This is a genomic window from Knoellia remsis, from assembly GCF_003002895.1.
GTDB lineage: Bacteria > Actinomycetota > Actinomycetes > Actinomycetales > Dermatophilaceae > Knoellia > Knoellia remsis.
This window is the reverse complement of the sequence record NZ_PVTI01000027.1, coordinates 1-48821: the sequence shown is the minus strand read 5'-3', so window position 1 is coordinate 48821 and position 48821 is coordinate 1. Positions and strand designations below refer to the sequence as shown.

44 protein-coding genes, 2 tRNA genes and 1 riboswitch are annotated in these 48821 nt (G+C 72.2%); of the genes, 20 read left to right on the top strand and 26 right to left on the bottom strand.

Annotated features, from left to right (window positions below; translation table 11 throughout):
* On the top strand, positions 1-286 hold a 286-nt coding region (locus tag BCF74_RS14325; RefSeq protein ID WP_177426671.1), incomplete at its 5' end, for a transposase.
* Here the strand turns inward: BCF74_RS14325 and BCF74_RS14320 are convergent.
* Complete coding sequence (locus tag BCF74_RS14320) at positions 283-1332, bottom strand: YihY/virulence factor BrkB family protein (RefSeq protein ID WP_106298639.1); 1050 nt, start codon at positions 1330-1332, stop codon at positions 283-285. The two genes, BCF74_RS14325 and BCF74_RS14320, sit on opposite strands and share 4 nt — an antisense overlap.
* 157 nt (positions 1333-1489) lie before the next feature.
* Between BCF74_RS14320 and BCF74_RS14315 the strand changes: the two genes are divergently transcribed.
* Positions 1490-1831, top strand: coding sequence for a DUF2200 domain-containing protein (locus BCF74_RS14315; protein ID WP_106298638.1), 342 nt, complete (start codon positions 1490-1492; stop codon positions 1829-1831).
* A gap of 62 nt (positions 1832-1893) precedes the next feature.
* Here BCF74_RS14315 and BCF74_RS14310 read toward each other — a convergent pair.
* Positions 1894-1966, bottom strand: a tRNA-Ala gene (locus BCF74_RS14310).
* Between the two features lie 74 nt (positions 1967-2040).
* Here BCF74_RS14310 and BCF74_RS14305 point away from each other — a divergent pair.
* Positions 2041-3336: an AI-2E family transporter gene (locus BCF74_RS14305; RefSeq protein WP_245889378.1), complete on the top strand. Its 1296-nt coding sequence runs from the start codon at positions 2041-2043 to the stop codon at positions 3334-3336.
* A 96-nt stretch (positions 3337-3432) separates the two neighbouring features.
* On the opposite strand, the gene BCF74_RS14300 is transcribed toward BCF74_RS14305, so the two are convergent.
* The 6 genes from BCF74_RS14300 to BCF74_RS14275 all read right to left on the bottom strand — a co-directional run bounded on the left by BCF74_RS14300 (position 3433) and on the right by BCF74_RS14275 (position 9144).
* Positions 3433-4653, bottom strand: a complete 1221-nt coding sequence (locus BCF74_RS14300) for a hypothetical protein (RefSeq protein WP_106298636.1) — start codon at positions 4651-4653, stop codon at positions 3433-3435.
* A gap of 26 nt (positions 4654-4679) precedes the next feature.
* The gene (locus tag BCF74_RS14295; RefSeq protein ID WP_106298635.1) at positions 4680-5345 is read right to left on the bottom strand and encodes a GNAT family N-acetyltransferase; all 666 of its coding nucleotides are present in this window, start codon (positions 5343-5345) and stop codon (positions 4680-4682) included.
* Complete coding sequence (locus tag BCF74_RS14290) at positions 5345-5929, bottom strand: MogA/MoaB family molybdenum cofactor biosynthesis protein (RefSeq protein WP_106298634.1); 585 nt, start codon at positions 5927-5929, stop codon at positions 5345-5347. The genes BCF74_RS14295 and BCF74_RS14290 overlap by 1 nt, the downstream gene beginning before the upstream one ends.
* Positions 5926-6354 carry a cyclic pyranopterin monophosphate synthase MoaC gene (gene moaC / locus BCF74_RS14285; protein WP_245889379.1) on the bottom strand — a complete coding sequence of 143 codons (429 nt, stop codon included), beginning with the start codon at positions 6352-6354 and terminating at the stop codon, positions 5926-5928. The genes BCF74_RS14290 and moaC overlap by 4 nt, the downstream gene beginning before the upstream one ends.
* A 187-nt stretch (positions 6355-6541) precedes the next feature.
* Positions 6542-7747, bottom strand: coding sequence for a molybdopterin molybdotransferase MoeA (locus tag BCF74_RS14280; RefSeq protein ID WP_106298632.1), 1206 nt, complete (start codon positions 7745-7747; stop codon positions 6542-6544).
* Positions 7744-9144 (bottom strand): UTP--glucose-1-phosphate uridylyltransferase, encoded by a 1401-nt coding sequence (locus tag BCF74_RS14275; protein ID WP_106298631.1) that lies wholly within the window; start codon positions 9142-9144, stop codon positions 7744-7746. The genes BCF74_RS14280 and BCF74_RS14275 overlap by 4 nt, the downstream gene beginning before the upstream one ends.
* Here BCF74_RS14275 and BCF74_RS14270 point away from each other — a divergent pair.
* Entirely contained in the window at positions 9143-9808 is a 666-nt protein-coding gene (locus BCF74_RS14270) for a 5-formyltetrahydrofolate cyclo-ligase (RefSeq protein WP_245889376.1), read from the top strand. The two genes, BCF74_RS14275 and BCF74_RS14270, sit on opposite strands and share 2 nt — an antisense overlap.
* Here BCF74_RS14270 and BCF74_RS14265 read toward each other — a convergent pair.
* Positions 9789-12500 carry a penicillin acylase family protein gene (locus tag BCF74_RS14265; RefSeq protein ID WP_106298630.1) on the bottom strand — a complete coding sequence of 904 codons (2712 nt, stop codon included), beginning with the start codon at positions 12498-12500 and terminating at the stop codon, positions 9789-9791. The genes BCF74_RS14270 and BCF74_RS14265 overlap by 20 nt on opposite strands.
* Before the next feature lie 57 nt (positions 12501-12557).
* On the opposite strand from BCF74_RS14265, the gene BCF74_RS14260 reads away from it, so the two are divergent.
* From BCF74_RS14260 to mscL, 4 genes are all read left to right on the top strand, one after another.
* Positions 12558-14141 carry a potassium/proton antiporter gene (locus BCF74_RS14260; protein WP_106298645.1) on the top strand — a complete coding sequence of 528 codons (1584 nt, stop codon included), beginning with the start codon at positions 12558-12560 and terminating at the stop codon, positions 14139-14141.
* A 208-nt stretch (positions 14142-14349) separates the two neighbouring features.
* Positions 14350-14682: an FmdB family zinc ribbon protein gene (locus BCF74_RS14255; protein WP_106298629.1), complete on the top strand. Its 333-nt coding sequence runs from the start codon at positions 14350-14352 to the stop codon at positions 14680-14682.
* Positions 14683-14722: 40 nt separating this feature from the next.
* Positions 14723-15379 carry an SAF domain-containing protein gene (locus tag BCF74_RS14250; RefSeq protein WP_106298628.1) on the top strand — a complete coding sequence of 219 codons (657 nt, stop codon included), beginning with the start codon at positions 14723-14725 and terminating at the stop codon, positions 15377-15379.
* A 132-nt stretch (positions 15380-15511) separates the two neighbouring features.
* Positions 15512-15880, top strand: coding sequence for a large conductance mechanosensitive channel protein MscL (gene mscL, locus BCF74_RS14245; RefSeq protein WP_106298627.1), 369 nt, complete (start codon positions 15512-15514; stop codon positions 15878-15880).
* Between the two features lie 202 nt (positions 15881-16082).
* On the opposite strand, the gene BCF74_RS14240 is transcribed toward mscL, so the two are convergent.
* From BCF74_RS14240 to BCF74_RS14225, 4 genes are all read right to left on the bottom strand, one after another.
* Positions 16083-16343 carry a hypothetical protein gene (locus BCF74_RS14240; RefSeq protein ID WP_106298626.1) on the bottom strand — a complete coding sequence of 87 codons (261 nt, stop codon included), beginning with the start codon at positions 16341-16343 and terminating at the stop codon, positions 16083-16085.
* Positions 16340-20167, bottom strand: a complete 3828-nt coding sequence (locus tag BCF74_RS14235) for an AAA domain-containing protein (protein ID WP_106298625.1) — start codon at positions 20165-20167, stop codon at positions 16340-16342. Before BCF74_RS14235 ends, BCF74_RS14240 begins: the two co-directional genes overlap by 4 nt.
* A gap of 166 nt (positions 20168-20333) precedes the next feature.
* Positions 20334-21620 (bottom strand): MFS transporter, encoded by a 1287-nt coding sequence (locus BCF74_RS14230; protein ID WP_245889375.1) that lies wholly within the window; start codon positions 21618-21620, stop codon positions 20334-20336.
* A gap of 161 nt (positions 21621-21781) precedes the next feature.
* Positions 21782-21853, bottom strand: a tRNA-Arg gene (locus BCF74_RS14225).
* 161 nt (positions 21854-22014) lie between these two features.
* Here BCF74_RS14225 and BCF74_RS14220 point away from each other — a divergent pair.
* From BCF74_RS14220 to BCF74_RS14210, 3 genes are all read left to right on the top strand, one after another.
* Positions 22015-22743, top strand: a complete 729-nt coding sequence (locus BCF74_RS14220; RefSeq protein ID WP_106298624.1) for a GAF and ANTAR domain-containing protein — start codon at positions 22015-22017, stop codon at positions 22741-22743.
* 278 nt (positions 22744-23021) lie between these two features.
* On the top strand, positions 23022-24068 hold the full coding sequence (locus tag BCF74_RS14215) for an AraC family transcriptional regulator (protein ID WP_106298623.1): 1047 nt from the start codon (positions 23022-23024) through the stop codon (positions 24066-24068).
* Positions 24065-25123, top strand: a complete 1059-nt coding sequence (locus tag BCF74_RS14210) for an AraC family transcriptional regulator (protein ID WP_146132982.1) — start codon at positions 24065-24067, stop codon at positions 25121-25123. The genes BCF74_RS14215 and BCF74_RS14210 overlap by 4 nt, the downstream gene beginning before the upstream one ends.
* A 33-nt stretch (positions 25124-25156) precedes the next feature.
* Here BCF74_RS14210 and BCF74_RS14205 read toward each other — a convergent pair whose 3' ends face one another.
* The 5 genes from BCF74_RS14205 to BCF74_RS17770 all read right to left on the bottom strand — a co-directional run bounded on the left by BCF74_RS14205 (position 25157) and on the right by BCF74_RS17770 (position 30367).
* Positions 25157-25741 carry a DsbA family oxidoreductase gene (locus BCF74_RS14205; RefSeq protein WP_106298621.1) on the bottom strand — a complete coding sequence of 195 codons (585 nt, stop codon included), beginning with the start codon at positions 25739-25741 and terminating at the stop codon, positions 25157-25159.
* A 171-nt stretch (positions 25742-25912) separates the two neighbouring features.
* On the bottom strand, positions 25913-26734 hold the full coding sequence (locus BCF74_RS14200) for a C40 family peptidase (protein ID WP_146132981.1): 822 nt from the start codon (positions 26732-26734) through the stop codon (positions 25913-25915).
* 4 nt (positions 26735-26738) lie between these two features.
* Positions 26739-26894: riboswitch (cyclic di-AMP (ydaO/yuaA leader) on the bottom strand.
* 237 nt (positions 26895-27131) lie between these two features.
* Positions 27132-28061: a VldE C-terminal domain-containing protein gene (locus BCF74_RS17775; RefSeq protein WP_106298619.1), complete on the bottom strand. Its 930-nt coding sequence runs from the start codon at positions 28059-28061 to the stop codon at positions 27132-27134.
* Positions 28062-28212: 151 nt separating this feature from the next.
* The gene (locus BCF74_RS14190) at positions 28213-28926 is read right to left on the bottom strand and encodes an iron-dependent transcriptional repressor DtxR (protein ID WP_106298618.1); all 714 of its coding nucleotides are present in this window, start codon (positions 28924-28926) and stop codon (positions 28213-28215) included.
* Between the two features lie 13 nt (positions 28927-28939).
* On the bottom strand, positions 28940-30367 hold the full coding sequence (locus tag BCF74_RS17770; RefSeq protein WP_245889374.1) for an MFS transporter: 1428 nt from the start codon (positions 30365-30367) through the stop codon (positions 28940-28942).
* 39 nt (positions 30368-30406) lie between these two features.
* Between BCF74_RS17770 and BCF74_RS14180 the strand changes: the two genes are divergently transcribed.
* From BCF74_RS14180 to BCF74_RS14165, 4 genes are all read left to right on the top strand, one after another.
* On the top strand, positions 30407-31111 hold the full coding sequence (locus BCF74_RS14180) for a hotdog family protein (RefSeq protein ID WP_146132980.1): 705 nt from the start codon (positions 30407-30409) through the stop codon (positions 31109-31111).
* Between the two features lie 51 nt (positions 31112-31162).
* Entirely contained in the window at positions 31163-32305 is a 1143-nt protein-coding gene (locus BCF74_RS14175; protein ID WP_106298616.1) for a citrate synthase 2, read from the top strand.
* 130 nt (positions 32306-32435) lie between these two features.
* Complete coding sequence (gene serC / locus BCF74_RS14170; protein WP_106298615.1) at positions 32436-33560, top strand: phosphoserine transaminase; 1125 nt, start codon at positions 32436-32438, stop codon at positions 33558-33560.
* A gap of 239 nt (positions 33561-33799) precedes the next feature.
* A complete protein-coding gene (locus BCF74_RS14165; protein ID WP_106298614.1) occupies positions 33800-35116 on the top strand; it encodes a lytic murein transglycosylase in 1317 nt (438 codons plus the stop codon).
* 182 nt (positions 35117-35298) lie between these two features.
* Here the strand turns inward: BCF74_RS14165 and BCF74_RS14160 are convergent, their stop codons facing one another.
* Complete coding sequence (locus BCF74_RS14160; protein ID WP_106298613.1) at positions 35299-36603, bottom strand: MFS transporter; 1305 nt, start codon at positions 36601-36603, stop codon at positions 35299-35301.
* Positions 36600-37055, bottom strand: coding sequence for a MarR family winged helix-turn-helix transcriptional regulator (locus tag BCF74_RS14155; RefSeq protein ID WP_177426670.1), 456 nt, complete (start codon positions 37053-37055; stop codon positions 36600-36602). Before BCF74_RS14155 ends, BCF74_RS14160 begins: the two co-directional genes overlap by 4 nt.
* A gap of 68 nt (positions 37056-37123) precedes the next feature.
* On the opposite strand from BCF74_RS14155, the gene BCF74_RS14150 reads away from it, so the two are divergent.
* Entirely contained in the window at positions 37124-38620 is a 1497-nt protein-coding gene (locus BCF74_RS14150) for an NCS2 family permease (protein WP_106298612.1), read from the top strand.
* Between the two features lie 18 nt (positions 38621-38638).
* Here the strand turns inward: BCF74_RS14150 and BCF74_RS14145 are convergent, their stop codons facing one another.
* The 3 genes from BCF74_RS14145 to BCF74_RS14135 are packed head-to-tail and all read right to left on the bottom strand — an operon-like array spanning position 38639 to position 40125.
* Positions 38639-38962 (bottom strand): DUF2530 domain-containing protein, encoded by a 324-nt coding sequence (locus tag BCF74_RS14145; RefSeq protein ID WP_106298611.1) that lies wholly within the window; start codon positions 38960-38962, stop codon positions 38639-38641.
* Positions 38963-38983: 21 nt separating this feature from the next.
* A complete protein-coding gene (locus BCF74_RS14140; protein WP_106298610.1) occupies positions 38984-39721 on the bottom strand; it encodes a DUF3027 domain-containing protein in 738 nt (245 codons plus the stop codon).
* Positions 39721-40125: a cold-shock protein gene (locus BCF74_RS14135; RefSeq protein ID WP_106298609.1), complete on the bottom strand. Its 405-nt coding sequence runs from the start codon at positions 40123-40125 to the stop codon at positions 39721-39723. The genes BCF74_RS14140 and BCF74_RS14135 overlap by 1 nt, the downstream gene beginning before the upstream one ends.
* A 209-nt stretch (positions 40126-40334) precedes the next feature.
* Between BCF74_RS14135 and BCF74_RS14130 the strand changes: the two genes are divergently transcribed.
* Positions 40335-41675 (top strand): MFS transporter, encoded by a 1341-nt coding sequence (locus BCF74_RS14130; protein ID WP_106298608.1) that lies wholly within the window; start codon positions 40335-40337, stop codon positions 41673-41675.
* A gap of 48 nt (positions 41676-41723) precedes the next feature.
* On the opposite strand, the gene BCF74_RS14125 is transcribed toward BCF74_RS14130, so the two are convergent.
* A complete protein-coding gene (locus BCF74_RS14125) occupies positions 41724-42686 on the bottom strand; it encodes an aldose 1-epimerase family protein (protein ID WP_106298607.1) in 963 nt (320 codons plus the stop codon).
* Between the two features lie 31 nt (positions 42687-42717).
* Between BCF74_RS14125 and BCF74_RS14120 the strand changes: the two genes are divergently transcribed.
* On the top strand, positions 42718-44679 hold the full coding sequence (locus tag BCF74_RS14120) for a helicase-associated domain-containing protein (RefSeq protein ID WP_245889373.1): 1962 nt from the start codon (positions 42718-42720) through the stop codon (positions 44677-44679).
* Between the two features lie 194 nt (positions 44680-44873).
* Here BCF74_RS14120 and BCF74_RS14115 read toward each other — a convergent pair whose 3' ends face one another.
* Both BCF74_RS14115 and BCF74_RS14110 read right to left on the bottom strand, forming a co-directional pair.
* A complete protein-coding gene (locus BCF74_RS14115) occupies positions 44874-45809 on the bottom strand; it encodes a hydroxymethylglutaryl-CoA lyase (protein ID WP_106298640.1) in 936 nt (311 codons plus the stop codon).
* A 37-nt stretch (positions 45810-45846) separates the two neighbouring features.
* A complete protein-coding gene (locus BCF74_RS14110; RefSeq protein ID WP_106298606.1) occupies positions 45847-46119 on the bottom strand; it encodes a hypothetical protein in 273 nt (90 codons plus the stop codon).
* Between the two features lie 52 nt (positions 46120-46171).
* On the opposite strand from BCF74_RS14110, the gene BCF74_RS14105 reads away from it, so the two are divergent.
* Positions 46172-47056 carry a DUF4190 domain-containing protein gene (locus tag BCF74_RS14105; protein ID WP_106298605.1) on the top strand — a complete coding sequence of 295 codons (885 nt, stop codon included), beginning with the start codon at positions 46172-46174 and terminating at the stop codon, positions 47054-47056.
* Between the two features lie 21 nt (positions 47057-47077).
* Complete coding sequence (locus tag BCF74_RS14100) at positions 47078-48730, top strand: DNA repair helicase XPB (protein WP_106298604.1); 1653 nt, start codon at positions 47078-47080, stop codon at positions 48728-48730.
* Positions 48731-48821: the final 91 nt, after the last annotated feature.

The following is a 48821-nucleotide window of genomic DNA, read 5'->3' as shown; positions in this document are numbered from 1 at the left end:
CCCGAAGGAGATCTGGCGCCAGATCTGGTCGAACAACCCCAACGAGCGCCTCAACCGAGAGATCCGCCGCCGCACCGACGTCGTCGGGATCTTCCCCAACCGCGAGTCCGTGATCCGGCTCGTCGGGGCCGTCCTCGCGGAGCAGCACGACGAATGGGCCGAACAACGCCGCTACCTCGGCCTCGAAGCCCTCAAGAACGCCCGCGCCGTGCTCATCGCCCGCGAGGGACAGGCCGGGAACGAGGAGGTGACCACCGAGCTGATCGCCGGCGCCATCAACGCCTAAACCACAACCCTCGACGGATCACCGTCGTACACCACCGATCCGGACTTGACCACCTCCGGCGGCTCGGGGTCGGGGTCGAACTGCACATCGATGTGCTGGTACCCCTTGAACCGCCCGATCCGAGCAGCCCGGGCATACGCGCGCCGATCCCCCTCGGTCAGCTCGACGTCGTCGGTGAAGATCGTCATCAGCGCGCGCGGGTACAGCCGCTCGGAGCGCACCACATCCGCCTCCGCCGACATGACGATCCCGAGCCCGGTGACATAGAAGAACGCGAGCAGACCGAGCACGATCCCGAAGACCGTGTTCGACGCGGACGACCCCTGGATGACGCCCTCGACGAACCGGACCCCGAACACCTGCAGGAACTGCCACGTCAGCGCCGAACCGATCGCGCCGAGCATGACCTGCCGCAGCGTCACCGGCCTGGCGATCGCCCGCCGCATCGCGAGCGCGAAGACGACCGCCGTGATGACGAACGACGCGATGCCGAGGATGAGGCGTTTGCCGCCGATGGCCCGGAACCATTCCGCCGACCCGAACACATCCGTCGACGCGATGACCGTCAGCCCGGTCGTGAGGATGACGAAGAGCAGCACGTTGAGCAGCAGCACGAAGCTGCGCCCGCGGGCCGCGAACGGGTTTGGGCGCGAGTTGCGCGGCACGCCCCACACGGTGTTCATCGCGTACTGGAACGCCTGCCCCACGCCGAGCCCACCGTAGAGAGCGACGAGCGACGACACGACGATCGCGAACGGGCTGCCCTGCAGCGTCGACGGGTCGCCTAGCTGCGCGCCGATGACCGGGATCTCCTGGACGGCCGAGTCGATGATCTGCTCGCGCCACTCGGGCTTGCTCTGCAGCACCCACCCGAGCAGCGTCGACAGCAGGAGCAGCAGCGGGAAGATCGACAGGAAGGCGTAGTACGCCATCAACGAGACGAGATAGCCCGCCTGGTCATCGAAGAACTTGTAGAGCACCGCGATGGGGTAGCCGACCACCCGGTGCTTGCGCTGGAACCGGTCCAGACGGTCGACAACTCCCACGGCTCAATCCCATCACACCGGGCGCACGGTCGCTGCGCACGCAGGTGCGTATGCCGCGTGCGCGCCGCGCGTCGGAGGCTCGCCGTTGACGTGTGCGTATGCCGCGGGCGCGCCGCGCCCGGGACGGCGCCGGTCGCGAGGTGGTTACCCTCGCAGCATGAGCCGCATCTTCGGGGTCCCTGTCGCGTCGGTCTACCCGCACTACGTGACGAAGGTCGAGAAGAAGGGCCGCACCACCGACGAGCTGCACGAGGTCATCGAGTGGCTCACCGGCTTCGACGAGAGGGCGCTGCGCCGACACCTCGACGACGAGACGACGTTCGCCGACTTCTTCGCGGACGCAACGCTCAACCCTAAGGCCGAGCTCATCACCGGGTCGGTCTGCGGGGTCAAGGTCCAGGAGATCGAGGACCCGCTCATGCAGCAGATCCGCTACCTCGACAAGCTCGTCGACGAGCTCGCCAAGGGCCGCCCCATGGAGAAGATCCTGCGCGCCTGAGCAGGCACAGGCAGTCATACGAGAGGGCCGGACACGCGTCGTGTCCGGCCCTTCGACCTGGGTGGAGCTGAGGGGATTCGAACCCCTGGCCTTCTCATTGCGAACGAGACGCGCTACCAACTGCGCCACAGCCCCTTGGAGCGGGGAACAGGTTAACACCGCGCCCGCGCACCGACGAAACCGGCGCGACCCGGCATACGCTCAGTGACATGCGACTTCGTATGCCGTCCCGCCAGGGTGGCCACGCCGACCCCGCCGGCCTCCCGCGCCTCTCGAGCCAGGCCGTCACCGAGAGCGGACCGTCGAGCACGTCCACCCCCGCCGTCGACACCGACCCCACCCACCAGCCGGCTGCCTGGAAGGTGCCGATGGGTGTGCGCACCGCGAGCGAGTGGGCGTGGCGCAGCATGGTCGTCGCCGCCGCCGTGCTCGCCGCGCTGTGGCTGTTCGCCTACCTGTCGACGGTGACGATCCCGATCATCGTCGCGATCCTGCTCGCGGCGCTGCTCCGGCCGGTCACCCAGCGCCTCGACCGCATCATGCCGACCGGACTCGCGGCCGGACTCACCGTCATCGGCACCTTCGCCCTCATCATCGGCATCCTCAGCTTCGTCGGGTCGCAGTTCACCTCCCAGTTCAGCGACATCAGCAGCCAGGTCGGTCAGGGCATCGACCAGATCCGCGACTGGTTCCGCAGCACCTTCGGCATCACCGACACCCAGGTGCAGGACTGGATCGCGACGGCCCGCGAGCAGCTGAGCAGCGGCAGCGGCAACCTCGGGCAGACCGCGACGAAGGCCGGGCTCACGGTCTCGCACACCATCGCCGGCTTCTTCATCTCCCTCTTCGCGCTGTTCTTCTTCCTCTACGAGGGCGAGCGCATCTGGGCATGGGTCGTCCGGCTCTTCCCCCGCGCTGCCCGCGAGCGAGTCCACTCCTCCGGCATCATCGCGTGGGGCCAGCTCAGCGCCTTCACCCGCGCGACGATCCTCGTCGCCGCCGCCGACGCGCTCGGCATCGGACTCATCGCCGCACTGCTCGGGGTGCCGTTCGCGTCCGGTGTCGCCATCCTCGTCTTCTTCGGCGCGTTCATCCCGGTCATCGGTGCGCTCATCTCCGGCGCCGTGCCGGTGCTGCTCGCCCTCGTCGCCCTCGGCCCGGTCAAGGCCCTGCTCATGCTCGGCGGCGTCATCCTCGTGCAGCAGATGGAGTCGCACATCCTCCAGCCGTTCCTCCTCGGCCGAGCGGTGCGCGTCCACCCGCTCGCGGTCATCCTCGGCATCGCCGCGGGTGTCGTCGTCGCCGGCATCGTCGGCGCCCTCATCGCCGTCCCGACCATCGCCGTCCTCAACGCCGTCGGCCATCACCTGCTCGACGGCTCCGACCTGCCGGACACGGCCGAGGAGATGCTCACCCTCGCCGAGCGGGAACGCACCCGCGACGAGACCGAACAGGAGCGCCGACTCGCCGAGGAGGAGCTCCAGGACAAGGCGCCCGGCAGCTGACCGTCGGTCGTCGGACGCCCGCCGGTCGCGGTCAGACGCCGGCGACGCGACGCTGCGGCACGATCAGGCGCCGTCGGGGTGCCCGCTGATCGCCGGTCAGGCGCCGGCGACGCGACGCTGCGGCGCGGTCTCGAACCCGTCGTCGTATGCCGTGCGCTCGCCGCCGTCGTCGGCTCCCGTCGCGGAGACGGTCCCGGTCTCGGGCACCGGCTCCGGGGCGGGACGCTCGGCGGCACGGGCCTTCATCGTGTAGGTCGGGCGCGGCACCGGCCGCGGGTCCCAGGTGAGCGGGATGTCGTCCTCGTCCACCTCGGGGAGGGCGATCTCGTGCTCCTGCGCGAGGGCCTCCCGGGCAACCGACGGCTGGGCGGAGGGCTCCCACGCCGGCACCGCATCAGCCATGGGCTCATGCGAGGCCACCGGCTCGTGCGTCACCGGCTCCGGCGTGTCGACGGCCGGAGCGGCGCTGGCCGACTCGGCAGCGGCCGGAGCGGCGGTGGCCGACTCGGCGAGGACTTCGGCCGATGCGTCATACGGCGCGGCCTCGGCCAGCGCCGCCGGCGACTCCTCGGCAGGAGCCGGGTGGTGCCCGACCTCGGGCCGACCCACGGCACGAGCGGCCACGTCATCGGTGGTGGCGTCGGACCTCGTCGGCGACGTGTGTCGGGCGGCGCTGCGCGGTGCTGCAGCCCGCTCCCGGGCGCGGCGGGCGCGGCCGCGAGCGGCACGCTTGGCCCGAATCTCGCCCTGGACGCCGGCGCGCAGCCAGACGAACCCGCCGATCGCCATGGCGAGCGGCACGACGAAGGACCACCAGCGCAGCACGCCGAACGCGGCGAGCGCACCGAAGACCACCGTGCCGAGAGCACCGACGAGCAGGACGATCCCGCGCGTGGCGCGGCTCGGGTGCATCGCGGCATACGGCACGTCGTCTGCAGCGGCCTCCATGGGTGCGCGACGCTCGCCCGCGGCGACCACCGCGTCACCGGGGCGCACACCACCGCGCTGCCCGGCGAGGCGCGGCGCGGATGCTGCCTCGTCCGAGTCCAGGGTCATCGTCGTGTGCGCCTCGGCGCGCTTGACGGTGACCTCGGGACGCATGACGCGGGCGGGGCTCACGGCATACGTCCGCGGGGCGCGACCGCCGTCGTGGACCGACGGCAGCGGGGCGCGCCGTTCGAGGACACGCATCGTCTCGGAGAAGGCGTCGACGGACCGGATCGTGGCGAGGTGCTCGCGACGACGGACCCAGTACTGGACGAAGTAGGCAGCCCAGATCCCGATGATGACAAGGAAGATGAGGCTGCTCGGGTCCACGAGCACGACGTTATGCGTGCGCGAGGTCAGGCAGTCGGACCCTCTGCGGTGTGTCGCCCGAGTGACTGCTGTGACGAGTGGGTCAGGCGGTCCGTGACGGTTCGCCCGCCGAGGTCCTCGGTCGTCAGGGCGAAGGACAGGTGGTCACGCCAGTCGCCGTCGATGTGCAGCATCCGCAGCCGGAGCCCCTCGTCCCGGAACCCGAGTTTGCGGACGACGGCGAGGCTCGCCGCGTTCTCGGGCCGGATGTTGATCTCCAGGCGGTGCAGGCCGAGCTCCCCGAACACGTGGTCGGCGACGAGAGCGAGAGCAGTCGGCGTGATGCCCCGCCCCGCCGCCGACTCGGCGACCCAGTAGCCCGCGGTGCAGGAGCGGAACGACCCCAGGGTGATGTTGCTGACGTTGAGCTGTCCGACGAGCCGTCCGTCGCTCTCGATGACGAACGGCAGCATGCGTCCGGCCAGCGCCTCCTCCTGGTAGTGGTCGACCAGGTCGGCGAAGGTCCGCGGTCCGGTCGAGGGGACGGGCGAGGTCGCGTCCCACCGGCCCAACCACTCGCGGTTGCGGGAGCGGAGGTCGAGGTACTCCCGTGCGTCGTCGTGCCGGGCCGGACGGAGCAGCACGGGAACCCCGGTCGGAGTCGAACCCGTGAGGCGGAGGGTCCAGCGCTCGGTCGACCGGCCCCAGCGCATCAGTGGTCGCCGCCGGCGAGCTGGCTGAGCGCGTGCGCGAGCACGGGCTCGAGGACGGCGAGGGCGTCGCGCACTCCACCGGTCGAGCCGGGGAGGTTGACGACGAGGGTGCGCCCGGAAACCCCGGCGAGCCCGCGCGACAGCATCGCCGTGGGCACGCCGGAGGCCACTCCCGCGGCCCGCAGCGCCTCGGCGATCCCGGGCACCTCGCGGTCGAGGAGGTCGGCGGTCGCCTCGGGCGTGCGGTCGGTCGGGCTGATGCCGGTCCCGCCCGTCGTGAGCAGCAGGTCGGGTGACGGCGTCAGCGCGTCGCGCAGCGCAGCAGGGACGTCGACGTCCGGGACGACGGTCGCGTCCGGCACGTCGGCGCCCCACCCACGCAGCGTCTCGACGAGCAGCGCTCCCCCGCGGTCCTCGTAAACCCCTGCCGCCGCGCGCGTCGAAGCGGTGACGACGATGGCCCGGCGGCCGACAAGCGGCCGGTCGCTCGGGTGGGCGCCACTCGCGTGCTGGTCGCTCCGGTGGGCGCCACTCGCGTGCTGGTCGCTCGGCTGAGCGTCCTCGCGCGGGTGCTCGTCGCTCACGACTCGCTCCAGTCCCCGGAGCGGCCGCCGGACTTCGCGGTGACACGGACGTCGGTGATGCGGGCGTGCTTGTCGACGGCCTTGACCATGTCGATGAGGCCGAGTGCCGCGACGGCGACCGCGGTGAGGGCCTCCATCTCGATGCCCGTGCGGTCGGCGGTGCGCACGGTGGCGACGATGTCGACCCCGTCGTCCGCCACCTCGAGGTCCACCGACGCCGCGTGGACGGCGACCGGGTGCGCGAGTGGCACGAGTTCGGGTGTCCGCTTCACGGCCTGTATGCCGGCCAGTCGCGCGACCGCGAGCGCGTCACCCTTGGGGACGGTCCCGTCCCGCAGGGCGGCGACCGCCTCGGGGCTGAGCAGCACCCGGCCGCGGGCGGTGGCCTCGCGGGCGGTGACCTGCTTCGCGGACACGTCGACCATGTGCGCCGTCCCGTCGGGGCGCACGTGGGTCAGGCGGGCACCCTGCGTGCGGGCACCCTGCGTCGCGACGATGTCATGCGTCCGGTCGGGCGTCGGATCGACGTCACTCACGTGCAACTCACCCATTCCCCTCATCCGGTCCGGGAGTGGCGCCCTTGGCGAGGGGAGTCGGGAGCCAAGGACAGGGTCAATCCTGCCCGACAAGAGGAATGAGCCGAACCGGGTCCCCCTGGCGGACTTCCGTCGTCGCCGCATCCACGACGGCGAGGTGCGTGGCGTCGGCGAGGGCGCCGAGCATGTGCGACCCCTGGCCACCCGAGGGTCGGGCACCGTCCCCGTCCAGGACGACCCGGGTCAGCTCGACCTTGCCGGGAACCGACGACCAGCCCTGTGCGGCAACGGCATCCGTCGCGCCCGCCGCCGGGTCGAGCCCCGCGAGCGCTCGCAGCGCCGGCAGGACGAACACGTGGAAGGACACGAACGAGCTCACCGGGTTGCCCGGCAGGGTGATGATCGGCGTGCGCCTTGGACCGACGACGCCAGCGCCCTGCGGCATGCCCGGGCGCATCGCCACCTTGGTGAACTCGACTCCCCCCGTGCGTGACAGCACCTCCTTGACGGTGTCGTAGGCGCCCATCGAGACACCGCCCGTCGTGAGGTAGAGGTCGGTGCCGGAGTCGTCGACGTCGAACAGCCCGGTCCACGCGCCGGGGTCGTCGTCGAGGTGCCCGACCCCGACGAGCTCCCCACCGCCGGCTCGGACGAGGGCGGCGAGCATCGCGCCGTTGGAGTCGACGATCCGGCCGTGCTCGAGGTGGCCTCCGACCGGCACGAGCTCGTCGCCGGTCGAGAGGACGTGCACGCGCGGACGGGGCGCGACGAGGACGTCGGGCACGTTGGCCGCGGCGAGCAGCGCCAGCCGTCCCGGCGTCACCCGTGTCCCGGCGCGCAGCACGACGTCGCCGGAGCGCACGTCCTCGCCCTGTCGCCGGACGTGCCGACCGACCGCCGGGGCGAGCGTCAGGGTCGCCCGCTCCACACCCCCGTCGCTCTCCTCGACGGGCACGACGGCGTCGGCACCGGCCGGCATGGGCGCCCCGGTCATGATCCGCATGGCGGCACCCGGGCGCAGCTCGTGGTGCCGGGTGTCCCCCGCCGGGATGTCACCGTCGACCTCGACGACGACCGGCGACCCCGGCGCCGCGCCCGCGAGGTCGGCCGCGCGGACGGCATACCCGTCCATGGCGCTGTTGTCGAAGCCCGGAAGGTCCACGGCCGCGGCGATGTCCGCGGCGAGGACCCGACCCAGCGACTCGGACAGCCCCACCGAGACCGGCGGCAGGGGCGAGACGAGCGAGAGGACCGCCGCGCGGTGCTCCTCGACCGACCTCACCCGTCACCCTCGAGGCGGGCACCGTCCTCGATGACCCGCGGCCCGTCGGGCGCGCTCACCCGCACGTCGCCCACGCACGTGACGTCACGCCCGAAGGTGACGTCACCGTCGACGGCGAACGAGCTCGCCTCGCGGATCGACGGCACCCCCCGGGGGAAGCGCGCGTCGAAGCCGGCGACGAACTTGTACTCGCTCGACAGGTCGATGAACGGCTCGTCGTGGTCGATGAGCGAGACGACGCGGCTGGCCTCGTCGAGGTCGTAGATGTCGGAGCGCACGAGCAGCAGCTCGTTCGTCGTCTTCACCGGCCGGAAGCGGTCGCGCGGCACGAGCAGGGCCCGCGACCCGTCGAAGACCTCGACCGCCGTCCCCATCGCCGACTCGATCTGGATGACCGGTGTCGAGTCCTTGCGGGTGGGGTCGACGGTCTTCCTGTTGACGATGATCGGCAGCTCGAGCACCCCGTCGCGCTCGGCGAGGCGGTCGGCGAGCGCGTCGAGGTCGATCCAGAGGTTGTTGACGTGGAAGAGCTCATGGCGCGTGTTGTCGGCGAAGTACGTCTCCTCGCCCGGCGCGACCTGGGCGGAGTCGCGCAGGACGAGCCGGCCGTCGCTGCGGCGGCGCGCGAGGTGGCCGCCCTTGCGGTCGTTGCGGGTGCGTTCGCACACCTCCGCGACGTAGGGGATGCCGTCGCGCTCCATCCACGCCGGGATCCGCGCGTCGACCGTCGCCCCGAGGTTGTCGGCGTTCGACAGGAAGAGGTGACGGAAGCCCTTCTCCCGCAACGCTTCGAGCAGACCGCTCGACTGGAGCGCGATGTAGACGTCGCCGTGACCGGGCGGGCACCACTCGAGCTCGGGGTCCTCCGGCCACGACACCGGCGAGAGGTCGTCGGCGCGCAGCTTGGGCTCGGCACTCTGCAGGAAGTCGAGGGGCAGGCCGTCGACGGCGAGGCCGTCGTAGGGCTCGAGCAGCCGCAGCGTCTCCTCGCGCGTGCGGAAGGAGTCCATGAACACGAGCGGCAGGTCGACGCCCTTCTCCTCACGGACGGCGAGCACCTGCCGCGCGATGATGTCGAGGAAGGTCAGGCCGTCGCGCACCGGCAGCGCCGTCTTGGGGCCGCTGATGCCCATCGACGTCCCGAGGCCGCCGTTGAGCTTGAGGACGACGGTGCGCCCCAGCGCCGCGCGCGCCCGGGTCTCGTCGACGTCGAGGTCGTCGAGGGCCGGCACGTCGGTGACCGGCTCGATCGAGTCCTCGTGGATGTACCCCGTCGCGTCCTGCTCGAGCAGTCCGTAGAACCGGGTGAACGCGGCGATCGCACGCTCGTCGACATCGCGCTCCCGCATCCGCTCGATGCTGCGCCGCAGACCGTCGCTGGCAAGGCCCTCACTCATGTTCGCCACCCTAGGCGACGGCGCCATGGGCGAGACTGGGGCGATGCAGGAGCGAGACGTCGAGGCGCGAGAGCTCGACCACGCCAGGGCCGCGCCGCGAGCGGTCCACGACGCCAAGGCCGCGGCGCGTCCCGGTCTCCTCGCGGCGCGGCGCGCCACCGTCGCCGGGCGCGACCGCGCCGCCGACGCCGCCGCCATCGCGTCGTATGCCGTGCGCCTCGCCGCCGCGACCGGCGTCCCCCGCGGCGGCACGGTCGCCGCCTACGAGGCCCTGCCGAGCGAGCCCCCCACGGAGGCGACGCTCGCGGCGCTGGCCGCGGGCGGCATACGGGTCATCGTCCCGGTCACGCTCCCCGACCGCGACCTCGACTGGTGCGACCCCGCCGACCCCGCGCGCACTCCCCTCGGCCGGGACGCCATCGCCGCGGCGCGTCTCGTCCTCGTCCCGGCGCTCGCTGCCGACACCGGCGGCACCCGGCTCGGGCGCGGCGGCGGCAGCTACGACCGAGCGCTCACCCGCCGCCACCGCGACGCCCGGGTGCTCGCCGTCCTCCACCCCGGCGAGCTGCGCACCGACCCGCTGCCGTGCGGCGACCACGACGAGCCGGTCGACGGGGTGCTCACCGCGGAGGGCGTGACCTGGGTCAGTCGCGCTCGGGCGTGAGGGTGAGCTCGTCCTCGCTCGCCTCGCGGACGGCCTTCTCGGAGAAGGGCCACGGGTCCTGCCGCCCCTTGACCCAGTCCTCCGCCTGGTCGTCGTAGTTGCTGCTGAAGGCGTGGCCGCTCGCACCGGTCTGGTTGATCCACGTGGACGCGTCGAGGTTGCCGAGGTCGACGACCATCCGCATCGACGGCGCCCAGCTCGTCTCGTAGCCGACGCTGGCGTCCCAGCCGTTGGCGTTGACGATCGAGGAGCCGCCGGGCATCTCGAACCCGCCGCGGTTGAAGATGCGGTTGACGATGCCGGGCGCCCCGTCGCCGCCGAGGACGTCGTGGGTGAGCTCGAGAGTGTGCAGCCGGCCCCAGCGCCAGCCGTCCGGGTCCTTGCCGAGCTCCTTGGTCAGCTCGAGCCGCGCCTCCACCTGCGCCTGGCGCAGGATCTCGTTGCGGCCCTCGGTGATCGAGGCGGTCTGCCGGTTGTCCCACCAGGCGCTCTTGGGGTTGTCGAGGAGCGCGCTCACGGCGGCCATCCACCGGCTGCCTCCGTCGGCGCGCAGGTCCTCCGGCATCTCGTCATCGAAGGTGAGGCGCAGCAGGTTCGCCCAGACGGCGTTGTAGTAGGCCGCCGCGGCGCCGTTCTCGGAGTCGTCGGCGGGGGTCGTGAAGTCCCAGGACCTGAGGAGGTCCTGCGCCTCGCGGGTGAACGCGACGTCGGCGTCGGAGTCCTCGGGCCCGGCGAGCGGCACCTCGAGCAGCGCCGCGACGAGCTTGGGAGCGAACTGGTTGCGGGTGTCCATCTGGATGCGGGCCATGTCGTCCACGCCGACCTTGCCGCCGTCCTTCGTCGCCTGCGACAGCAGGTCGTCGATGCGCTGGGCCCGGAAGCCGTAGTCCCACTCGGTCGTGAGGAACGGCCTCTGGCTCATCGTCACCGCCTGGTTGGCCGTGACGATGACGCCCTCGGCCGGGTTGTAGGCCATCGGCATGGACTCGAAGGGCACCCACCCCTGCCAGTCATAGGTCTCCTCCCAGCCCGGCGCCGGCCAGAAGCCCGGGGGTGAGCCGGGGAAGGCCGACGTCCGCACCGGCACCATCCCCGGCGCCTGGTAGCCGATGTTGCCGTCGACGTCGGCGTAGAGGAGGTTCTGCGACGGGACGGCGAACGACTTGGCCGCCTCACGGAACTCGCCGAAGTTCTGGGCGATGTTGAGCTGGAAGATCGCGTCGGCCGTGCGGGACGGCTGCAGGCCGGTCCACGCCATCGAGACGGCGAAGGACTCCTCCGGGAGCGGCGCGCTGCCCTCGCGCCGCGGCGTCGGTGAGCGCTCACCGGCGTCGGCGAACTCCGGCAGGACGTCGGACATGACGGGCCCATGTCGCGTCGAGCGCACGGTGATCGTCTCGCCCTTGCCGCCGGCGACCCGGATGACCTCCCGGCGGGTCGTGAGCGGCTCCCAGGCGGTGCCCCGCTGGACCCGGTCGCCGCGCACCCGCTCGAGGTAGAAGTCGGTCACGTCGGGCGCGAGGTTGGTGAACCCCCACGCGATCCGGGCGTTGTGGCCGATGACGACGCCCGGCACCCCGGAGAACGAGAAGCCCGAGACGTCGAGCGGGCACTGCGTCGAGACCTTCCGGCACTTGAGGCCGACCTGGTACCAGATGCCGGGGATGCCCGGCGCGAGGTGCGGGTCGTTGGCGAGGAGCGGCTTGCCGGTCTCGGACTGCTGCGGACCGACGACCCACGAGTTCGAGCCGATCCCGTCACCCCGGCCCAGCAGCGCGGGGACGGCCGCGAGCGCACGGTCCACCGCGGCATACGCACGCTGTGCCCCCGGGGACGTCGACGCGGCCCGCGCCGCGGCACCCGCGCTCGGCGCGGCGGCATACGAACGCTCTGCCCCCGGGGACGTCGCTGCGGCCGCCCGCGACGCGGAGTCGCCCAGCGCCGGCGGCACGGCCGAGGACACCTGGCCCGGCGCCGTGCGCGGCGACCACGCCTGCGCGGAGAGGATCGGCGCGTTCGCCGGGTCGTAGGGCGGGTAGATCTCGCGGATCTGCGCCTGCGTCACACGGGTCGAGAGCCGCGCCCGGGCGAGCTCATCGGAGTAGTTGCCCCGCAGGTCCCAGGCCATCGCCTTGAGCCACGCGACCGAGTCGGCGGGGGTCCAGTCCTCGATGCGGTAGTCCTTGACGCTCATGCCGAGGACGGCATACTCCAGCGACACCTCGGACGGTGAGCGGCCGCGCAGGTAGGCGTTGACGCCGTCGGCGTAGGCCTGGAGGTAGGTGCGCGTCTGGGGGTCGAGTGCGGGCAGCTCCTCCTCCGCGACGCGCCGCCAGCCCATCGTGCGGATGACCTTGTCGGTCTCGAGTCCGGCCGACCCGACGAGCTCGGAGAGCCGGCCGGAGGTCACGTGCCGGCGCAGGTCCATCTCGAAGAACCGGTCCTGCGCGTGGACGTAGCCCTGGGCCATCGCGATGTCGGTGACCGTGTCGCCGTAGATCTGGGGGATCCCGCGGTCGTCGCGCAGCACCGTGACGGCGGCGGAGAGCCCGGGCAGCTCGAGCTCGCCCTCGGTCTGCGGGAAGGAGCGCCGCACGAGCGAGACCCCGACGATCGACAGGACGAGAGCGACGACGGCGAGGAAGCCGACGACACCGAGAGCCGCTCGACGGACGACACGCTGCGCAGTCACCCTGCGAGACTAGGCCAGTCACTTCGGACAACCACGCAAGGACGGGCCGTGATCACGATGATGGGTATGCCGCGCGCGGACGCGGCCGTCCACGTCGCCTCCCGGGTCGAGGGCCTGGCGGCCGTCCCCGCCGCCGAGGCCGAGAACCTGCAGACCCTGTCGCTGTCGCTGCTCATCGGCGCAGCCGTCCTCATCATCGCCATCGCGGCCGTGCGGCTCTCGACGCGCTCCGGCCTGCCGTCGCTGCTGCTCTACCTCGGGATCGGGCTGCTCCTCGGCAACCGCGGCCTGGGCATCGACTTCTCCGACGAGGCGCTGACCCAGGTCCTCGGGTATGCCGCCCTCATCCTCATCCTCACCGAGGGTGGCTTGACGACGAAGTGGCAGTCGATCCGGTCCTCGCTCGCACCGGCCGCGGCCCTCGCGACCGTCGGCGTCGTCGTCTCGATCGTCGTCGTCGCCGTCGCGGCGCACCTCGTGCTCGACATGCCGTGGAACGTCGCCCTCCTCATCGGCGCCATCCTCGCCTCGACCGACGCCGCCGCGGTGTTCGCGGTCCTGCGCCGGGTGCCGCTGCCGCGACGGGTCAGCGGCATGCTCGAGGCCGAGTCCGGGTTCAACGACGCACCCGTCGTCCTGCTCGTCACGGCGTTCGCGACCCGCACCGCGGAGGGCGGCGGGGGCGAGTCGTGGTGGGAGCTCGGCGGCGTCGTCGTCGTCGAGCTCGTCCTCGGGTCGCTCGTCGGGCTGGCCGTGGGCTGGCTCGGCGGACGCCTCATGGCCCGGGTCGCGGGCGGGTCGTCGGCGCTCTTCGCCATCGGCGTCGTCGCGGTCTCGGTCCTCGCGTACGCCGCGGCCGACGTCGTCCACGCGTCCGGCTTCATCGCGTGCTACCTCGCCTCGCTCGTCCTGGGCAACATGGGCCTGCCGCACCGGGCCGCCGTCCTCGGCTTCTCGACCGCCCTCGGCTGGCTCGCCCAGATCGGCCTCTTCGTCCTGCTCGGCCTGCTCGCCGACCCGGCCGGCTTCGGCTCCCAGGTCGTCCCGGCGCTCGTCCTCGGGCTCGTCCTGCTGCTGCTCGCCCGGCCCCTGTCGGTCCTCGTGTCGTGCACCCCGTTCGGGCTGTCCTGGCGCACGCAGGCCTTCCTCTCCTGGGCCGGGCTGCGCGGGGCCGTGCCCGTCGTCCTCGCGACCGTGCCCATGACCGTGGGCGCCCGTGGCGTGGACTGGGTGTTCGACCTCGTCTTCGTCCTCGTCGTCGTCTTCACCCTCGTCCAGGCGCCGACGCTGCCGTGGGTCGCGCGCCGGCTCGGGCTCGACCAAGCGCACCACTCCGTCGACCTCACCCTCGAGGCGACGCCGTTCGACGACATCGGGGCGCACCTGCTCGAGGTCACCATCGGCGACACCTCCCGCATGGCCGGGGTCCAGGTCTACGAGCTGCGGCTGCCCGCCGGCGCGAACGTCGCCCTCGTCGTGCGTGAGGGGTCCTCGTTCGTGCCTCGTGAGACGACGCCGCTGCGGCGCGGGGACCACCTCCTCGTCGTCACGCCCGCCGAGCTGCGTGGTCCCGTCGAGAAGCGGCTGTATGCCGTCTCCCGCGCCGGCCGCCTCGCCGGCTGGTCGTCCCCAGGCGGGTGAGTCGCCCCATGCGCCGCGACTCGCCCCAATCTCGGTGACTCGCCCCACCATGAAGGGACGACTCACCGACCAAGGGACAGGTGACCAGCGGCGGGCGACCGTGACGAGCGGCGGGCGGGCCGCACCAAGGCGAGCGGACGGCATACGCGGGCGCTCGGCGCTGTTCCGTATCCTTGAGCAGCATTTCGCCTTCCGGGAGGAACCCACCGTGCCCACCTACGCCTACGCGTGCCGCGACTGTGGCCACCAGTTCGAGACCGTCCAGTCGTTCACCGACGACTCGCTGACGGTGTGCCCCGAGTGCGGCGGCTCGCTGCGCAAGGTCTTCAACTCCGTCGGCGTCGTCTTCAAGGGTGGCGGCTTCTACCGGACGGACTCACGGGCCTCGTCGAGCAGCTCGAGCCCGGCCTCGTCGAGCGCGTCGTCCTCCGGTGACAGCGGTTCGGGTTCGTCGTCCAATGGCGGTTCGGCGACATCTGGTGCGGGCGCGTCGTCCACAGGCGGGTCGTCCGCCACCGCGTCGTCCACAGCTTCGGCCTGAGACCTGCCCTCCGTCGCGGCCGCGACCTAGCGTCGCCGGCATGCGACGACCCCATCTGAACCGTCCCGCCCTGCTCGGCCCCTCCCGTCGGGCACGCTGGCGTCGCATCGTGCTCCGACGGCTGGCGGCGATCGCGTGTGCCGTCGGCGCCGTCCTCCTGCTCATCGGCGTCGTCCGTCCTCCCGACGCGCCCATGACGACGGTTCTCGTGGCGGCCCGTGACATCGTCCCCGGCCAGGTCCTCGACGACTCGGACCTGCGCACCACGCGCGTCCCGAGTGAGCCGGCGCCCGTCGCGGCCGCGACCCGAGGCGACCTCGTGGGCCGGCGCACGGCCACCTCGATCAGCGCCGGAGAGCTCCTGACCCGCACGCGCGTCGTCCCGCGCGGACCCACCGACGGGCTCGCCCCCGGGACGAGCGCCGTTCGGCTCCTCCTCGCCGACCCGGGCACGCTCGGCATGCTGCGTCCCGGCGACCGCGTGCGACTCTTCCCGGACACGGGCGGCCCGTCCCTTGCGAACGATGTTCTCGTTCTGGGCCTCGACACGCCCGGCGACACCGGATCGTTGCCTGACGGCAGTGACGGTGACGCCGGGCTCGTCGCCGCGTTGCCCGACAGCGCCGTGGAACGCATCTTTGCAGGTCAGCGGCCAGATGGCGGCCCGCCGCGCGTCCTCGCCGTGGTTTCCCGCTGAGCGTGACGACACCTCATCGTGAAATGGCCCGACGCTTGGACGCGCGAGCCCACCGGCCAACCATTACTGTGGTCGGCGCTTCGGCGAATCACACGTCGGGCATTACGTATCCGACAGAAAGGGACTGGACCCATGAAGGGTTTCAAGGACTTCCTGATGCAGGGCAACGTCGTCGAGCTCGCCGTGGCGGTCGTCATCGCTGGGGCGTTCGGCAAGGTTGTCGAGTCGATGGTCAAGATCATCATGGAGCTCGTGGGCAAGGCCGGGGGCACGCCGGACTTCTCGAACTGGAAGCCGGGCGGCCTCTCGCTCGGTGAGTTCCTCACCTACCTCGTCGCCTTCATCATCCTCGCGGCGGTCGTCTACTTCTTCGTCGTCAAGCCGTACACCGCGGCGAAGGACCGCTACTTCCCCGCCAAGGAGGAGGAGGCCGTCATCGACGAGAACACCGAGCTCCTCAAGGAGATCCGCGACAGCCTCCGCGCTCGTCCGAACCTCTGAGCCGCATCACCACCGGATCGCCGGTGAGCCCAGCGCTCACCTGACCTGATCCACACCGCCACGGGGCGGGGTCGACCACATCGGTCGGCCCCGCCCCGTGCCGTCTCTCCGGCCCGTGCCGTCTCTCCGGCCCGTGCCGTCTCTCCGGCCCGTGCGGTGTTCGCATCGCGTCCGGCCGCGCCTGGGTGACCGGGAAGCGGCCTCACCAGTGGGGCGGCCGGTTCTCCTCGAGCCAGCGCGCGGACGCCTCGTCGTCGGACGCCTCGCCCCACCCGGCGTCGGTGTCGTCACGCGTCTGCTCGAGCCGGGAACGGCGCACGCGTCGCGGCCTCCCCTCCGTGGCGGGCCCGTCGCGTCCGTCGGGCGACTCCTCGCGGACGCTGGAACGCTCGGACACGAGCCCGTCGCCCGAGCCGACCTGGCGCGGTCCGCTCGACGCCCGACGGCGACGACGACCGGTCACGCGCCGCCCCGGCCGGGGCGGGCAGCTGCCTCGGGGCGCACCCCGGACTGCCCGGCCAGGGCGTGGATGCGCGCGACGTCGCGGGCAGGGTCGCGGAACGCGTCACGCGTCCACACCCGCACGTGCTGCCAGCCGAGCCGGCCGAGCTGCTCGGCACGCAGCCGGTCGCGCTCACGGCTGCTGGACATCGCGGCATACGACGACCCGTCGGACTCGACGGCGACGGCGAGGCGGCCGGGACGGTTCGGGTCCTCGACCGCGAGATCGACGGGAGTCTCGGACGAGCCGTAGCGCTCGTGCACGACGAGGCCGCTCTCGCGCAGGCGCCTCGCGAACTCGGCGAGGACGACGGAGTCGAGCTGCGAGGCCTCGGCGCCGACCGCGCCCCCGGTGGCGGTCGCGTCGCGGGGCGCACCGGCCGACGACGCGGCGGCATGGGCGAGGAAGTCGCGCAGCATGATCGCCCCGCGGGCCTTGAGCCGCTGCGGGTCGAGCTCGTCGGCGCCGATCGAGGAGACGACGGTCATCCGCCGCCGGGCCCGCGTCACCGCGACGTTGAGCCGCCGCTCCCCACCCTCGGTGTTGAGCGGCCCGAACCGGTGCAGGACCCGGCCGTGTGGCGTCTTGCCGTAGCCCACCGACAGGATGATCGCGTCCCGTTCGTCACCCTGGACCCGCTCGAGGTTCTTGATGAAGAAGCGCTCGTGGACATCCTCGGTGAAGAAGCGCGCGGTCTCCTGGTCGAGACCGGCGAGGGCCCGACGGAGGGCCTCCTCGAGCCGCCGGGCGTGGGCGATCCCGAGGGCGATGACGCCCAGGCTCTCCCCCGGCCGGTTCAGGGCGTGGTCCAGCACGAGGTCGACAACCCTGTCCACTTCGGCTTGGGTCGTCTCGACACTCGCCGCACCGTCAGCGACGACCCCGACGCCGTCGACGAGCTCGTGCGTCAGCACCGGCGCGGTGCCGGTGCCCGGGAAGGTGACCAGAGCGGAGTCGTAGACCTGCTCGTTGGCGAAGGCGATGAGGCGCTCGTCGAGCGAGCGGTAGTGCCACGTGAGCCGGCGGCTGGGCAGCGTCGCGGCGAGGACGTCCAGCACCGACTCCACGCCCTCGGAGAGGTTGTCGGTCGGTGCGGATTCGCCGTCGTCGCTGACGGTCGTGAAGAACGACGTCGGCGGCAGCTGCTTGGCGTCACCGGCGACGACGACCTGACGGGCGCGAGCAATCGCCGAGACGGCCTCGGCGGGCGGGATCTGCGACGCCTCGTCGAAGACAACCACGTCGAACCACACCCCCGGCGGCAGCACGGAGGCGACGACGAGTGGGCTCATGACCCAGCAGGGCCGCAACGCCGTGACGAGCTCACCGGCGACCGGCATGAGGTCGCGCAGCGACCGGTGCCGGCGCGACTTCGCGGCCTCGGCGCGCACGATGCTCTCGAGCTCGGGTGAGTCAGCGATGACGGAGTCGATGCGGGCTCGCACAGCGGCGCGCACCCGGGTCGCGTTGCCACGCAGTACCGCCGCGTCGGCGTCGGCGAACTCACCGACGACGCGCCGCAGGTCGTCCCCGTCATGGGCTCCGACACGCGGGTCGCGCAGGGCGATGTCGTCGAGCACCGAGCTCCACCAGACGAAGTCGGCCTCGGGTGCGACGTCGTCGGCCTCGACGCCGCGCAGCGCGAGGTCGTCGATGAGCGGACCGAGCCCCGCCGAACGCATTGACTCGAGCGGCCCGATGACGGACGGCAGGACGGCGAGTCGCTCGGGAGCCGCGGCGAGCGCGTCGAGCCGCGCCGTCAGCTCCTCACGGGGGAGGTCGACGAGCGCGACCCCCGCCGTCGACGTCTCGCTTCCCGCGCCCGATGATGCGGCGGGGACGCGCTCCTGGAGCCATTCGAGATCGGCTGCGAGGGCGGCATACGCCGTGATCGCCCGGTCGAGGTCCGCGGGCATCTCGGGTCGGCCTCCGCCGCCTGCCATCCGCGTCCAGGCGCTGCGCTGCTCGTTCGCACGGACGAGGGCGGCGTGCAGGTCGGCCGGCGGACGGCCGGGCCGGACGTGCCGTCGCACGCCCCGGCGCAGCGACCGACGCTCCCACCACCCGAGCTCGGCGCCGACCTGTGCGCGGTATGCCGCGGAGCCGGTTGCCGCGACGACGTCACCGAGGGGGGTGTCGAAGATCTCGGGCCGGAACGTCTCGAGGGTGTCCCGGACGCTCGAGACGGTGTCGAGGATGCTGCCCCAGTCGCGCACGCTGCGTGAGGCCGGGACTCGCAGGCCGGTGAAGACCTCGTCGATGATCGTGCCGACCGCGGCCACGCCGCCACCGGACCAGCGGTCGACGAGCTCCTGAGCCCGGACGGCGTCCTCCTGGGTCCGCACCGTCGCGCCGTACCACGGGTCGTCACCGCGGTCGGTGCGCCAGGCACCCAGGGAGGCCACCCGGGTCAGCTCGCGGGTGAGCACCTCGAAGCGGTCCCGGGGCAGGGACTGCAGAGCCTCGCCACGCAGTCGGACCCGCGAGTGCGGGGGTCGCTCGCGCGAGGCGAGCGAGCTGATGGCCTCCTGGACCTCGTGGACACTCACACCCCACGGGTGGCGGGACTCATGCATCGCGTCGCGGTGCTCGCGCAGCGTCGACGCGCTCGCCCGGAGCCGGTCGACGTCACGGCTCGGCGGGTCCTGGGGGCGCGGGCTCCGGCCCGGGAGCGAGTCCGCGAGCTCGGTCGCGATCCGCCGACGGCCGCGCGCACCGTCATGGAGGTCGAGGACGAGGTCGCTCAACCCGACGCGGTCGAGCCGCCCGACGACGGCGTCGATCGCCGCGCGCTTCTCGGCGACGAAGAGGACGCGCTTGCCGTCGGCGGCCAGTGCGGCGAGGAGGTTCGCGATGGTCTGCGACTTGCCGGTGCCGGGAGGACCGTGCACGACCAGGTTGGCGCCGGAGCGCACCGCGTCGATGGCCTCCTCCTGCGAGGCGTCCGCATCGAGGACGAGCAGCCCCTGCGCGGGGTCGGGCACGGCGTCCGCCGGACGAGCCGGCAGCTCGTGGCGCACCGAGCGCATCGCGGTCGGGTCGCCGGCGATGGCGGCGATGACGTCGTGGTCGGCGAGCGAGTCGCCGTGGCCTGCGAGGTCGGCGACCATCGGCAGCTTTGCGTAGGAGAAGGTGCCGAGCACGATCCGCGGCTCGACGGCGAAGTCCGGGATGCGCGCGCAGGCCTCGGTGAGCGCGGCATACGTGGGATACGGGTCGAAGCCGTTCGGGGTGGTGGCGAGGCCCTCGAGTCGCTCGACGTCGAGGGTGATCCCCTGCTCCGACGCGAGGTAGTGCTCGAGGACCGGGTTGAGCTCCAGCTCGTCGCCGAGGTCGAGCTCGTAGTCGTCGTGCTGCGGGCTCGTCGCCCGCAGCGTGCAGGAGCGCAACAGGACCGGCGCGGCGGGCTGACGGCTGGCCGCGCCCCCGGCGCGACCGAGGCTCCACGTCGCCATGCCCACGGCGACGAACCCCGCGTCGATGCCGCGCTCCTCGCGCAGCTCGCGGGCCTTGCCGGCGATGGTGCGGGCGCGGCGGCGGGCCTCGTCGAAGGCGGCCGGCTCGCGCACGAGGTCGGACAGGCGGGTGGGGCGACCGGCGAGCAGCATCGCGACGCCACCGGGGTGCGCGGTCGTGAGGTCGAGCGTGCCCGACGGGAGGTCGCGGTACCACAGCAGCGTGTTGCGCCCACCGAGGTCCACGAGGTGCCTGGTCCAGGCCGCGACGGCGTCGCGGACCCGTGCGGTCCGCGGTTCGACGTCGGGCTGCGGACCGGTCTCACTCACCGCAGCAGGCTAACAACGCCACCTCGGAGTGCCGGGTATGCCGGGTGTGCAATGCCTGCGCGTGGCGGGCATGGCGTGCCGCGACCCGGCCACAACCAGCCGCCACCGACGCTCTGCAGTGCTGCATCCCACCGCAGCACCGCCGAGACCCGCGGCACGGCAGCGATCAGCCGGGGTGCTCTTCCTCTGTCGGGGTTCGCAGGACAACGGCGGCGACCGCGATGGAGCCGGCGACGACGATGGCCGCGAGAGCGAGGGCGTGGAAGCTCGCGACGTCCACGACGACGCCGGCGAGCGCGCCGCCCAACCCGGCCGCGAGCCCCATGACGAGGTCGCTCGCACCCTGCGCGCCCGGACGTTCCCCGACGCTCAGCGCTCCCGTGAGCAGTGTCGACCCGGACACGAGCGTGCACGACCAGCCGAGCCCCAGGAGGAACAGCGCCACGAGCAGGCGCATCGAGTGCCCCTGCGGAGCGGTGGACGCAAGGAGCGCGGCCGACACGAGGATCGCCGACCCCGCGACCGCGACGGCGCGCCCGCCGAACCGGTCGACGGCCATGCCCGTGAGCGGGGAGAACGCGAACATCCCGAGGATGTGGATGCTGATGACGAAGCCGATGACGGTGAGCTCGGCGTTGCCGTGCCGCATGTGCAGTGGCGTCATGACCATGACGCTCACCATCGTCATGTGCCCCAGCGCCAGGGTCAGCACGCCGAGGAGCGCCTGCCGGTTCTCGGCGATGACGCGCAGTCCGCGGCGCACGGACCCGTGCACAGGAGTCGCGCCGGCGGACTCGTGGTCTCCCGTCGCGCGCCGACGTGCCTCGAGCAGCGGATCGGGCCGCAGCCGCGTCCAGAGCACCGTGATCGCCAGCACCAGCCCGATCAGCGAGAAGACGAACGGCCCTGTGAGACGCGGCAGCCCGAGGAGGCGCGACACCGGTTCGCTCGGTCCGACGAGGTTCGGGCCGAGAACGCTTCCGACCGTCGTGGCCCACACGACGAGGCTGAGGTCGCGGCCTCGGTGAGCCGGCTCCGCAAGGTCGGCGGCGGCATACCGCGCCTGGTTGTTCGACGCGGTCGAGCCGCCGAAGAGCAGGCTCGCCGCGAGGAGCAGGGCAAAACTGCCGACGATGCCGGACATGATGAGCCCGAGCGCGCCGACGAACGACAGGGCATAACCCAAGGTCAGTCCGAACCGGCGCCCCCGCGCCGCGCTGAGCCGCGCCATCGGCACGGCGATGAGCGCCGAACCGATGACCTGGAACGTCGAGCCGAGGCCGGCATACGTCGGCGATCCGGACACCTCCTCGGCGAGCAACGCACCCACGGCGACCCCACTCGCGAGCGAGATCCCGCCGAGGATCTGCGACATCGACAGCGTCGCGACCGTCCGTCGCTGCACGGGGTCCCGCTCACTGCCGCTCATCTGGGTCGCCCCCGTCTCCGCCACGAGGGGTCAGTATGCCGTCCGCGACGCCTCACGCCCGACGCGCTCGCTTCGCGTCGCGCGTTCGCGCGTGCCCCCGTCGGCGCTCTCACTCCGTTCGAGCGACCTGTTGCTTCTGCCGGACTCACGCCCGACGCGCTCGCTTCGCGTCGCGCGTTCGCGCGTGCCCCCGGCAGGATTCGAACCTGCGACACCTTCTTTAGGAGAGAAGTGCTCTTCCCCTGAGCTACGGAGGCGGAAGACGGCCCGAAGGCCGCGGACCAGCCTAAGGGACACGGCATACCACCCCAGTCGTCGGACCACTGCGTTCCGCGGCCGGTTCTGCGGCCCTGTTGTTCGTTTCCTGTCTTGTCGCTCACGTCGGGTGAGCGGAAGACTCGCCTCGTGAAGGCTCACGATGTCGTCCAGTGACGGCGACCATCAGCCACCGACCGAGCCCCTCGACCGGTGGACCCGGCCCTTCGTCATCGATGACGACCGGTCCGGCATCCTCCGTCGCCTCGTCGAAGCGTCACTGCACCATGTCGACGGTGCGCAGTACGCGGGAGTGACCCTCCTGTCCACGACGGGTGTCCGCACGCCGGTCCGCAACGACGACCTCGTTGCCCGCGCCGCGACGAGCCAGTTCCGTGCGTCTCAGGGTCCGTCCCTCGACGCCACGGAGGACGGCGAGCACCATGTCGTACGATCCGACGACCTGGCCCACGACCGGCGGTGGCCACTCCTGGCCGAGGCCGCGAACGAGCTGGGGATCCGGTCGGCGATGTCATTCGGGCTCACGACCGGGCCCGACGCGATGACCTCGCTCAACCTCTACGCCCCGGAGTCCGACGCCTTCACCGGCGCCGACGAGCAGCTCAGCACCACCCTCGCCGCCCACGCACTCACGGCCCTCGGCGCCATCGACCACGCCCGCCATCTCGAACAGGCCCTGGAAGCACGCGACCTCATCGGCCAGGCCAAGGGCATCCTCATGGAGCGCTACCGAATCAGCGACGCGGCCGCCTTCGACCTCCTCGTCGAGGCGTCGCAGCGCACCAACCACAAGCTGCGCTCGGTCGCCGGCCACCTTGCGGAGACGGGCGAGCTGCCCGTCGAGCTGCCCGGCATTACCCCACGCGCGTGAGCCCGCCCGGCGCGCGGGCCGTGCGCGGGGCTGCGTGTTCAACCCTGCGCCCGGCCCCGGCGGAGAGTTACCTCGGCCCGCAGGTGACAGTGTTCCCCCAACCGCGGGTATCCACACGGCACGCCTGCGATCTGCTCGCTCTCGGGGGTACTCAGGTCGTTTCCGGGGGTGACGTCCTGCGTGTCTCGCGCTACGGTCGGTCTCGAGGACGCCGTAGCCCCGGGCCTGCTCCACCTCGACCCCCGACGACGGCGCTCACCCCGGACGCGAGGAGCGTCATGAGCAGCTCGAGCAGTCCCAGTGGCACGAGCAGTCGCAGTGTCACGAGCAGTCGCACTGGCACGGCGCCGGACTACCAGGAACCGGTTCGTAACCGGTTCGCGTCAGCCGAGGCGGACGAGGTCTACCAGCTGCTCCGTCAGACCTACGGCCCGAACCAACCGATCCAGCTCGCCGCGCCGCAGGGCGAGTTCGCGTTCGGCTCCGACGCCGTCAACGTCAACCCGGCCGCCCCTCTGCGGGTCGAGCGCATGTGGAACACCGCGCCGATGGCGGCCCACGCCCACCCGGTCGAGATGTTCGTCGCCGTCATGGCCCGCGAGGGCGGCCTGCAGGTGTCCATGGGCGGCGACGAGATCCGGCTCGCTGCCGGCGACTGCCTCGCCTATGCGACCGACAGGCCGTCGCGAGTCGCGTGGCAGGGCGGCCAGATCACGCTCGTCGCACTCCCCCTCGCGGTGGTGGCCGACGTCGCCCGGCTGGACGACAGCGCCTCACCCGCGTCACTCTTCGGTCAGTCGCGAGCCGCCGCGCCGCGTCTGGCGCACCACTGGCGCAGGGTCACCGAACACGTCGAGCAGGAGCTGCGCACCACCCACTCCGCGCTCGGGCATCCCCTCGTGGCGGCCGAGACCACACGCATGCTCGCCGCGACGGCACTGACGACCTTCCCGAACGCCCCCACGACCGAGGACTGGTTCGAGAGCGGCGGTGCGAGCACCCCGTCGACGGTGCGTCGCGCCGAGGAGTTCATCGAGGCGAACGCCCACCGCCCACTCACCGTGGCAGAGATCGCGGCGGGCGCGAGCATCGGCGTGCGGGGCCTCCAGCAGGCCTTCGCCCGGCACCGCCACACCACCCCGATGGCCCACCTGCGGCGGGTCCGGCTCGAGCGCGCCCACCGCGACCTCCAGCTGGGCCACCCGAGCCGCGGCGACACGGTGCGCGACATCGCGGGACGCTGGGGCTTCGGACGACCCGACCGGTTCGCGGCGCTCTACCGGGAGACCTACGGCACGACCCCGCGAGAGACGCTGCGGTCATGAGTGTCTCCTCCGACGCCGGCCAGGGTCCCTCGGCGCCCCCTGCGAGCGAGCCGCCCACGACGGACCGAGCGCCCACCGCGGATGTGTCGCCGAAGAGCGGACTGCACCCGCCGATCGTCTCTCGGTTCACCACGACGATCCCGGACGAGGGCAGCGCCCTGGTGCGGGCGGCATACGCCGACAACCGGTTGCGCGTCCAGGGCCAAGCAGACGACTTCCGGTTCCGCCAGAGCCGACGCGACCTCGGGTCGCTGCGCATCGACTCCTTCCACAACAGTCTCGTGACGGAGTACGACGTCGAGCCGCTCGGCTGCCTCGTCGTGTGCCGTGTCCTGGACCGGCACATGGACATCTGGACCGACGGACGCCATCGCCGCGTCGGACCGGGCGACGTCGTCCTGCTGGCCCATCCCGAGAAGGCCTACTCGACCCGCCTCGAGGGTGCCGGGCTCGAGATCGTCGGCGTCGACCTCGACCTCCTCGCCGAGGTCACGGACGAGCCGGTGCGCGACGTCGTCGACCGGTTCCACCTCGAGACGTTCGAACCGCTGATGGCGTGGCACTGGAAACGCACGCTGCATCACCTCACCGACGTCGTGCTGTCCGATGACCGGCTGTCGGAGAACCCCGTCGTCCTCGGGACCTCGGCCCGACTCGTCGCCGCGACGCTCATCACCGCGCTCGACCCGGCCGGTGTGACACCCACCCCGACGGACCGCACGGACGCGACGAACACCACGGTGCAACGCGCGGTCGCCTACGTCGAGGAGCACTGCGACGCCGACATCACGGTCACCGACATCGCCCGAGCAGCCCATGTCAGCGTGCGCGCCCTCCAGCTGGCGTTCCGGCGCCACCTCGACACGACGCCGACGGGCTACCTCCGCCGAGTCCGCCTCGACCGGGCCCACGACGACCTCCTCGCGGCCGACCCGGCCTCCGGCACCTCGGTCACCGACATCGCGATGTCGTGGGGCTTCCTCAACGTCGGCCGGTTCAGCGCGCAGTACCGGTCGGTCCACGGCGTCCCGCCGCGCTGGACGCTCCACCACTGAGCCGATGCGGCAGCCCGCCGCGCCGTTGACCGCCTAGGCCGTCTCGAGCGCGCTCTCGATGCGCCCGAGGTAGTCCTCGACCGAGGCCACGCCGCCGAGCCCGACACGTCCGCCCACGACGGCGAACGGCGGCGCCTCGATGCCGAGCTCGGCGGCGAGCGCGACGTCCGCATCGACCTCGTCGGAGAGCTCCTCGGAGGCCAAGACGGCCCCGACCCGCCGTTCGTCGAGCCCGGCCTCGGCGGCGAGCCGCTGCAGCACCGGGTTCGAGGCGATGTCGGCGCCCTCGGTGAACACGGCCGCGAACAGCCGCTCGAGCAACGCCGCCTGGAGCGGGGGCCCGCCGAGGGAGTGGGCGAGTGCGACGAGCCGGCTGGCCGCCCTGGTGTCGCCGCGTGACGGCTCGGCGAGGGTGATGTCGAGGCCGTCCGGCCGCGCCGTCACCGAGGCGCGCTGCAGCTCCTCGGCGGACAGCGGCGCTCGCGGCAGGGTGTGGTGCACGACCGTGACGTCGGCGGGCCGACTGGAACGCGCCACGGCCTCCTCGAGCCGCCGCTTGGCCAGCCACGACCACGGGTCGGTGGGGTCGCCCCACAGGTCCACAACGAGTTCGGGCACCTGTCAACCCAACCACAGCGACGGGTCGCGCACAGATCTCCTCCCGACACCGTGGCAGGGGCGTGCGGCCGGCGTCGGGGAGCGCGCGAACGCCCCCGGACCGTGTGGTCCAGGGGCGTCGCGTCGTGCCGTATGCCGGGTGCGCGCCTCACGCGGTGGCGCGCCGTGGGCTCAGTACCGGCGGAACTCGGTCGGGGTGCCGAACATGTTGCGCTCGCTGGAGTACTTCCCGGGGCGCGGCGAGTCGATCATCATGTCGCCGCCGGTGAAGATGCCGACGTGCCAGGCGGGGCTCCCGTAGAAGACGAGGTCGCCGGGCTGCGGGTTGCTCACCCGGGTGCCCTCGCGCTGCTGCTGGGACGCGGTGCGCGGGAGGGAGATGCCCGCCTTGCCGTACACGTACTGCGTGAGGCCGGAGCAGTCGAACCCGGACGGGTCCTCGCCGCCGTAGACGTAGGCGATGCCGAGCAGGGTCCGGGCGATGTTGACGATCTCGCTCGAGGACTGCTTGACGTTGTTGTTGACCGACGGGCGCGTCGTGGAGCGGCTCGTGCCGGACTCCGACCGCTCGGAACGCTGCGAGCTCTCGGCGCGCTCGACGTTGCGGCTCTCGCGGGTCTCGACGACCGGGGCGGGCTTGGGCTTCGGCTTGGGCTTCGGCTTCGGCTTGGCCACGGCGGTGACACCGAAGACGCCGACCGACTCGACGCGCGTCGGCGCAACGCTCGCGGGCGCGGTCACGGCGGGTGCAGCGGCGGCCTTGTCCGGGACGGCAGCGGCGGGAGCGGCCGTCGTCGTGGTGGCCTGCTTCGACGGGCCGTGCGGAGCGGCCGTGGCCGGGAGCGCGAACGCGGCGACGAGGCCACCGGAGGCGGCGAGGACGGCGGACGCCTTGGCGCTCGTCATCCCGGCCTGGGAGGCGATCTCGGACAGTTCGGCGACAGGGTTGTGTCGACCGGGCGCGCGGTGCCGGCCGGGAGTGGAGTGAGCCACGATGTGAACCTCTCGATGCCTGCGAGGTGAGCTGTCGGGTTCGGGCGGAGGTTCTGCCCGGCCAGCCGGAGCTGGCTTCACCCCGAGGGACGACCACGGTGCGAGGCACCTCGATCGACCCGGAAGTGGGTCCCCCGCTCCTGCCAAGCGGTGTGCGTGTCCTGGTCGGCGGCGGAGGCAGGACTCGGCAAGTCCGTCGCGACAGCTCGTCCCAGGGGAGGATGAGCCGCCGTCACGCTACCCCAGACCACTCGGCAATGTCACGTTTGGGTCACGAGAGCGAGTCACCGCCTTGCTGCGCGGCCCTCACCCCCGGCGCGGCGGACCGCCCACGGATGCGAGACGCCCCGAACGCACAGGGCGCTCGGGGCGTCTCGTCGGGACGGTCGGTGGCTCGTCACTCCACCGACACGTGGACGTGGTCCATGTGGTTCTGCGTCGGCGAGCCACGGTCCTCCATCGAGCGCCAGCCGTCGGCGCCGGCGAGCCAGATGCGCTGCTGCCAGATGACGTAGGTCATGTTGTAGGCACCCATGTTGGCAATGGCCCAGCGGGCGACCGCGTCACCCTGGGACGAGCTGGAGATCATGATGTCGACCGCCTTGCCCGTGCCGTGGTCCCCGGCACCGGCGCGGAAGCCGCCGATGTTCGTGATGCCGAAGTTCGAGCGGACCGCGGAGCAGACCTTGGACGCGTTGCTGCCGAGGCCCTTGTCGTTGCACCAGCCGTAGTACGCCATGGAGACGCCGGAACCACCCGACGAGGAGGGCGACGACGAGGACTCGGACGAGCTCGAGCGCGACTGCGTGCGCGACGACTCATCCGTCGAGGAGCTCTGACGCTCCGTGGTGCTCTCGCGCTCCTCGGTGGTCTTCTCGGGAGTGGGCGTCGGCTTCGGCTTCGGCTTCGCCACCGCCGCGACACCACCCACGCCGGCGTCGACGGTCGCGCCCTTGGGAGCGGCCGGCGCGGTCACGGCGACGCGCTCTGCGACGGCGGCGCGACCGGTGCTGCGCGACGTCGTGCCGTCAGCGGCGGCGGCCCGGTCGCGCGCCACGAGAGCGGCCGTGCTGCCGCTGGCGAGCTCGACCTGCTCGGGCGAGGCCTGGACGGGGATCGCGATGGCCGCAGCGAGGCTCGAGGCCAGGCCGAGCCCGACGAGGCCCTTGACCGCGGTGGGACGGGACACGGTGCGGGCGGCGCCGGCGAGGGCGCCGAAGGAGACCGGCAGGGTGCGGCTGCGACCGCGCCGACGCGCCGCCCGGGTGGGGACGGCACCCTCGTCGGCGCTGTTCTCGGCGGAGTCCGAAGTGGCAGGGGTAGACACGAAAGAAACCTCTCGGTGGATCAGGGGTGGACCCACCGTAACCGCGATGACCGCGAAAGTCACATTCCGGTAACGGCCTTCGTGTCGCGCCGGCCGGGCAGGCCGGCCGGCCCGGGTGGTCCGCTCAGGCGGGGCGGCTCAGGAGGTCGGCTCAGGAGGCCGGTGCCGTGGTGCGCGCGACGAAGACGTGCGAGGCGAGATCGTCGGGCAGCGAGACGCCCGAGGCCTCGTCGGCACCCTCGCGCGAGGCGATGACCCGCGTCCCATCACGCCGGACGGTGGCCAGCTGCCCCGGCAGGAGCCCCGCAGCAGTGATCAGCGTCAGGGCCTCGTGGTCCATCTGCGCCGGCTCGCCGATGCGCCGGACGGTCACGGTCACCGGCGCGTCCTCGGCCACCTCGGTCAGGGTCGAGAGCCCGGTGCGGAAGTCCTCGCCCGCGGCATCCTCCCCGAACTCGTCGAGCCCGGGGATCGGGTTGCCGTAGGGCGACTCGGTGTGGTTCGGCAGCAGCGCGAGGATCTTCTGCTCGACGCGGTCGGACATGACGTGCTCCCACCGGCACGCCTCGTCGTGGACGAACTCCCACTCGAGACCGATGACGTCGATGAGCAGCCGCTCGGCGATGCGGTGCTTGCGCATGACGCGGGTCGCGAGCCGGCGGCCCTCCTCGGAGAGCTCGATGTGCCGGTCCCCGGCCACCTGGAGCAACCCATCGCGCTCCATGCGGGCCACGGTCTGCGACACGGTGGGGCCGGAGTGACCGAGGCGTTCCGCGATCCGGGCGCGCAGGGGCGTGATGCCCTCTTCCTCGAGCTCGAAGACGGTCCGCAGGTACATCTCCGTGGTGTCGATCAGGTCAGTCACAGACAACAGTCTCTCACCCGGGACCGACGGTGCGGCGGGGGTCGTGCCGAGGGAGCCACCGGGCGAGGAGCGGCACCCCGGCGAGGACGAGCGCGCCGAGGACGACGCAGGCCGTCGCCAGGCCCGCGAGCGCCGACACCGCGCTGACGAGGAGCGGCCCGCCGTTCTGCCCGATGAGCGAGAGGAAGCGCCACACCGCGAGGAACTGCACCCTCTGCCCCACGGGTGCGACGTCGGCGCCGAGCGTCTGGACGATGCCGGAGCCGAGCCCGTTGCCGACGCCCATGACCGTCGAGACCACGGTGACCGCCGCGACCGTCTGGGTCAGGGGCAGCACCACCATCCCGACACCGAGGACGAGGAGCAGCGGCACCCCCACCCACACCCGCCCGAAGCGGTCCATCACCGAGCCGGCCGGATAGAAGAGCAGCACCTCGGCCGCCCCCGCGACGCCGAAGATCACCGCCGTCGTGCTGTCGCTGATGCCGACGTGCTCGGCCCACAGCGGCACGACGACGAACCGTCCCTGTCGCGCCGCGCCGATGAGGAGGACGCCGAGCCCGAGGGTCGCGAGGACGCCGCGGTGCCCGCGGACGACGTCGAGCAGTCGTGGTCCGGGCTCCCGGACGGAGGCTGCCCTCTGCGTGTTCGTCGTCCTCTCCCCACCCGAACCCGTATGCCTGCCCGCGCGTGTGGGCGTGTCCCTCTCCGTATGCCGGCCCGCACCCGTGTGCGTGTCCCTCTCCGTATGCCCGCCCGCACCCGTGTGAGTGTCCGGTCCCGTCCCGCCGTGCGCACCCGAGGTGGCGGCCGCACCGGACGTCGCGGGGGCACCCTCGTCGAACTCGTCGTCGCGCAGCGCGACCCACGCCCAGACCGCGGCGAGCAGCCCCGCGACGACCGCGACGGCATACGCGCTCCTCGTGCCCCACACGGCGATGACCGGTGCCGCGAGGAACGGTCCCACGAAGAGGCCGATGCGCTGGACGCCACCCATCGTCGACATCGCGCGAGCCCGCACCCGCACCGGAGCGCGGGCGGTGAGCCAGGACTGGCGGGCGAGGAGGAAGACCGAGCCGGTCGTGCCCATGAGGCCGATGGCGAGCCCGAGGACGAGCAGGTTCGGCGCGAGCACGGCCATGAGTGCCCCGACCGCGTCGACGACGGCCGCCCCGACGAGGGCGCGCCGTTCCCCCACCCGCGCGACGAGGGACCCGGCCGGGAGCGTCGCCACGAACGCCGCCAGCCCCTCGATGAGGACGAACGCCGCCGCCACCGCGACGCTCGCCCCGAGGTCGCGGGCGCTGAGCGCGACGACCGGCAGGGACGCCCCGAGCCCGACCGACCACACCGCCGTGGGCCCGAACGCCGGGAGCGCGATGCTCCTCAGCGAGAGCTCCCGCGGGCCGGGGTTCCCCGTGGAGCTCTCGGACGGCGGCACGCCGCTCACCCTGACACGTAGGTTGGGACCGTGCACGTGGTGATCCCCCAGCGGTACAGCGGCCCTCCGACGTCCGGCAACGGCGGCTGGGTGAGTGGCATCCTCGCCATGCACACCCCGCTCCCGACGGTGGCGTCCGCGGTGACGGCTCGCCTCCAGCAGCCGCCGCCGCTCGAGCGCGAGCTCGTCCTGGACGAGGGCAGGACCCCGGGAGAGGCGACGACCCTCCTCGACGGCGACACGGTCGTCGCGACGGCCGTGGCGGCGCCACCGCTGCGCGAGGAGGTGCCCGACCCCGTCTCCACTGCCGTCGCACGCGAGGCCGAGTCGCGCGGGGTGCGCGCGCAGGATCACCCGTTCCCGACGTGCTACGGCTGCGGACCCGCCAACCCTGACGGCCTCCAGATCCGCTCCGGCGCCGTGGACCCCGCTGGTGCCGACAGCCGGTATGCCGCGACCTGGACACCCCGCGATGCCTCGCTGCCCGAGGTGTGGGCCGCGCTCGACTGCCCCGGCGGCAAGGCCGCCGGGTTCCCGTCGCCGCCCATGGTGCTGGGCACGATGACGGCGCAGCTCTTCACGCCCCCGGTCGTCGGCGAGGAGCACGTCGTCGTGTCGTGGCCGCGCGGGGCGGACGGCCGCAAGAGGTATGCCGGCTCGGCACTCTTCACCGCGGACGGGCAGCTCCTCGCGCGGGCCGAACAGACGTGGATCACCATCGGCCGTGAGCGCGCCGAGGGGTGAGGGCACAATGGTCCCGCCCACCCACCGGATGAACCCGAGACGAGGGAAACCGTGACAACGACGTCCACCCCCGGCGCCGCGACGACCAGCGCCGCCGCCGACCCCGACTTCCGCCCCGGCCTCGAGGGCGTCGTCGCCTTCGAGTCGCAGATCGCCGAACCCGACAAGGAGGGTGGCGCGCTGCGCTACCGCGGGGTCGACATCAAGGACCTCGTCGGCCGGGTGAGCTTCGGCCAAGTGTGGGGGCTGCTCGTCGACAACGAGTTCGACCCGGGCCTGCCGCCGGCCGAGCCGTTCCCGCTGCCGGTGCACACGGGCGACATCCGCGTCGACGTCCAGTCCGCGCTCGCCCAGCTCGCGCCGGTGTGGGGCTTCAAGCCCCTGCTCGACGTCTCCGACGAGGAGGCCCGCGAGCAGCTCGCCCGCGCCTCGGTCATGGCCCTGTCGTTCATCGCCCAGTCGGCGCACGGGCAGAACACGCCGATGGTGCCGCAGTCCGAGGTCGACAAGGGCAGGACGATCGTCGAGCGGTTCATGATCCGCTGGCGCGGCGAGCCCGACCCCAAGCACGTCGAGGCGATCGACGCCTACTTCATCTCCGCGGCCGAGCACGGCATGAACGCGTCGACGTTCACCGCGCGCGTCATCGCATCGACCGGTGCTGATGTCGCCGCGTGCCTGTCCGGCGCGATCGGTGCCCTCTCCGGCCCGCTCCACGGCGGGGCCCCCTCGCGCGCCCAGCACATGATCGAGGGCGTCGAGCAGACCGGTGACGCCGCGGCATACGTGCGTGGAGTCCTCGACCGCGGCGAGCGGCTCATGGGCTTCGGCCACCGCGTCTATCGCGCCTACGACCCACGGGCGGCGGTGCTGCGCGACACGTGCCAGCGGCTCGGCGCCCCGCGCTACGAGGTCGCGCTCGAGCTGGAGAAGGCGGCCATCGCCGCACTGGCCGAGCGCTACCCGGACCGCAAGATGGAGACCAACGTCGACTACTGGGCGGCGGTGCTGCTCGACTTCGCCGAGGTGCCGGGCGACATGATGACGCCGCTGTTCGCCTCGGCGCGCACCGCGGGCTGGTCGGCGCACATCCTCGAGCAGAAGAAGACCGGCCGGCTCATCCGGCCGAGCTCGCGCTACATCGGGGAGGGCCCGCGCGGTCTGGACGAGGTCACCGGCTACCGCGAGAGCTGAGCCGGGACACGCGAGCCCGGCCCGCACACGGCGGGCGACTCACCGGCATACCACTGACCGGCATACGGGCAATCGTCCGCTGGGTGAACGCGCCCGTATGCCGCGTGCTCGCGTTTGGGAGGATGGCGCCGTGACTGACGCCGCGATCACCATCCCCGCTGACCTCCTGCCCGCCGACGGCCGCTTCGGCTCCGGACCCTCGAAGGTCCGCCCCGAGCAGGTCGACTTCCTCGCCTCCCTCGGCACGACCGTCCTCGGCACCTCGCACCGCCAGGCGCCGGTCAAGAACCTCGTGAAGTCGGTCCGCTCCGGCCTCGCCGACCTCTTCTCGCTGCCGGAGGGCTACGAGGTCGTCCTCGGCAACGGTGGCGCGACGGCGTTCTGGGACATCGCCGCGTTCGGGCTCGTGCGCGAGCGCGCCCAGCACCTCGCGTTCGGTGAGTTCTCGAGCAAGTTCGCCGCCGTCACCTCGAACGCGCCGTTCCTCGGCGAGTCCTCGGTCATCAAGAGCGAGCCCGGCACCCGACCGGCGGCGCAGGCCGAGGACGGCATCGACGTCTACGCCTGGGCGCACAACGAGACGAGCACCGGTGTCATGACCGACGTTCGTCGCGTCGAGGGCGCCGCGGACGACGCGCTCGTCCTCATCGACGCCACGTCTGGCGCCGGTGGCCTGCCCGTCGACGTGTCGCAGTCGGACGTCTACTACTTCGGCCCGCAGAAGTGCTTCGCCGCCGACGGTGGTCTCTGGCTCGCGCTCTTCTCCCCCGCCGCGCTGGCCCGGGTCGACGAGATCGCCGCGACCGGCCGCTGGGTGCCTGACTTCTTCAGCCTGCCGACCGCGATCGACAACAGCCGCAAGGACCAGACGTACAACACCCCGGCCGTCGGGACCCTGGCGCTCCTCGACGCCCAACTGCGTTGGCTGGGCGAGCAGGGCGGGCTCGACTGGGCGACGGCCCGCACCAAGGACTCCTCGGACCGCATCTACACGTGGGCCGACTCGATCGACTACGCGACGCCGTTCGTCGCCGACCCGGCCGCCCGAAGCCAGGTCGTCGCGACGATCGACTTCGACGACGCGGTCGACGCCGCAGCCATCGCCAAGACGCTGCGCGCCAACGGCGTCGTCGACGTCGAGCCCTACCGCAAGCTCGGCCGCAACCAGCTGCGCATCGCGACGTTCCCGGCCGTCGAGCCGGACGACGTGAGCAAGCTCCTCGGCGCCATCGAGCACGTCGCCAAGGCGCTCTGACCAGCGGTTTCATCGCGCGCCGTACGGCGCCACGCCCTCACGGGGACGGCTTCCACACGAGGCCGTCCCCGTGCCATGTCCTCGTCCGTGTCCGGGGAATGGACGCGCCTCCCCCGACCTTGAGCACGAATGGCCTTGCCACCTGTGGCAAAACTCACCGAAGGATTTCCCCGCGGCCATACCTCCGGGTAACCTTGATCGGTACGCCAACGACGGCGTGAGCGGAAGGAGCAGCTGACATGGGTGTCAGCACACACCGAGCGGCACTGGCCGCTCTGCGCACCACGACCGGCCGACGCATCGCGGGGGCCGTTGCCGCCATCGCGGTGACGACGACCGGCGTCGCCGCAGTCGCTGCGACCGAGCAGTCCGCCACGGCCAAGCCGCGCATCGTCGTGCCTCCCGTCGCCGTCCAGCAGGCCGGCGGGGTCAAGAGCCTCCCGGCGCTCCCGGCCCTTCCGGCGCTCGCGCTGCCGGACCCGAACTCCTCCATCCCCCCGGAGTCCCTGCCCGGCCCGAGTGAGCCGCAGACCTGGGGCATGTCCAGCGTTGCCGGTGGCATCCCCGCCCAGGCGCTCGCCGCCTACCAGGCCGCGCAGCAGCTGCTCGCGCAGGCCGACCCGGGCTGCAAGATCGACTGGGCGCTGCTCGCCGGCATCGGCAAGGTCGAGAGCGACCACGGGCGCTGGGGCCGCAACCTCCTCGACGCCGCGGGGAACGCGACACCCGGCATCTACGGCATCCCGCTCAACGGCAACGGTGTCGCCCGGATCACCGACACCGATGGCGGCCGCTTCGACCGTGACGTCGTCTTCGACCGGGCCGTTGGACCCATGCAGTTCATCCCGGGCACCTGGAAGTCCGTCGGTCAGGACGGCAACGGCGACGGCAAGCGCGACCCGCAGAACATGGCGGATGCCGCGACCAGTGCGGGGGTCTACCTGTGCTCGGGCCCCGGCGACCTCACGAACGCGAACGACCTGACCAAGGCCGTGCTCCGCTACAACAACTCGATGGACTACGTCCGCAAGGTCACGAGCATCGCCGCGTCGTACCGCGCCGGTCACAGCGTCCTGCCCGCCACGGCTCTCCCGCCGGGGTATGCCGACCGCTCGCCGTACCTGCCGCCGGCCCCCTCGGCCAGCCCCACGCCGACGTCGTCGGCGTCGTCGAAGCCCACGCCGTCGAAGACGACACGGCCGACCACGGCACCCAAGCCGGGCTCGACGAGCAAGCCCACGTCGGCACCCGAACCGGAGCCCGAGGACACCACGGCTCCGCCGGCCCCGGCTCCCAAGCCGACCGTGGCGCCCAAGCTGCCGGTTCCCGTGCCGAAGGTGACGGCGACGCCGCTGCCGTCGACGACCGTCGCGGTCGACCCCGACCCGTTCTCGCCGGGTGACACGGTGAAGATCACCGCCGGTGAGTACCTCGGGCTCTCGGCCAAGGTGCTCAAGGTCGACACCGCCGCCAACACGGTGACGGTGGAGGTCAACGTCCTCGGCCTGCTCAAGCCCTCGGTCGTGCTCCCCTACAGCAGCGTCAAGCTCGTCTGACGCCGACACCGGCACGACAACGACGCCGACGGCCCGGCCCCGCACCAGCGGGACCGGGCCGTCGGCGTGGTGGGCGCCCGGTCGGTCGGGGACACGCCCTCAGGTGAGGACGGCATACGCGACGGCGACGATGACGAGCACAGCAAGCACGCCGAGCGTCATCCGGCGACGGAACGTCGGCGTCATCGCGCCGCCTCCGGCGCCGGCTCGGTGACGGTGTCCCGCACCTTGGGCGGCACGGCCTCGATGGTGAGGCGCGGGTGACGCTGCGACTCGAAACTCACGCGGACATTCTGCTCCCGGGCCAGCCACCACATGACGGCGACCAGGGTGACGCCCACGGCGATGGGGCCGATGGCGATCGTCCAGCGCGCGCCGAAGACCTCGCCGATCCAGCCGATGATCGGGGCGCCGATGGGCGTGCCGCCCATGAAGATCGCCATGTAGAGCGCCATGACCCGACCGCGCACGAGTGGGTCGGCGCGCAGCTGCACCATGGCGTTGGCCGTGGTGAGCGCGGTGAGGGCGGACAGGCCGACGGGCACGAGCGAGAGCGCGAAGAGGGTGTAGGTCGGTGCGAGCGCGGCGGCGGTCGTCGAGAGCGTGAACCCGGCGAGGGCGACGAGGAGGATGCGCAGGCGCGGGCGGGCACGACGGGCGCTGAGCAGGGCGGCCGTGAGGGAGCCGGTCGCCATGATCGAGCCGAGGATGCCGTACTCGGTCGGGCCCTTGCCGAACTCCTGGGTGGCCATGAGCGCCGTCGTCACCTGGAAGTTCATGCCGAAGGTGCCGAGCACGAAGACGAGGAGCATGACGACCTTGAGGTCCGGACGGTTCCGCACGTAGCGGATGCCGTCACGGATCGCGCCCTTGCCGCGGGTCAGCGGCGCCGGCATGAGCTCGCCGGGACGCAGCAGGGCGAGCGCGGCGATGACGAAGACGAAGGTGGCCACGTTGACGAGCAGCGTCCACCCCGTGCCGACGGCGGCGATCATGAGGCCGGCCAGGCCGGGACCGATGAGCCGGCCGGCGTTGAAGCTCGCGCTGTTGAGGGCGACGGCGTTGGCGAGCTTGTCGCGCGGCACCATCTCGGAGACGAACGACTGGCGGGCGGGGTTGTCGATGGCCGTGACGACGCCCTGGGCGAGCGCGATGAGGTAGACGTGCCACAGCGCCGCGACGCCGAACAGCACGAGTGCGGCGAGCACGAGGCTCGTCACGAGGAGCAGGGTCTGCGTCACGAGCAGGATGCGCCGCTTGGGGAAGCGGTCGGCGATGGCTCCGGCCCACGGCGCGAGCACGAGGAACGGCAGGAACTGCAGGCCGGTGACGATGCCGAGCGCCTGGCTCGAGTGGTCGGTCAGCTCGGTGAGGACGAGCCAGTCCTGCGCGACCCGGCCCATCCACGTGCCGATGTTCGAGACGAACGACCCGGCGTAGAAGATGCGGTAGTTGCGGACGGCGAACGAGGTGAACGTGGGGCTCATTCGGCGGCCACGCGGGTGAGGATGGCGGCGGCGCGCTGCAGCACGGCCTGCTCCTCGGGGTCGAGGTGGCTCACGCGGACGAACATCCACGCCTCACGCCGGCGCCGGATCTCCTTGAGGAGCCCGTGGCCGTCTGGGGTGAGGGTGAGGATGACCTGCCGCTTGTCGGTCGGGTCGGCGGTGCGCTCGACGAGGCCCCGCTCCACGAGGCCGTTCGTCGTCCGCGTCATCGACGGCGCGCTCACCCGCTCGATCTCGGCGAGCTCGCCGGGGGTGCGGGGCGCGTCCTCGAGGCGGCAGAGGGCCGAGAACTGGTGCGGCGCAACGGCGTCGGTGCTCTCGTAGCGGACGCGGCGCGAAATGCGCATGCAGGCGAGCCGCAGCTCACCCGCCAGCCTCGACACAGCGGCAGGCGAGAGGGCGGCATACGTGCTGCTCTCGTCACTCCCCATACCTTTAGCCTAACTCATTACTTCGGCTAAGTATTTCCCACGGGGCCCGCGGACGCTAGGGTTCCGCCATGCCCACCGCGAAGACCTCGTCCGAGCCGCGCACCCAGCGCCCCTCGGGCTCGTCCGGGATCGACCGCTTCTTCCACATCACCGAGCGCGGCTCGACGGTCGGCCGGGAGGTGCGCGGCGGCATCGTCACGTTCTTCACCATGGCCTACATCGTCGTGCTCAACCCGCTCATCCTCGGCTTCGCCCAGGACTCCGAGGGCAACTTCCTCGGCGGCGGCGCGGGCGACGGGTCGAACCTGCCCGCCATCGCGGCCGGCACCGCCCTCGTGGCCGGCCTGCTGACGATCCTCATGGGCGTCGTCGCGAACTACCCCATGGCCCTTGCAACCGGCCTCGGGCTCAACGCGTTCGTCGCGTTCGCCGTCGCCTCGCAGATGACCTGGGCCGACGCGATGGGCCTCGTCGTCCTCGAGGGCATCATCATCCTCGTCCTCGTGCTCACCGGCTTCCGGCAGGCGGTCTTCCACGCCGTGCCGACCCAGCTCAAGGTCGCGATCTCGGTCGGCATCGGCCTGTTCATCGCGCTCATCGGGTTCGTCGACGCTGGCTTCGTGCGCCGCACCGCGCAGGGCACGGTGCCGGTCCAGCTCGGCGTCGACGGGTTCCTCGCGGGCTGGCCGACGTTCGTCTTCGTCGCCGGGCTCGTGCTCATCATCGTGCTCTGGGTGCGCAAGGTGCGCGGCGCCATCCTCATCGCCATCATCGCCACGAGCATCCTCGCGATCGTCGTCGAGGCCATCGCCCAGATCGGCCCGGCCGTCGACGGCGACAAGGTCAACTCGACCGGCTGGGGCCTCATCGTCCCGACGCTCCCCGACCAGATCATCGACACCCCGGACTTCGCGACGCTCGGGCAGTTCTCGCTGCTCGGCTCGTTCGACCGCGTCGGGATCGTCGCGGCCGCGCTGCTCATCTTCACCCTCATGCTCGCCGACTTCTTCGACACCATGGGCACGATGACCGCCATCGGACACGAGGCCGACCTCCTCGACGAGGACGGCCTGCCGCCGCACACCGACCGCATCCTCGTCGTCGACTCCCTCGCTGCAGCTGCCGGTGGCGCCGCCGGCGTCTCGTCGAACACGAGCTACATCGAGTCCGCCTCCGGCGTCGGCGAGGGTGCGCGCACCGGCTTGGCGTCCGTCGTCACCGGACTGCTCTTCCTCGCCTCGATGGTCTTCGCGCCGCTCGTCCAGGTCATTCCGTCCGAAGCCGCCGTGCCCGCGCTCGTCCTCGTCGGGTTCCTCATGATGCAGCAGGTCAAGGAGATCGACTGGGACGACGTCGAGATCGCCATCCCGGCGTTCCTCACGATCGTGCTCATGCCGTTCACGTACTCCATCACCGCGGGCATCGGCGCCGGCTTCGTCGCCTACGTCCTCATCAAGGTCGTGCGCGGCAAGGCGTCGGCGATCCACCCGCTCATGTGGCTCGTCGCCGGGCTCTTTGTCCTCTACTTCGCGATCGACCCGATCAAGACCGCCCTCGGCGTCTGAGCGACGGACCCACCTCGGTCAGTCGGTGAGGGCGGCGTTGCCGCGGCCGCGTCGGACGTAGAGCAGCCCGAGCAGGCCCAGCGCAAACCCGGCGACGCACGCCCACGGCCACCACGACCTGTCCCCCTCGTGGAGCGCCGGCACGGCGAGGGTGACGACGAACGCGACGACCCACACCGCGAGCCCCACGACGATGATCCGCTGCGTCGGCACGTCCATCGCGGCGAGGACCTCGGCCTCGCCGTCGGTGACCCGGGTGGCATCGTCCGCGGGGTCGTCCGGTATGCCGGCCGCGCGCCGCGCGTCGCCGGCTCCCGGATCGCTGTGCACACCGTTGCTCATCGCGCGCGTCCCCTCGATCCCTCAGACCCGCTCGAGCTCGGTGTCGTCGAGCACGGGCGGCGCGACGACCTCGGGCTCTGGAGCCTCGACGTCGATCTCGGAGTGTGCGCCGCAGCCGTGGTCAAGGCTCACGACGCGACCGTCGGAGGGCGACCAGGCGTTGGCGCACACGCCGAAAAAAGACCGGAGTGCACCTGCCATCGGGATGAAGAAGCCACACGTCGAGCACGGCGCCGGGGCCTTCTGCGCCACCGGGGCGTTCGGGCCGTGGTCGCCGTCGTACCAGCGCTGCGCCGCGACCTCACGGCCCTCGGCGGAGAGGACGCGCTCGCGGCCCAGCCCGAGCTCGAACTGCGCCAGCTGGTCGACGTCCTCGTCCCCCGTGGCCTCGTAACCGGCCTCGAGGAGCGGGTCGTCGTCGACCTTCGGCGTGACGTCCCCGGGACCGATGTCCCCGGGAGCCAGCCGGTCGGCATACGGAACCCACTCGGGCGACAACAACGCACCGTCACCCGGGACGAGGTTCGTCTCGGAGATGGTGACCGTCTTCGAGCGCGGCACGCGCGCGACGGTGATCGCCCACCGCCAGCCGGGGTACGCCTTGGCGGTGCACGCGAAGTAGTGCGTGCCGACGCGCTCCTCGACCATGTCCATGCCGAGGTGCTCGCCGACGGTGCCGCGCTCGGCGATCGACTCGGCCGCCTCGCGGGCGAGGTCGACGGCGCCGCGCAGGGTCGCGTCGGGCTTGATCGCCGCCATCAGGCGTCGAGGTCGTCGGCGACGGCGCGCAGCACCTGCGCGACCTTCTTGCCGTGCGCGCGGTCGGGGTAGTGGCCGCGACGCAGCGAGGACTGCACCGAGTCGAGGAGGGTGATGACGTCCTCGACGATGACGACCATCTCCTCGGCCGGCTTGCGGTCACGCGCCTTGCGGTTCGCGGTGACGCTCTGGGCCGGGTCGAGCAGTCGCAGCGACAGCGCCTGGGCGCCGCGGCGTCCCTCGACGATGCCGAACTCGACGCGGGCGCCGCTCTTGAGCTGGGTCACGCCCTCCGGGAGCGCGCTCGAGGGCACGAAGACGTCGCCGCCCTCGGTCGGGTCGTCGGTCGAGACGAACCCGAAACCCTTCTCGGAGTCGTAGAACTTCACCTTGCCAGTCGGCACGGGGCACCTCATGTGTCTGCGCTGGGAGTCTGTGTGTCGCCGGCGCGCGGTGGCCGCGTCGCCGGGCGTACCCGTCAAGGCTATCTCGCCTGCCGTATGCCGCGCGCCCGCCTTTCGGGTATGGCGTCCGCTCCCCGTCGAGCCCCGCCGCACCCCGTCGCAGCGAAAGTCGTTTGGGCGGTGTCGGTGGCGGCTGCGAGAGTGCTCCGGTGACGAGCACCCCCGCGCCCCGCGTGAGCCTGCGGCAGTTCTGGGCGGACCTGCCCCCGGCCGGGCGCTGGCTGCTGTCGACGGTCGCGGTGCAGACGCTCGGGCGCGGTCTGACCCTGCCGTTCACCGTGATCTACATGCACGAGGTCCGCGGCATTTCGCTCGACCTCGCCGGCGTCCTCATGGCCGTCATCGCCGTCGTCGCGCTCATCGTCACCGCACCCGGCGGCGCGCTCACCGACCGGTGGGGTGCGCGACGGATGCTGCTCATCGCGACGACGTCACAGCTGGTCGGCTGCGTCATCCTCGCTTTCGCGACGACGCCGTGGGCGTTCGCGCTCGGGTTCTGCTTCATCGGGCTGAACTTCGGCATCTCGTGGCCGGCGTTCAACGCGCTCATCGCGACGATCGTCAGCGGTGAGGCACGCCAGCAGTACTTCGGGGTGAACTTCGCCCTCGTCAACCTCGGCATCGGCCTCGGCGGGGTCATCGGCGGCGTCTTCGCCGATGTCGACAACCCGATGTCATTCACGTGGATCTTCCTCGGCGACGCGGCGAGCATGCTCGTGCCGATCGGGCTGCTGCTCGGTCCGCTGCGGCACGTCCACGGGCGTTCTGAGCGCCCCTCCGACGAGGACGCCGGCGACGAGCCGGGGACCTATGCCGCGATCCTGCGCCAGCCCGCGGTGCTCTGGCTCTCGGCGCTGACCTTCCTCGCGGTCTTCGTCGGCTACGGGCAGATGGAGGCCGGCTTCCCTGCCTTCGCCCGCCAGGTGAGCGAGGTGTCGACGAGCGTCATCGGGTTCGCGTTCGCGGTCAACACCGTCGTCATCGTCACCCTCCAGTTCTGGGTGCTGCGCCGGATCAGCGGGCACCGCCGGACCCGAGTGTTGCTCGTCATGCTCGTGCTCTGGTCGACGGCATGGCTCGCCCTGGGGCTCACCGGCCTCGTCCCCGCGACGGTCGCGGCGACGGTCGGCGTGCTCGTCTTCCACTCGCTCTTCGCGCTCGGCGAGACGATGCTCCAGCCGACGATCCCTGCGATCACCAACGACATGGCCCCGGACCACCTGCGTGGCCGGTACAACGCGGTGAACTCGGGCGCGTTCCAGGCCGGCACGATCCTCGCTCCGATCGTCGCGGGGTTCCTGCTGCGGCACCAGCTGGGATCGGTCTTCATCGGGATGCTCGTCGTCGGCTGCGTCGCCATGGTCGGCCTCGCGCTCGCGCTCGAGAGGCGGATCAGCCCCGCCGTCAACGGGGTCGGGCCCGCCGCCGGCCCGCCCGAGCCGGTCGGAGCCACCGAGGCGGCACCCTCGGGACAGGTCCCGCTCGCCTGACGCCGGACTGTGGCCCGGCCTCGGTGTGGGGTACTCGGTCTGCCCGTCTCAGTTCCGGACGCTGATGCCCCAGGTGCCGGTCCACGTCTCAGCGGGGGCGAGCTCGATGAGCCCGTCACCGGAGTTGAAGGCGTCCGCGGGTGCCGTTATCGGCTCGACGGCGATTCCGTGCTCCCCGGCCTGGTCGGCCTCCGCCTTGCCGGTGAACACCTGCGCCCACGGCAGCGCATCGGCGTCGGCCCACACCTCGACCGGCGCCCGCCCGGGCACGGCCACGGTGACGGCCCACCGGCCGTCGACGGCCGCGAGGTCGGTGTATGCCGTGTCGAGACGCTGCGTCCCGATCGCCTTCCGTTCGCGGAGGTCGTATGCCGTCCCGTCGACGTCCCGCGTCGCCGTGGGCAGGCTGCGCTCGTCCACCTCGACCCAGCGAGAGGCCGGGATGACGAGCTCGACGTCCTCGACGGCGGCGTCGCCGATGGCGATGTAGGGGTGCGCCCCATAGGCGAATGGCGCGGTGCCCTGACCGATGTTCTCGACCCGGGTGGTGACCGAAAGACCTTCTGGCGCAACGGCATACGTGGTCGTGCTTTCGAGGTGCCAGTCCCACCCCGGCTGCGGGAAGAGCCGGTGACCGACGGTGATCGACGTCGGCGTCTGCTCGACGAGTCGCCACGGCGCCCAGCGGACGAGGCCGTGGCTGGCGTTGCCGAGGTCGACCTCGGTGATCGCGAGCTGGCGCTCGGTGCCGGCATACGTGTACCGGCCGTCGCGGATGCGGTTGGGCCAGGGGATGAGCTGCTGGCCGCGCCCGCTCGTGCACACCGCGTCGGCGTCGTAGCCGGCGAGGACGTCGACGCCGCCGCGACGCCAGCGCCGGAGTCCGCCACCGACCTCGACGACGGTGGCCTCGTCGTCGCCGACGGAGATCGTCCACTGCTCGCCGCTCGGTGCCGGGGAGGTCTCGGCGGAGTGGGGGGCGGCGTTCGGGTCGGTGCCGGGCGTGGTCATGGACGCGAATCTACGCGCGTACCGTGGAGCGGTGCCGCACCCGTCGTCCGCACCGAACCGCTCACTCGCGGACGACCTGCGCGATCGCTCCGATGCCGAGATCGTCGCGCTGCTGCGCGCCCGGCCCGACCTCGTTCGGCCAGCACCACCGGACCTCACCGCCCTGGCCGCGCGCAGCTCGACTCGGGCGAGCACGATGCGAGCGGTCGACGGGCTCGACACGGCCCACCTGCTCGTCCTCGACGCGGCCACCCGTGACTCCCGTCCGGCGGGCGCCGATGCTGCGGCCGTGGACGCGGCACGCGAGGACCTGTGGCGGCTCGGACTGGCGTGGCGCGGTCCGGACGGTCTTGTCGTGACCCGCACCGCCGCCGAGGTCGTCACCGACCGGCGCGAACGCGTCGCCGCTGGGATCATCGGTGACGGGTTCAGGCGTCCCGAACTGACCGGCCCGACACCCCCTCCGGACCGGGTTGACGCCGCCGCGGGGGCTGCGGCGAGCGAGGTGCTCGCCCTCGTCGACGAGGTGGTCGACGGCTGGTCGCAGTCCCCACCCCGGGTGCTGCGGGCCGGCGGACTGGCCGTGCGCGACCTCTCCGACACCGCGGCCCGCCTCGACGTGCCGTCGTCACAGGCGGCGTTCCTCGTCGAGCTCGCCCTCGCCGCCGGCCTCGTCGCGGATGACGGCGAGCTCGAGCCGCACTGGGTGCCGACCGCGGACTACGACGCGTGGCAGGGGGCGCCCGGCGGTGAACGCTGGGCCCGTCTCGCGGTGGCCTGGCTCGGCTCCACCCGCGCGGCTCATCGCGTCGGCGGCCGCACCGACACCGGTGCCCCCGTCAACGCGCTCGAGCCCGATGTCACGTGGGCGCCCATCCGTTTCCTGCGCCGGGCGGTGCTCGGTGTCGTCGACGAGGCGAGCGGGGCGGCGCCAGCGCTGGACGATGTCGCCGCCGTCCTGCGTTGGGCGCGACCCCTGCGCGTCCCGGACGACCTCGAAACCGTCGTCGGCGCCGTGCTGCGCGAGGCCGCCTGGCTCGGCGTGCTGGGGCTGGGGACGCTCGGCGCCGGCGGGCGGACCCTGCTCGCCGGGGCCGACCCGCAGCACATCGCCGAGCTCGTCCACCCCCACCTGCCGGCACCCGTCGACGCGGTCCTCCTGCAGGCCGACCTCACCGCCGTCGCCCCCGGTCCGGTGACGGGATCGCTCGCGGCGTTCCTCCGGCTCGTCGGTGACATCGAGTCGCGCGGTGGGGCGTCGGTCTTCCGCTTCGGAGAGGCCTCGATCCGCCGCGCGCTGGACGCGGGCTGGACGGCTGACGACATCCTCGACGGCCTGCGGGATGCGAGCCGGACCCCGGTCCCGCAGCCGCTCGACTACCTCGTCCGTGACGCGGCGCGCCGACACGCATCGGTGCGGGTGAGCGCTGCGACCACCGTGATCCGCAGTGAGGACGAGGGAACCCTGAGCGCGATGCTCGTGGACCCGCGGTTGGACGCGCTCAGGTTGCGCCGCCTGGCACCGACGGTGGTCACCTCGCCGCTCGCCCCGGGCAGGGTCCTCGACCGGCTGCGAGCAGCGGGCTTCGCCTCCGTCGCCGAGAGCGTGACCGGCGAGGTGTCGGCGTCCTCCCCCGGCGCTCGACGTACGTCGCGCCGGCCGGTCACCGACCCCGTGGTCGTCCGCCGACCTGATGGGTCACAGCTCGCGAGTCTCGTCGAGCGGCTGCGGGAGCAGGAGCGGAACCGGGCTTCGACGCACGGTGACGACGGGGCCATGCCGGAGAGCGACCCCGAGACCTCGCTCGCGTTGCTGCGCGATGCTGCCGCGGACCATCGAGGAGTCTGGGTCGGACACACCGACGCATCCGGCGTGAGGAAGCGGCTGCTGTTCTATCCCCAGCGAGTGGACGCCGGCCGCGTCACCGGGCTCGTCGACGGGATGACCCGCACCCTGTCCGTCCACCGCATCACCGGCGTTGCGCCCGACTGACGCCGCGGGTCGTGTCCCCAACCGTCCAATTGGGTGAGAACGGGACGCGAAGGTGAGCACACGGCGTACCGGCGCCTCCGTCCCCAACCGTCCACTTGGGTGAGAACGGGACGCGAAGGTGAGCACACGGCATACCGGCGCCTCCGTCCCCAACCGTCCACTTGGGTGAGAACGGGACGCGGGAGGGGACTGGCCTACGAGGCGGTGCCGAGCGCGCGCACGACCGCGGACGGCGACGGACGGCCGAGGTGCTGTGTCATCCACAGGCTCGTCGACAGCAGCTTCTCGAGGTCGACGCCGGTGCGCACCCCCGCACCCTCCATCGCCCAGACGAGGTCCTCGGTGGCGAGGTTGCCGGTGGCGCTCTTGGCGTAGGGGCAGCCGCCCAGGCCGCCGGTCGAGGAGTCGACGACGGTGACGCCGTGGCGCAGGGCCACAAGCGTGTTGCTCAGCGCCTGGCCATAGGTGTCGTGGAAGTGCACACCGATGACCTCGTCACCGATCCCCTTGTCCCCCAACGCATCGAGCAACCGGTTGACGTGACCGGACGTCGCGACGCCGATGGTGTCGCCGAGCGAGAGCTGGTCGCAACCGAGGTCCATGAGGCGTTGCGAGACGTCGACGACCTGCTCGACCGGCACCGGCCCCTCCCACGGGTCGCCGAAGCACATCGACACATAGGCACGCACCCACATGCCCGCCTCGCGGGCGCGCGCCACCACGGGACGGAACATCTCGATGGACTCGTCGACGGTGCGGTTGAGGTTCTTGCGGGCGAAGGTCTCGGTGGCGCTGCCGAAGATCGCGATGGCACCGACGCCGGCCTCGAGGGCACGGTCCATGCCCCGCTCGTTGGGGACGAGGACGGGACGCCGCGGCCCCCTGCCCTCGTCACCGAGCAGCTCGAGCACCTCGGCGGCGTCGGCGAGCTGCGGCACCCACTGCGGGTTGACGAACGACGTCGTCTCGATCGTCCCGAGTCCGGCCGCGGCGAGCTGACGGATGAACTGGGCCTTGACGTCGGCAGGGACGACGGCCTTCTCGTTCTGCAGGCCGTCGCGAGCGCCGACCTCGTAGATCGTGATCTCGGCTGGCAGCGTCGAGTCCTTCTCGACCTGCGGGGTGCGCATGCTCATGCCCCGATGGTGGCATGCCGGGGCGCCGGCCTCAGCGGGAGAGCCGCCTGCGGCTCCGCCACGCGCTCACGACGATGAACAGGAAGGCGCCCCAGAGCAGGACCGGCAGCAGCCACATGCCGATCATGCCGCGCGTGTCCACGTCACCCTTCACGACGGCGGTCAGTGCCGGGAACGTGAAGATCACGGCGAGCAGCGCCACACCCCACTGCAGCCCGTAGAGACGCGCACCCAGCGACGCCTTCTCCAGTTCCCCCGGGTCCATGGCCGGACGGTCCTGCGCCGATGCCTTGTCCTCGCTCACTGCTCCCCCTCTTCCGGTGTGGATCGGTGAACCAGAGGATACCGTTCTCCCCATGAGCGAGAAGGACGAGCAGGGGAACGAGCAGCAGGGAGGGTTCTCGGACCCGACGGCCAACCCGGACTGGAGCTCCCCCAGCGGCGCTCCGGCGAGCGCGCCCACCGAGCAGATCCCGCAGGGCGGGACCCAGCACCTCCCCCAAGGGTCGAGCGAGTCGAACGACCCGAGCGAGCCGAGCGACCCGACCGCCTCATCGGCACACGGTTCGTCCGGCGGGTCCGAGCCGGGCGTCCCACCCGTCCCGCCAGCCCCGGACCACCCGTCCTACGACAGTCCGCTCGCGGCGCCGCGACCGGGCGGTGACCCCTACGCCGGGTCGAGCGCGCAGCCGACCAACCCCTACCCCGCCGACGCGCGCCCCTCGGACCCCTACTCCCAGAGCCCGTATGCCGCGGCGCCGCCTCCGGCGTCCGACCCGTGGTCCCAGCAGCCGCAGCAGTCGCATGGCGGCCAACAGGCGTACGGTGCGCAGCAGCCCTACGGTGCGCAGCCGGCATACGACCCCTATGCGGCGACCGGCGGCCAGGCCCAGCCCGGCGGCTACCCGCCCTACGCAGCACCCGGTGACTGGCAGAACCCGCCCGCTGCGTACGGCGCGGCGCCGCAGAGCAACACGAGCGCCCTCGTCCTGACGATCCTCTCGGGGCTGCTGACGGTCAGCTGCTGCCTGCCCATGGTCGTCTCGCTGGTCTTCGGCATCATGGCCCTGAGCAAGAACTCCACCGACCCCGAGGGGTCGCGACGGCTCACGAGGTGGGGGTGGATCGCCTTCGCCGTCCTGTTCGTCCTCAGCTTGGTCATCGTGGGAGTCCTCATCGCCTTCGGGGTTGCCGACGGCATGGGCAGCGACTACAGCACCGACTACGAGCCGACCTACTGACGCGAGGACACGACAGACCGCGTGACCGACGGCCCCCTCATCGTCCAGAGCGACAAGACGCTCCTGCTCGAGGTCGACCATCCCCGCGCCGCCGAGGCGCGCCGGGCCATCGCCCCGTTCGCCGAGCTCGAGCGCGCTCCGGAGCACATCCACACCTACCGCGTCACGCCGCTCGGGCTGTGGAACGCCCGCGCCGCCGGGCACGACGCCGAGCAGGTCGTCGACGCCCTCGTGACGCACAGCCGGTATGCCGTCCCGCACTCGCTCCTCGTCGACGTCGCCGAGACGATGGCGCGCTACGGACGGCTCACCCTGACCAAGGACGACGAAGGCCGCCTCGTCCTCCGCACGACGAACCGCGCCGTGCTCACGGAAGTGTTGCGGCACAAGAAGATTCGCCCGCTCGTGGGAGAGCAGCTCGACGACGACACCGTCCTCGTCCACCCGAGCGAACGCGGTCACCTCAAGCAGGAGCTGCTCAAGGTCGGCTGGCCGGCGGAGGACGAGGCCGGCTACGTCGACGGCGAGGCGCACCCCATCGCCCTCGACACCGGTGAGGGCGACGACGCGTGGACCCTGCGGCCCTACCAGGAGCAAGCGGTCGACGGCTTCTGGGACGGCGGCTCCGGCGTCGTCGTCCTCCCCTGCGGCGCCGGCAAGACGCTTGTCGGCGCGGGCGCGATGGCCAAGGCCGCGACGACGACGCTCATCCTCGTGACCAACACCGTCTCGGCGCGGCAGTGGAAGGACGAGCTGCTGCGCCGCACGACCCTCACCGAGGACGAGATCGGCGAGTACTCCGGCTCCCGCAAGGAGATCCGGCCGGTGACCATCGCGACCTACCAGGTGCTCTCGACCCGCCGGAAGGGCGTCTACACCCACCTCGACCTGCTCGACGCGCGGGACTGGGGCCTCATCGTCTACGACGAGGTGCACCTGCTGCCGGCACCGATCTTCCGGATGACCGCCGACCTCCAGGCCCGTCGCCGCCTCGGCCTCACCGCGACGCTCGTGCGCGAGGACGGGCGCGAGTCCGACGTCTTCTCGCTCATCGGGCCCAAGCGATTCGACGCGCCGTGGAAGGACATCGAGGCGCAGGGGTACATCGCACCCGCGGACTGCGTCGAGGTGCGGGTCACGGTGCCCGAGGGGCAGCGGATGGCGTATGCCGTCGCTGACGCCGACGACCGCTACCGCCTCGCCTCCTGCTCGGACGCCAAGCTCCCCGTCGTCGAACGCCTCGTGGCCCGGCACCGCGGCGAGCCGACCCTCGTCATCGGGCAGTACCTCGACCAGCTCGAGGAGATCTCGGGGCGGCTCGATGCCGAGCTCATCACCGGTGAGACGCCGGTGGCTCAGCGGCAACGGCTCTTCGAGGCCTTCCGGACGGGCGAGATCTCGCTGCTCGTCGTGAGCAAGGTCGCGAACTTCTCGGTCGACCTGCCGGAGGCGAGCGTCGCCATCCAGGTGTCCGGGACGTTCGGCTCCCGGCAGGAGGAGGCGCAACGGCTCGGCCGGGTGCTCCGGCCCAAGGGCGACGGACGGACCGCGCACTTCTACACCGTCGTCGCGCGGGACACCGTCGACGCCGACTTCGCCGCGCACCGGCAGCGATTCCTCGCCGAGCAGGGCTACGCGTACCGCATCGTCGACGCCGACGACCTCGACAGCTAGCTGTACTCGGCCGCGAGGTTGGTGACACGTAGGCGTTGACGACGAGGAGAACCTCCGGGTGAGGTGTGGATTGTCGAAGTCCCAACCGCCC

What these genes read in the sequence shown, in the direction of transcription:
- BCF74_RS14145 (WP_106298611.1), bottom strand. Translation starts at nt 38,962, where the DNA reads ATGAGCAACGGTGTGCACAGCGATCCGGGAGCCGGCGACGCGCGGCGC.
- BCF74_RS14105 (WP_106298605.1), top strand. Translation starts at nt 46,172, where the DNA reads ATGAGCGAGAAGGACGAGCAGGGGAACGAGCAGCAGGGAGGGTTCTCG.
- moaC (WP_245889379.1), bottom strand. Translation starts at nt 6,354, where the DNA reads ATGGTCGACGTGTCCGCGAAGCAGGTCACCGCCCGCGAGGCCACCGCC.
- BCF74_RS14215 (WP_106298623.1), top strand. Translation starts at nt 23,022, where the DNA reads ATGAGCAGCTCGAGCAGTCCCAGTGGCACGAGCAGTCGCAGTGTCACG.
- BCF74_RS14305 (WP_245889378.1), top strand. Translation starts at nt 2,041, where the DNA reads ATGCGACTTCGTATGCCGTCCCGCCAGGGTGGCCACGCCGACCCCGCC.
- BCF74_RS14140 (WP_106298610.1), bottom strand. Translation starts at nt 39,721, where the DNA reads ATGGCGGCGATCAAGCCCGACGCGACCCTGCGCGGCGCCGTCGACCTC.
- BCF74_RS14250 (WP_106298628.1), top strand. Translation starts at nt 14,723, where the DNA reads ATGCGACGACCCCATCTGAACCGTCCCGCCCTGCTCGGCCCCTCCCGT.
- mscL (WP_106298627.1), top strand. Translation starts at nt 15,512, where the DNA reads ATGAAGGGTTTCAAGGACTTCCTGATGCAGGGCAACGTCGTCGAGCTC.
- BCF74_RS14220 (WP_106298624.1), top strand. Translation starts at nt 22,015, where the DNA reads ATGTCGTCCAGTGACGGCGACCATCAGCCACCGACCGAGCCCCTCGAC.
- BCF74_RS14315 (WP_106298638.1), top strand. Translation starts at nt 1,490, where the DNA reads ATGAGCCGCATCTTCGGGGTCCCTGTCGCGTCGGTCTACCCGCACTAC.
- BCF74_RS14125 (WP_106298607.1), bottom strand. Translation starts at nt 42,686, where the DNA reads ATGACCACGCCCGGCACCGACCCGAACGCCGCCCCCCACTCCGCCGAG.
- BCF74_RS14155 (WP_177426670.1), bottom strand. Translation starts at nt 37,055, where the DNA reads ATGGGGAGTGACGAGAGCAGCACGTATGCCGCCCTCTCGCCTGCCGCT.
- BCF74_RS14270 (WP_245889376.1), top strand. Translation starts at nt 9,143, where the DNA reads ATGTTCGCCACCCTAGGCGACGGCGCCATGGGCGAGACTGGGGCGATG.
- BCF74_RS14115 (WP_106298640.1), bottom strand. Translation starts at nt 45,809, where the DNA reads ATGCGCACCCCGCAGGTCGAGAAGGACTCGACGCTGCCAGCCGAGATC.
- BCF74_RS14150 (WP_106298612.1), top strand. Translation starts at nt 37,124, where the DNA reads ATGCCCACCGCGAAGACCTCGTCCGAGCCGCGCACCCAGCGCCCCTCG.
- BCF74_RS14210 (WP_146132982.1), top strand. Translation starts at nt 24,065, where the DNA reads ATGAGTGTCTCCTCCGACGCCGGCCAGGGTCCCTCGGCGCCCCCTGCG.
- BCF74_RS14260 (WP_106298645.1), top strand. Translation starts at nt 12,558, where the DNA reads ATGATGGGTATGCCGCGCGCGGACGCGGCCGTCCACGTCGCCTCCCGG.
- BCF74_RS14295 (WP_106298635.1), bottom strand. Translation starts at nt 5,345, where the DNA reads ATGCGCTGGGGCCGGTCGACCGAGCGCTGGACCCTCCGCCTCACGGGT.
- BCF74_RS14165 (WP_106298614.1), top strand. Translation starts at nt 33,800, where the DNA reads ATGGGTGTCAGCACACACCGAGCGGCACTGGCCGCTCTGCGCACCACG.
- BCF74_RS14160 (WP_106298613.1), bottom strand. Translation starts at nt 36,603, where the DNA reads ATGAGCCCCACGTTCACCTCGTTCGCCGTCCGCAACTACCGCATCTTC.
- BCF74_RS14275 (WP_106298631.1), bottom strand. Translation starts at nt 9,144, where the DNA reads ATGAGTGAGGGCCTTGCCAGCGACGGTCTGCGGCGCAGCATCGAGCGG.